Source organism: Arthrobacter silviterrae, assembly GCF_011045165.1.
Taxonomy (GTDB): Bacteria; Actinomycetota; Actinomycetes; order Actinomycetales; family Micrococcaceae; genus Specibacter; species Specibacter silviterrae.
The window spans coordinates 1-57671 of the sequence record NZ_JAAKZI010000004.1; the positions used below are offsets into that span (position 1 = coordinate 1).

Annotated in this window: 50 protein-coding genes (1 of these 50 running past the window's edge); 36 read left to right on the forward strand and 14 right to left on the reverse strand. The window is 66.0% G+C overall.

All coding sequences use genetic code 11. The annotated features are described in order from the left end of the window. The first annotated feature begins 161 nt into the window (after positions 1 to 161). Complete coding sequence (locus G6N77_RS03565) at positions 162 to 632, forward strand: Lrp/AsnC family transcriptional regulator (RefSeq protein ID WP_165180647.1); 471 nt, start codon at positions 162 to 164, stop codon at positions 630 to 632. Positions 633 to 671: 39 nt separating this feature from the next. Here the strand turns inward: G6N77_RS03565 and G6N77_RS03570 are convergent, their stop codons facing one another. Then, a complete protein-coding gene (locus G6N77_RS03570) occupies positions 672 to 2057 on the reverse strand; it encodes an aspartate aminotransferase family protein (protein ID WP_205677965.1) in 1386 nt (461 codons plus the stop codon). A 210-nt stretch (positions 2058 to 2267) separates the two neighbouring features. Continuing rightward, the gene (locus G6N77_RS03575; protein WP_306986581.1) at positions 2268 to 3329 is read right to left on the reverse strand and encodes a LacI family DNA-binding transcriptional regulator; all 1062 of its coding nucleotides are present in this window, start codon (positions 3327 to 3329) and stop codon (positions 2268 to 2270) included. Between the two features lie 290 nt (positions 3330 to 3619). Here G6N77_RS03575 and G6N77_RS03580 point away from each other — a divergent pair, with 290 nt between their 5' ends. Genes G6N77_RS03580 through G6N77_RS03590 form a run of 3 tightly spaced genes read left to right on the forward strand, consistent with a single transcriptional unit; the run spans position 3620 to position 6872 of the window. Then, positions 3620 to 4753, forward strand: coding sequence for a Gfo/Idh/MocA family protein (locus tag G6N77_RS03580; RefSeq protein WP_165180777.1), 1134 nt, complete (start codon positions 3620 to 3622; stop codon positions 4751 to 4753). Positions 4754 to 4755: 2 nt separating this feature from the next. Continuing rightward, positions 4756 to 5979 carry a dihydrodipicolinate synthase family protein gene (locus G6N77_RS03585; protein ID WP_165180649.1) on the forward strand — a complete coding sequence of 408 codons (1224 nt, stop codon included), beginning with the start codon at positions 4756 to 4758 and terminating at the stop codon, positions 5977 to 5979. After that, entirely contained in the window at positions 5976 to 6872 is an 897-nt protein-coding gene (locus tag G6N77_RS03590) for a sugar phosphate isomerase/epimerase family protein (RefSeq protein WP_165180650.1), read from the forward strand. Before G6N77_RS03585 ends, G6N77_RS03590 begins: the two co-directional genes overlap by 4 nt. 242 nt (positions 6873 to 7114) lie before the next feature. Here the strand turns inward: G6N77_RS03590 and G6N77_RS03595 are convergent, their stop codons facing one another. After that, a complete protein-coding gene (locus G6N77_RS03595; protein WP_165180651.1) occupies positions 7115 to 8359 on the reverse strand; it encodes a PQQ-dependent sugar dehydrogenase in 1245 nt (414 codons plus the stop codon). A gap of 33 nt (positions 8360 to 8392) precedes the next feature. Continuing rightward, positions 8393 to 9202 (reverse strand): helix-turn-helix transcriptional regulator, encoded by an 810-nt coding sequence (locus tag G6N77_RS03600; protein WP_165180652.1) that lies wholly within the window; start codon positions 9200 to 9202, stop codon positions 8393 to 8395. Positions 9203 to 9351: 149 nt separating this feature from the next. On the opposite strand from G6N77_RS03600, the gene G6N77_RS03605 reads away from it, so the two are divergent. Both G6N77_RS03605 and G6N77_RS03610 read left to right on the forward strand, forming a co-directional pair. Further along, a complete protein-coding gene (locus G6N77_RS03605; RefSeq protein ID WP_165180653.1) occupies positions 9352 to 10743 on the forward strand; it encodes an FAD-binding oxidoreductase in 1392 nt (463 codons plus the stop codon). A 37-nt stretch (positions 10744 to 10780) separates the two neighbouring features. Next, the gene (locus G6N77_RS03610; RefSeq protein ID WP_165180654.1) at positions 10781 to 10975 is read left to right on the forward strand and encodes a DUF1059 domain-containing protein; all 195 of its coding nucleotides are present in this window, start codon (positions 10781 to 10783) and stop codon (positions 10973 to 10975) included. 72 nt (positions 10976 to 11047) lie between these two features. On the opposite strand, the gene G6N77_RS03615 is transcribed toward G6N77_RS03610, so the two are convergent. Then, entirely contained in the window at positions 11048 to 11683 is a 636-nt protein-coding gene (locus G6N77_RS03615; protein WP_165180655.1) for a uracil-DNA glycosylase family protein, read from the reverse strand. 213 nt (positions 11684 to 11896) lie between these two features. Between G6N77_RS03615 and G6N77_RS03620 the strand changes: the two genes are divergently transcribed. From G6N77_RS03620 to G6N77_RS03645, 6 genes are all read left to right on the forward strand, one after another. Then, complete coding sequence (locus G6N77_RS03620; protein ID WP_165180656.1) at positions 11897 to 12274, forward strand: PadR family transcriptional regulator; 378 nt, start codon at positions 11897 to 11899, stop codon at positions 12272 to 12274. Further along, positions 12271 to 13215: a permease prefix domain 1-containing protein gene (locus G6N77_RS03625; protein ID WP_165180657.1), complete on the forward strand. Its 945-nt coding sequence runs from the start codon at positions 12271 to 12273 to the stop codon at positions 13213 to 13215. Before G6N77_RS03620 ends, G6N77_RS03625 begins: the two co-directional genes overlap by 4 nt. Positions 13216 to 13370: 155 nt before the next feature. After that, on the forward strand, positions 13371 to 14366 hold the full coding sequence (locus tag G6N77_RS03630) for an ATP-binding cassette domain-containing protein (protein WP_165180658.1): 996 nt from the start codon (positions 13371 to 13373) through the stop codon (positions 14364 to 14366). Further along, positions 14363 to 15148 (forward strand): ABC transporter permease, encoded by a 786-nt coding sequence (locus tag G6N77_RS03635; RefSeq protein WP_165180659.1) that lies wholly within the window; start codon positions 14363 to 14365, stop codon positions 15146 to 15148. Before G6N77_RS03630 ends, G6N77_RS03635 begins: the two co-directional genes overlap by 4 nt. Before the next feature lie 73 nt (positions 15149 to 15221). After that, complete coding sequence (locus G6N77_RS03640) at positions 15222 to 16460, forward strand: pyridoxal phosphate-dependent aminotransferase (protein WP_165180660.1); 1239 nt, start codon at positions 15222 to 15224, stop codon at positions 16458 to 16460. Positions 16461 to 16600: 140 nt separating this feature from the next. Next, positions 16601 to 17659, forward strand: coding sequence for an LLM class flavin-dependent oxidoreductase (locus G6N77_RS03645; RefSeq protein ID WP_306986588.1), 1059 nt, complete (start codon positions 16601 to 16603; stop codon positions 17657 to 17659). 40 nt (positions 17660 to 17699) lie between these two features. Here the strand turns inward: G6N77_RS03645 and G6N77_RS03650 are convergent, their stop codons facing one another. Continuing rightward, on the reverse strand, positions 17700 to 18410 hold the full coding sequence (locus tag G6N77_RS03650; protein WP_165180661.1) for an SDR family NAD(P)-dependent oxidoreductase: 711 nt from the start codon (positions 18408 to 18410) through the stop codon (positions 17700 to 17702). Between the two features lie 102 nt (positions 18411 to 18512). Beyond that, positions 18513 to 19520 (reverse strand): pirin family protein, encoded by a 1008-nt coding sequence (locus G6N77_RS03655; protein WP_165180662.1) that lies wholly within the window; start codon positions 19518 to 19520, stop codon positions 18513 to 18515. Between the two features lie 316 nt (positions 19521 to 19836). On the opposite strand from G6N77_RS03655, the gene G6N77_RS03660 reads away from it, so the two are divergent. Both G6N77_RS03660 and G6N77_RS03665 read left to right on the forward strand, forming a co-directional pair. Next, positions 19837 to 21195, forward strand: coding sequence for an inorganic phosphate transporter (locus G6N77_RS03660; RefSeq protein ID WP_165180779.1), 1359 nt, complete (start codon positions 19837 to 19839; stop codon positions 21193 to 21195). Beyond that, on the forward strand, positions 21195 to 21503 hold the full coding sequence (locus G6N77_RS03665) for a hypothetical protein (protein WP_240901660.1): 309 nt from the start codon (positions 21195 to 21197) through the stop codon (positions 21501 to 21503). Before G6N77_RS03660 ends, G6N77_RS03665 begins: the two co-directional genes overlap by 1 nt. 124 nt (positions 21504 to 21627) lie before the next feature. Here the strand turns inward: G6N77_RS03665 and G6N77_RS03670 are convergent, their stop codons facing one another. Then, positions 21628 to 22086, reverse strand: coding sequence for a hotdog fold thioesterase (locus G6N77_RS03670; protein ID WP_240901661.1), 459 nt, complete (start codon positions 22084 to 22086; stop codon positions 21628 to 21630). Between the two features lie 115 nt (positions 22087 to 22201). Between G6N77_RS03670 and polA the strand changes: the two genes are divergently transcribed. From polA to G6N77_RS03685, 3 genes are all read left to right on the forward strand, one after another. Beyond that, positions 22202 to 24832: a DNA polymerase I gene (gene polA / locus G6N77_RS03675; RefSeq protein ID WP_240901666.1), complete on the forward strand. Its 2631-nt coding sequence runs from the start codon at positions 22202 to 22204 to the stop codon at positions 24830 to 24832. A gap of 56 nt (positions 24833 to 24888) precedes the next feature. Next, positions 24889 to 26232, forward strand: coding sequence for a GNAT family N-acetyltransferase (locus tag G6N77_RS03680; protein ID WP_165180665.1), 1344 nt, complete (start codon positions 24889 to 24891; stop codon positions 26230 to 26232). Positions 26233 to 26338: 106 nt separating this feature from the next. Continuing rightward, positions 26339 to 27583, forward strand: coding sequence for an NAD(P)/FAD-dependent oxidoreductase (locus G6N77_RS03685; protein ID WP_165180666.1), 1245 nt, complete (start codon positions 26339 to 26341; stop codon positions 27581 to 27583). 32 nt (positions 27584 to 27615) lie between these two features. Here G6N77_RS03685 and G6N77_RS03690 read toward each other — a convergent pair whose 3' ends face one another. Next, entirely contained in the window at positions 27616 to 28368 is a 753-nt protein-coding gene (locus tag G6N77_RS03690) for an ABC transporter permease (protein WP_205677966.1), read from the reverse strand. Positions 28369 to 28558: 190 nt separating this feature from the next. Here G6N77_RS03690 and rpsA point away from each other — a divergent pair, with 190 nt between their 5' ends. Together rpsA and G6N77_RS03700 are read left to right on the forward strand one after the other, a co-directional pair. Beyond that, the gene (gene rpsA, locus G6N77_RS03695; protein ID WP_165180668.1) at positions 28559 to 30037 is read left to right on the forward strand and encodes a 30S ribosomal protein S1; all 1479 of its coding nucleotides are present in this window, start codon (positions 28559 to 28561) and stop codon (positions 30035 to 30037) included. A gap of 126 nt (positions 30038 to 30163) precedes the next feature. Continuing rightward, positions 30164 to 30529, forward strand: a complete 366-nt coding sequence (locus G6N77_RS03700) for a hypothetical protein (protein WP_165180669.1) — start codon at positions 30164 to 30166, stop codon at positions 30527 to 30529. Between the two features lie 26 nt (positions 30530 to 30555). On the opposite strand, the gene G6N77_RS03705 is transcribed toward G6N77_RS03700, so the two are convergent. Next, positions 30556 to 31278 carry an IMPACT family protein gene (locus G6N77_RS03705; RefSeq protein ID WP_370875249.1) on the reverse strand — a complete coding sequence of 241 codons (723 nt, stop codon included), beginning with the start codon at positions 31276 to 31278 and terminating at the stop codon, positions 30556 to 30558. A 19-nt stretch (positions 31279 to 31297) separates the two neighbouring features. Between G6N77_RS03705 and coaE the strand changes: the two genes are divergently transcribed. Beyond that, positions 31298 to 32512 carry a dephospho-CoA kinase gene (coaE, locus tag G6N77_RS03710; RefSeq protein WP_165180670.1) on the forward strand — a complete coding sequence of 405 codons (1215 nt, stop codon included), beginning with the start codon at positions 31298 to 31300 and terminating at the stop codon, positions 32510 to 32512. Positions 32513 to 32562: 50 nt separating this feature from the next. On the opposite strand, the gene G6N77_RS03715 is transcribed toward coaE, so the two are convergent. Continuing rightward, entirely contained in the window at positions 32563 to 32928 is a 366-nt protein-coding gene (locus tag G6N77_RS03715) for a DUF4190 domain-containing protein (RefSeq protein WP_165180671.1), read from the reverse strand. Between the two features lie 123 nt (positions 32929 to 33051). On the opposite strand from G6N77_RS03715, the gene uvrB reads away from it, so the two are divergent. Together uvrB and G6N77_RS03725 are read left to right on the forward strand one after the other, a co-directional pair. After that, positions 33052 to 35127: an excinuclease ABC subunit UvrB gene (uvrB, locus tag G6N77_RS03720; RefSeq protein WP_165180672.1), complete on the forward strand. Its 2076-nt coding sequence runs from the start codon at positions 33052 to 33054 to the stop codon at positions 35125 to 35127. 162 nt (positions 35128 to 35289) lie between these two features. Beyond that, positions 35290 to 36285, forward strand: coding sequence for a TerC family protein (locus G6N77_RS03725; protein WP_165180673.1), 996 nt, complete (start codon positions 35290 to 35292; stop codon positions 36283 to 36285). Between the two features lie 24 nt (positions 36286 to 36309). Here G6N77_RS03725 and G6N77_RS03730 read toward each other — a convergent pair whose 3' ends face one another. Both G6N77_RS03730 and G6N77_RS03735 read right to left on the reverse strand, forming a co-directional pair. Next, complete coding sequence (locus G6N77_RS03730; protein ID WP_240901662.1) at positions 36310 to 37596, reverse strand: alpha/beta fold hydrolase; 1287 nt, start codon at positions 37594 to 37596, stop codon at positions 36310 to 36312. Then, complete coding sequence (locus G6N77_RS03735; RefSeq protein WP_165180674.1) at positions 37593 to 38093, reverse strand: GNAT family N-acetyltransferase; 501 nt, start codon at positions 38091 to 38093, stop codon at positions 37593 to 37595. Before G6N77_RS03735 ends, G6N77_RS03730 begins: the two co-directional genes overlap by 4 nt. A gap of 171 nt (positions 38094 to 38264) precedes the next feature. Here G6N77_RS03735 and G6N77_RS03740 point away from each other — a divergent pair, with 171 nt between their 5' ends. Then, the gene (locus G6N77_RS03740; RefSeq protein WP_165180675.1) at positions 38265 to 39638 is read left to right on the forward strand and encodes an MFS transporter; all 1374 of its coding nucleotides are present in this window, start codon (positions 38265 to 38267) and stop codon (positions 39636 to 39638) included. 20 nt (positions 39639 to 39658) lie between these two features. Here the strand turns inward: G6N77_RS03740 and G6N77_RS03745 are convergent, their stop codons facing one another. Next, positions 39659 to 42196, reverse strand: coding sequence for a DEAD/DEAH box helicase (locus G6N77_RS03745; protein ID WP_165180676.1), 2538 nt, complete (start codon positions 42194 to 42196; stop codon positions 39659 to 39661). Positions 42197 to 42239: 43 nt separating this feature from the next. Between G6N77_RS03745 and G6N77_RS03750 the strand changes: the two genes are divergently transcribed. The 13 genes from G6N77_RS03750 to G6N77_RS03810 form a co-directional block, all read left to right on the forward strand. Further along, entirely contained in the window at positions 42240 to 43037 is a 798-nt protein-coding gene (locus tag G6N77_RS03750; RefSeq protein ID WP_165180677.1) for a trans-aconitate 2-methyltransferase, read from the forward strand. Positions 43038 to 43074: 37 nt separating this feature from the next. Continuing rightward, positions 43075 to 43773: a PIG-L deacetylase family protein gene (locus G6N77_RS03755; RefSeq protein ID WP_205677967.1), complete on the forward strand. Its 699-nt coding sequence runs from the start codon at positions 43075 to 43077 to the stop codon at positions 43771 to 43773. 116 nt (positions 43774 to 43889) lie between these two features. After that, positions 43890 to 45632, forward strand: coding sequence for an ABC transporter ATP-binding protein (locus tag G6N77_RS03760; RefSeq protein ID WP_165180678.1), 1743 nt, complete (start codon positions 43890 to 43892; stop codon positions 45630 to 45632). Then, a complete protein-coding gene (locus G6N77_RS03765) occupies positions 45629 to 47563 on the forward strand; it encodes an ABC transporter ATP-binding protein (protein WP_165180679.1) in 1935 nt (644 codons plus the stop codon). The genes G6N77_RS03760 and G6N77_RS03765 overlap by 4 nt, the downstream gene beginning before the upstream one ends. After that, entirely contained in the window at positions 47560 to 47952 is a 393-nt protein-coding gene (locus G6N77_RS03770; RefSeq protein ID WP_240901663.1) for a GntR family transcriptional regulator, read from the forward strand. Before G6N77_RS03765 ends, G6N77_RS03770 begins: the two co-directional genes overlap by 4 nt. A gap of 93 nt (positions 47953 to 48045) precedes the next feature. Beyond that, positions 48046 to 50946, forward strand: coding sequence for an excinuclease ABC subunit UvrA (uvrA, locus tag G6N77_RS03775; RefSeq protein WP_165180680.1), 2901 nt, complete (start codon positions 48046 to 48048; stop codon positions 50944 to 50946). A gap of 61 nt (positions 50947 to 51007) precedes the next feature. Further along, complete coding sequence (locus tag G6N77_RS03780) at positions 51008 to 51796, forward strand: HAD hydrolase-like protein (protein WP_306986599.1); 789 nt, start codon at positions 51008 to 51010, stop codon at positions 51794 to 51796. Beyond that, entirely contained in the window at positions 51783 to 52451 is a 669-nt protein-coding gene (locus tag G6N77_RS03785; RefSeq protein WP_165180682.1) for a lysophospholipid acyltransferase family protein, read from the forward strand. Before G6N77_RS03780 ends, G6N77_RS03785 begins: the two co-directional genes overlap by 14 nt. A 2-nt stretch (positions 52452 to 52453) precedes the next feature. Further along, positions 52454 to 54448, forward strand: a complete 1995-nt coding sequence (gene uvrC / locus G6N77_RS03790; protein ID WP_165180683.1) for an excinuclease ABC subunit UvrC — start codon at positions 52454 to 52456, stop codon at positions 54446 to 54448. Between the two features lie 87 nt (positions 54449 to 54535). After that, positions 54536 to 55459, forward strand: a complete 924-nt coding sequence (gene rapZ / locus G6N77_RS03795; protein WP_165180684.1) for an RNase adapter RapZ — start codon at positions 54536 to 54538, stop codon at positions 55457 to 55459. 2 nt (positions 55460 to 55461) lie between these two features. Next, positions 55462 to 56469 (forward strand): gluconeogenesis factor YvcK family protein, encoded by a 1008-nt coding sequence (locus tag G6N77_RS03800; protein WP_165180685.1) that lies wholly within the window; start codon positions 55462 to 55464, stop codon positions 56467 to 56469. A gap of 24 nt (positions 56470 to 56493) precedes the next feature. After that, positions 56494 to 57474 (forward strand): DNA-binding protein WhiA, encoded by a 981-nt coding sequence (whiA, locus tag G6N77_RS03805; RefSeq protein WP_165180686.1) that lies wholly within the window; start codon positions 56494 to 56496, stop codon positions 57472 to 57474. 110 nt (positions 57475 to 57584) lie between these two features. Continuing rightward, positions 57585 to 57671: the 5' portion of a superoxide dismutase gene (locus G6N77_RS03810; RefSeq protein WP_165180687.1), read on the forward strand. 537 nt of this gene lie beyond the right edge of the window; the window shows 87 of its 624 coding nt (coding positions 1-87); the start codon lies at positions 57585 to 57587; the stop codon falls past the right edge of the window.

Sequence of the window (57671 nt, forward strand, 5' to 3'; positions counted from 1 at the left end):
GGCTGGCTGGCAGGCATGCCAGCGCCGGAAGGCAAGCGGGTATTCTGTCAGTGAACGGCACACCATCCACCCCGCCGTCCCTGACAGCCGCACACAGTGCATGCCGGGACCGCCATTTTCGCAGGCGAGATCGTCGTCGACACGCCCACAAGGAGCTCCCCGTGACCACACACCCTGATTCCTCACTGAACGAACTTGACGAGATTTCCAAGCGGATCATTGAACAATTGCAGGAGGACGGCCGGCGGTCCTACGCGGCCATCGCCGAATCCGTGGGGCTGTCAGACGCCGCCGTGCGCCAGCGCATCAAGCGGCTCATTGACAGCAAGCTGCTGGAAATCGTGGCCGTGACCGACCCCTTGCGCGTGGGGTTCACCCGCCAGGCCATGATCGGGGTGCGGATCAATGGGCAGCTCGGGGACGTCGCGAAGGCGCTTGAGTCCTTCAGCGAGGTCAGCTACATAGTGCTCACGGCCGGCCAGTACGACCTTCTCGTGGAGGTGGTCTGCGAGGATGACGACCATCTCCTGCGCCTGCTTGGCCGCATGCGGGAACTGCCGGCCGTTACGTCCACCGAGACGTTCATGTACCTTAAGCTCCACAAGCAGCGCTACGACTGGGGCACGCGCTAACCGTCTTGGCATCCTGGGCCGTGAACAGGAGCCACACGGTTAGAGCAACTCCTGGGCTTTAATGAGGGCGGCGCGCAGAATACGTTCCATTTCATCGAACTCGGGCTGGCCGATGATCAGCGCCGGGGAGAGCTGGATGACGGGGTCGCCGCGGTCGTCGGCGCGGCAGTATAGGCCGTTGGCGAAAAGTTCGTGAGACAAAAAGCCCTTCAGCACCCTTTCGCATTCTTCAGCGCTGAAGGTTTCCTTGGTTGCCTTGTCCCTGACGAGTTCAATGCCGTAGAAGTAGCCCGCCCCGCGTACGTCCCCGACAACGGGCAGGTCCAGGAGCTTCTCCAGCGTGGACCGGAAGGCGGCTTCGTTGGCGCGGACGTGGCCGTTGATGTCCTCGCGCTCGAAGATGTCCAGGTTGGCAAGCGCGACGGCGGCCGACACCGGATGCCCGCCAAAGGTGTAGCCGTGCGAAAAGACGTGGCTGCCGTCGGCAAACGGCTCATAGAGCTTGTCCGAGGCGATGAGTGCGCCCATGGGGGAGTAGCCGCTGGTCAGTCCCTTGGCGCAGGTGATCATGTCGGGGACGTAGTGGTAGCGTTCGGCGCCAAAATACGTGCCGAGCCGGCCAAACGCGCAGATGACTTCGTCGCTGACCAGCAGCACGTCGTACTCGTCGCAAATTTCCCGGACCCGCTGGAAATAGCCGGGAGGCGGTGGGAAGCAGCCGCCGGCGTTTTGGACCGGTTCCAGGAACACGGCGGCAACGGTGTCTGGACCCTCCTCCAGGATGACGCGCTCAATCTGGTCGGCGGCCCACCGGCCAAAGGCCGCCGGATCCTCGCCATGGACTTCTGCGCGGTAGATGTTGGTGTTTGGCACGCGGAAAGTGGAGGGCACCAGCGGCTCAAAATCAGCCTTGAGTTCGGGGATGCCCGTGATGGACAGGGCGCCGTGCGTGGTGCCGTGGTAGGCGGTGGTGCGGGAGATTGCCTTGTGTTTGCCCGGCTTGCCCTTGATCTTGAAGTACTGCTTGGCCAGTTTCCAGGCGGACTCCACTGCCTCGCTGCCGCTGTTGGTGAAGAACACGTGGTTGAGGTCTCCGGGGGCCAGGGCCGCCAGCCGTCCGGCGAGCTCCGCGGCGGGCTCATTGGCGTAGGACCACAGCGGGAAGTACGCAAGCGTCTCGGACTGCCGGGCAGCTGCCTCGGCCAGTTCTCGGCGGCCGTGGCCCACCTGGACCGTGAACAGGCCGGCCAGCCCGTCCAGGTAGCGTTTTCCCTGGTCGTCATAGACGTAGGCGCCTTCACCGCGCACGATCATCGGCAATTCCGACTGGTCGCCGGGCTGGGCGGAAAAGTGCAGCCAGAGATTGTCGTGGGCTGCCTTGCGGTATGAGGTTCCCGACTCCGGGCCGGCCATCACTGCGGACATGTTAAGGGCTCCTTGGATCCATCGGGCACGTCGTCTTCGATGCGCCCGTGCTGATCAGTCTGCCCGGCAAAACATCTCTTGACAAGGGAATCTGAACTTATTGTTTGGATATGCTTCTGTATCCATCGTTTCTACGGTTCAATATTTGAAATGGCTTGAAAAGTCCGGCAAATTCGATATTGCTCACGGGAAAGCGGGAGCGGCCCGCTGCTAGCCGCGCGCCGCGCCCGCGCTTTCGCGCAACACGACTTCGCCGGTGATGCCGGGGGCGGGGGCGCCATTGGGATCCAGCGCCAGGCCCGCGGCGATCCGCCCAATGTCCTCCAGCGGGAGCCGGTAGGTGGTCAGCCCGGGGGAGTGGTCGCGAAGCGTGGGGATGTCATCAAACCCGGCCACCTGCACGTCCTCCGGGATGCGCAGCCCGCGCGAGCGAAGGGCTGTCATGGCGCCCAGGGCCATGACGTCATTGGCGGCCAGGATGCACAGGCCGGGTGCGCCGCCGTCGTTCTTCCCGGCTTCTGCGGCAACCGGCATGCCCGGCAGGTCCAGGCACTCAAGGGTGGCGTCATAGCCGCCGCGGCTGTTGAAGGCCCCCGGAACCACGGCCATAGGTTCGATTCCGGCAGCGGCGAGGGCCGCCGTGAAACCTTCGACACGGTACCGGGCGGTGTTGCGCTCCGGCGGCCCGGCGAGAATGGCAAAGCGGGTGTGCCCCCTGTCCAGGAGGGCGGCGGCCAGGGCGGCGGCGCCCTCCCGGTTGGGCAGCGGGAGTGACAGCGCCCCGGGGATGCCGGTGGATCCCAGCGCCACCACGCGCCCGCCGTTCTTGATGTAGCGGCCCAGTGCGCTGGACACCCTGGGGTCTTCGTCCTGCAGCCGGGAGGCGGCGAGGATGATCGCATCGGTGCGGTAGGAGATGAAGGCGTTGACGGCGGACAGCTCGGCGCTGCCCTCCGGTTCGCCGCCTGCAATGTCCGTCCCGGCGAGTAGCACCTGGCGGCGGTGTTGGAGTGCCGTTTCCTGGACGCCGTGGGCGATGGTGGAAAAGTACGGGTCCGCAATGTCGTGCACCACCAGTCCCACCAGTCCCGTGGTGGAGCGGGCCAGTGCCTGGGCCTGCGCGTTTGCCACGTAGCCGAGCTCCTCCGCGGCGGCCCGGACGCGGTCTGCGATGGCCGGGGCCGGAGTCCGCGCGGAGCCGTTCAGGACCCGTGAGGCGGTGGCGAGGGACACGCCGGCCTGGCGGGCCACTTCGGTTAGTTTGACGCTCACGGTGGTGTCCTTGTCGTGGAGGTGCGGATGGAATGTTTCAGTCCGCCCGGGGAAGCCCTTGACCGGACGCTGTCTCCAGCATATATTGGAAAGCGCTTTCCAAATTTCAGGCCACGCCGGACCCTCCGGCACGCACTTACCACCGGGAGGAGCACGTGACGCTGACAGCATCCACCGACCAGGCCACCACGGCAGCCGAGGCAACGGCAGGCGCCGCCGGCGCAGACGCAGCCGCAGCCGCAGACGCAGCCGCAGCCGCAGGCGCCAAGAAGAAGGTCATCCGCATTGCCATGAACGGCATCACCGGCCGCATGGGCTACCGCCAGCACCTGCTGCGCTCCATCCTGCCCCTGCGCGAGTCCGGCCTGACGCTGGAAGACGGCACCAAGGTCGCCATCGAGCCCATCCTCGTGGGCCGCAACGCGGAGAAGGTCCGCGAACTTGCCGAGCTGCACAACGTTGAGCACTGGACCACCGACCTGGACGCGATCATCGCAGACCCGACTGTCGACGTCGTCTTTGACGCCTCCATGACCAGCCTGCGCGCCGCCACCTTGAAGAAGGCCATGGCCAACGGCAAGCACATCTTCACCGAGAAACCCACGGCTGAGACCCTGGAGGAGGCCATCGAGCTGGCACGCATTGGCCAGGAAGCCGGCATCACCGCGGGCGTCGTGCACGACAAGCTTTACCTGCCCGGCCTCGTCAAGCTGCGCCGCCTGGTCGACGAAGGCTTCTTCGGCCGCATCCTCTCCATCCGCGGCGAGTTCGGCTACTGGGTCTTCGAAGGCGACCACCAGGCCGCCCAGCGCCCCTCCTGGAACTACCGCAAGGAAGACGGCGGCGGCATGACCACCGACATGTTCTGCCACTGGAACTACGTCCTTGAAGGCATCATTGGCCGGGTTTTGACCGTCAACGCCAAGACCGCAACCCACATCCCGGCCCGCTGGGACGAGGCAGGCAACGAGTACAAGGCAACCGCCGACGACGCCGCCTACGGCATTTTCGAGCTGGAAACCCCGCAGGGTGACGCCGTCATTGGCCAGATCAACTCCTCCTGGGCAGTACGCGTCTACCGCGACGAGCTCGTGGAATTCCAGATCGACGGCACCCACGGCTCCGCAGTTGCCGGCCTGAACAAGTGCGTCGCCCAGCAGCGCGCCCACACCCCCAAGCCCGTCTGGAACCCGGACCTGCCCGTCACCGAATCCTTCCGCTCACAGTGGCAGGAAGTCCCGGCGAACGCCGAGCTGGACAACGGCTTCAAGCTGCAGTGGGAAGAGTTCCTGCGCGACGTCGTCGCCGGCCGCGAACACCGCTTCGGCCTGCTCTCCGCAGCCCGCGGCGTGCAGTTGGCCGAGCTGGGCCTGCAGTCCTCCGACGAGCGCCGCACCCTGGACATCCCGGAAATCGAGCTCTAACCATGGCCATTTCAATCACCCTTCCGCTGCCGGACGGCGGCCTTGAAGCACTCACGCTGAACGGGACCGGCCCGTGGCACAAGCCGACGGCGCTCATCACCTCCCGCAAGGTCTACGCCGCCGCGCACGTCACCCCCAAGGTTTTGGGCAACAACGTGCCCGGCGCCCCGGCCGACATTGACTGGGATGCCACCCTGGCCTTCCGCCGTGAGCTGTGGAGCTGGGGCGTGGGCATTGCCGATGCCATGGACACCGCGCAGCGCGGCATGGGCCTGGACTGGGCCGCCACGCAGGAGCTCATCAACCGCTCCGCCGCCGAGGCCGCCCTCATCGCCACGCCGGAGCGCACCGTGCGCGACCTCCTGGCCTGCGGTGCCGGCACCGACCAGCTGGACCCCGCAACCGTGGAGCCCGGCGAGGATGGCCTGGCCGCCGTGCTTGCCGCCTACCGCGAGCAGATCGCCGTCGTCGAGGCCTCCGGCGCCAAGGTCATCATCATGGCCTCGCGCGCCCTGGCCAAGGTTGCCAGCGGCCCCGCGGACTACCTGGCCCTCTACGGCACCTTGCTGTCAGAGGTCAAGGAGCCCGTTGTCCTGCACTGGCTCGGCACCATGTTCGACCCCGCCCTGGCCGGCTACTGGGGCAGCGACGATGTCGCCGCCGCAACCGCCACCTTCCAGCAGCTGATCTCGGCGCATGCCGCGAAGGTGGACGGCGTCAAGGTTTCCCTGCTCGACGCCGGACACGAAGTTGCGCTGCGTGCGTCACTTCCGGAGGGCGTGCGCTTGTACACGGGCGACGACTTCAACTACCCCGAGCTGATTGACGGCGACGGCTCGCACTACTCGGATGCACTGCTGGGCATCTTTGCCGCCATCGCGCCTGCCGCCTCAACGGCTTTGCAGAAGTACGACGCCGGCCAGCCCGCCGAGGCACGTGCCATCCTCGATTCCACGCGGGATCTTGGCCTGCACATCTTCGAGGCACCCACGTACTACTACAAGACGGGAATCGCCTTCCTCGCGTGGCTGAACGGCTACCAGGCCGGCTTCCAGATGGTCGGCGGCCTGCACTCGGGGCGCGACCTCAACCACCTGGTCAAGCTGTTCCGCCTGGCCAACACGGCACAGCTGCTGCTGAACCCGGAGCTGGCCGCCAATCGCATGGCCGGATTCCTGAACGCCGCCGGCGTTGAATCAGCAGTTCTGGAAGGAGCCGACGCATGAGCACCTTTGAGAAGCTGTCCATCAACACGGCCACGATCAAAAAGGCATCGCTTGCCGAAGCCCTGGACCTCAGCGTCGCCGCAGGCTTGAAGCACATTGGCCTGTGGCGCGACAAGGTGGCTGAGGTCGGGCTGGAAACAGCCGTGGAAATGGTGAAGGCGTCCGGCCTGCAGGCTTCCAGCCTGTGCCGCGGCGGCTTCCTGACCGCTGCCGAACCGGCCGGCCAGGCAGCCGCGCTCGAGGACAACAAGGCCGCCATCCTGGAGGCGAAGGCCCTCGGCACCACCGAGATCATCATGGTGGTGGGCGGGCTTCCCGACTTCAGCGTGGCGCCCGGTGCCGTTGACGGCGGCGGCGAGGCAAGCGCCGTCGTGGGCGGCAAGGACATTTGCGCTGCACGCCAGCGCGTGGCCGACCGCCTCGCCGAACTGGTGCCCTTCGCCCTGGAACACGGCGTGCGCCTGGTCCTGGAACCGCTGCACCCCATGTACGCCGCCGACCGCGCGGTGCTCTCGACCCTGGGCCAGTCCCTGGACCTGGCAGCGCCGCACCCGGTCGAGGCCGTGGGCGTCGTGGTGGACACCTTCCACGTGTGGTGGGACCCGTCGCTGCAGGAGCAGATTGCCCGCGCCGGCGCCGAAGGCCGCATCGCCTCTTACCAGGTGTGCGACTTCAACCTGCCCATCGCCGCCGACGCGCTGCTGTCCCGCGGATTCATGGGCGACGGCGTCATTGACTTCGCGTCGATCGGCCAGTGGGTTGCCGAGGCAGGCTACAACGGCGTCGTCGAGGTGGAAATCTTCAACGAGGACATCTGGAACCTGCCGTACGCCGAGGTGGTCGACACCGTCAAGGCCCGCTACGCAAAACTGGTGGCCCCCCACCTCCCCTAACTCCCCCCGCTCCACCCGATCCTCCCTCACTTTATGGCCATTTCTCCCCGACCCTCCATCAGATTGTGCTGTCTTTTTCGATACGCTCCATCACTTCCTTGCGTGGCGAGCGGCGGGTAAACAGCCACCGCGAAACGTGAGGGACCGTCGCCGGAAACCCCGCGAAAAGTGAGGAGGGCCACGGAAGATACCGCGAAACGTGAGGGACCGTCGCCGGAAACACCGCGAAAGATGAGGGAGCGTCAGGGGGTGGTGGCGGGAAATTGCACTATCTTGTCGTCGCCGGGGCGGGGGGTGCCGCGGCTGTCGGTGTTGTTGGTCAGGATCCGGACGCTCCCGTTGGGCAGGACCGCAACGTCGCGGAGGCGGCCGAATTGGCCGGTGAGGTGCGCCTCGGCCCGGGGCGTGCCGGAGAGGTGGACCACCCACAGGCGTTGCCCGCGCAGTGACGCCATGTAGAGGGTGGTGCCGTTGATGGCGATGCCGCTGGGGCTTGCCTCGGCGACAGGCCATTCCAGCACCGGGTCTGTGTACGCGGGGTTGTGGCCTATGCCCTCAACCACCGGCCACCCGTAGTTTTGGCCGGGCTTGATCAAATTCAGCTCATCCCAGGTGTTGAGGCCGAACTCCGAGGCCCACATGCGTCCGAGGCTGTCCCAGGCAATGCCCTGCACATTGCGGTGGCCCAGGGTCCATACTGGGCTGCCGGGGAAGGGATTCCCCGCCGGAATGCCGCCGTCGGGCGTGAGCCGCAGTATTTTCCCCGACAGCGAGTTCCTGTCCTGGGCGGCGGAGGGATTGTTGGCATCGCCGGTGGTGGCGTACAGCATGCCGTCGGGGCCGAAGGCGATGCGCCCGCCGTCGTGGTTGGGCGCCTTGGGGATGCCCTTGAGGATCGTCACAGCCGTGCCGAGGGACCGTTCGCCGGCCCGGCCCAACAGCGGCATCCGGACAATCCGGTTGTCCGAAGCCGTGCTCTGGTACGCGTACAGCTGCAGGCACCCGGTGGCCGGGTCGGGCGCCTGGCCGGCCGCGCAGCTGCCGAGCCGCACGGCGAGCCCCAGCAGCCCGCCCTCGTTGACATGGTCGACGCCGGGGACGGTCCCCACTGGGTGCTTGGTGCCCTTGGGCGACACTTCCAGAACCTTCCCCGCATCCCGTTCGTCCACCAGCATGCTGCCGTCGGCGAGCAACACCATGGACCACGGCGCAGACAGCTCCGTGGCAATGTTGGTGCCCGTGCCGGAGGGCAGGACCACAGGGGCAGGAGGCTTCGGGGTGGGGGCGCCTGATCCGGTGGCGGTCCCGGTGGCGGGGCCAGTGGCGTGGGCAGTGGGACTGTTCAAGGTGCTTGCATTGGGGGTGGGGGCTGACGCGCTGACAACCGTGCTTCCCTGTGGGGATGCCGGTGCAGCCGTGGAGCAGCCCGTGGTGGCAAGTACGGCGGAGGCGGCCAGTGCCAGTGCGACCGCCAGCGGCAGTTTCATGGTCTGAGCCTAGCCCAAGCCTGCCTGCACGGCTCAGTGCTCCGCCCCGCTGCTGTGCTGCCCGCTTAGAAGTTCCAAGTGGTTCAGGGCTTCGCTGTCGGCCGCAAATTTGGCGGCGGCTTGCGAGCGGTCCTGCACCTGGAGTTTGCGATAGGTGTGTTCGAGGTGTTTTGCGACAGTGCGGGGACTGCAGCCGGTCCGCCGGGCGATGGCGGCGTTGGTTTCGCCCGCTGCCACCCTTGAGAGAACGTCGAATTCCGCGTCAGTCAGCAGGGCCAGGGTCCGGCCTGGTGACGGGGCATAGTCCCTGTTCCGTTCCGCGGCCCGGACCAGGCAGGCGAAGGACTTGGCCAGGGGCCGCTGCAGCACTGCCAGGATGGCGCGGTCCGTTTCGGTGAAGTCGTGCTGTGAGCGGTTCAGGGCGATCCCTACCACTGTGGGGCCGGGCGCCTCCACGGTGATGGCCATTTGGTGTTCCACGGGGATCGGGCGAAAAAAGTACTCATAGAGGTCGAGCCGGTGGAAATGCCCCGTGTCGAGGAAGTCGCTCACCTTGACCGGGTCCACGTGGTGCGGGTCCTTGTAGTAGTTGACCAACGGGTGTTCAGCGACAAATTGCGCAAAGACCTGGCGGGTTTCCAGTGCCAGGCTGCCGGACGGGAAATCCCGGTAGCTGACACCCTGGGGCCCAATTTCGTTGTACGTTGCCACATCGCAGCCCAGCAGCGACGCCAGGGCCGGAAGCACCAATTCCGGAAATTGCTCAGGGCGGGACAGCGAATCCAGGCCCCCGACCAGGTCCACAACAATCTCCAGCTGGCGCAGCGATATGTACATGTCCATCGACCGATTTCACGATGCGGTTCGGCGGCAATGCCGTTCCGGCCAAGGGCCGGGGCGGCGTGCACAATGTGCGTATAGTCTACCGCCGCCCGTGTGCCTAGCGTAGGGGCTGGGAGGAAGCCTATGGCGACAATTGAGGACGGGACATCATGGACACCGGACAAGTGGCACAGTTGCGCGAGAGCATTCACGGAACAGTTATTTCCCCCCAGGATGCGGGCTATGACGCGGCGCGGGCCGTGTACAACGGCATGATCGACAGGCACCCTGCCGCCGTGGTCCAGGTCTCTGACGCCGGCGACGTGGTGGCCGCCGTCGCCTTTGCCCGCGGGCAGGGCCTGGACATCGCCGTCCGCGGCGGGGGCCACAGCGCGCCCGGTTTTGGGACGTGCGACGGCGGCTTGGTCATCGACTTCTCCAAGCGCACCGGCATCCGGGTCGACGCTGCCGCGCAGACGGCACGCGCGGAAGCCGGGACCACCTGGTCCGGATTCGACCACGCCACGCACACCTACGGGCTGGCGACCACGGGCGGCATCATCGGATCCACCGGCATTGCCGGGCTGACACTGGGCGGCGGCATCGGATACCTGGCGCGCAGGCATGGACTGGCCTGCGACAACCTGCTGCAGGCAGACGTGGTGCTGGCAGACGGCCGCCTGGTCAGCGCCAGCATTGACGAAAACGAGGACCTCTTCTGGGCCCTTCGCGGCGGCGGCGGAAACTTTGGAGTGGTGACTTCGCTGGAATATGCCCTGCATCCCGTCGACACCGTCTACGGCGGGGTTGTCATCTTTCCGGCCAGCGCGGGCCGTGAGGTGGGCGGGTTCTTCCGCGAGTACATTGCCGCAGCCCCGGAGGAATTTGGCGCGTTCCTCGGTTTCCACCAGGGCCCGCCCGTGCCATTCCTCCCGGAGGAGTTCCATGGAACACCCATTTGCGTGGTGGTGGGGGCCTGGTCCGGGGCCCTGGCCGACGGCGCCCGCATGTGGGAGCCGGTCCTGGCGGCAGGACCCGTGCTGGGACAGTTCACCGGGCCGATGCCCTACCCCGCGGTCAACGGGCTGTTTGACGCCCTGCTTCCGGCCGGGCTGCAGGCGTACTGGAAGGCGGACTTCATGGGGGAGCTCAGTGACGCGGCCCTCGGGGTTGCCGTTGACTTTGGTTCGAAGGTTCCCAGTGTCCAGTCCGCCAACCATTTCTATCCCATTGACGGGGCCGTGCAGCGCGTTGCTGCCGACGCCACGGCATTTGGGTACCGCGACGTTGGCTTTGCGCCTGTCATTGCGGGCATGTGGGAGGACCCCGCGGACAACGAGGCCAACATCAACTGGGTTCGGGACTATTGGACTGCGCTGCACCCTTACGCGGAGGCCGGCGGATACATCAATTTCATGGACGCCGACGACCAGCACCGCATCCAGGAAAACTATCGCGGGAACTTCGACAGGCTGGCCGCCGTCAAGGCCAAGTACGATCCGGACAACGTGTTCCACCTCAACCAGAACATCGTTCCGGCAGTGCCCGCCGCATCACGGTAGGGATGGCAGCCGGATGGCATGAAAGGAGGTGAATGAAATGGCACGGGTAATGATTGATTGCCGCAAGCTTCCCAGCGACGTGGGCTGCACACTGACCGTGGCGGGAACGGAGGAGGAAGTCCTGCCGGTCTCCACGGCCCACGCGGTGGCGGTGCACGGAGAAGTGGACGGCCCCGAGCTCCAGGAAATGCTCCGCAGCGCCATGGAACCTGCCGAAGCGGCCATGGCGTAGGACGCCGGCAACGGTGCAGGTGCCGCTCCGGGCGGCACCGGCTCCGTGCTGCCCGGCACGTTGGTGGTTCGGTCAGCGGCCCTTGACGGGAATGCCGTTGCGGGTCATGGACTCGGCGTATGCCTTGGCCGACTCCAGGAGCCAGCCTGCCTGCCGTTCGGCGGAGCCGGCAAAGCTGCGCCCGCTCAGGGAGCGGACCTTGTAGATCCCGAAGCCGCGCTTGTAGAGCATGGGCCCCTGGGCCTTCAGGAGTTGGTCGGCCAGGCGGTGTGCCTCGGTGCCGTGCGCCACGAGGGCGGAAGCCCGGGGGACCAAGGTCAGGAACTTCACGAGGGGGCGCAGTCCCTGTTCAATCTGCTGTGCGCTCAAGCGGCCGTTGGCCGCACCGGGCGTGAACCACGGATGGACATTCCACGGCATGACATAGCTTGGCTTGAGCCCCAGCTGCCAGTGGATGCCGAGGAGGCGCGTGGCGGCCTGCTCGTCGCCGGCGGTGACAAAGCCGGCCTCATCCAGTTCCCCCACGTTGGAGAACAGGCTGATGATGCGGCACTCATCGACATCGTGCACCGGATCCACATACGCAACCTGCTGCCCGGGCCGGGCCTCGGCCAGTGCGTCGCAGAGTTCGGTGATGGGCGCTATGTTCTCGTCGTAACGACGGTTCCAGAGCTGTTCACGCAGTGATTCAGTAGCCACGGATGTCATTGAGGGCTTGGTCTCCTTGGGGTTTGGGAATGAGTGACCCGCGCTTCCCCAAAAGCGGGTTGGTCCAGCGATTGAGCCTACCAATTTTCCGCCGTTCATGGGCGCTGGAGGTTTGTGCTAGGCCCTGCGGCGGGCCGCAAGTGTGAGAAACTCAACAGCCATTTTCGATATACCCCTTCCCAGGCTAGTAGTTGATCAGATACAGTAATAGTCATGGTTCAGAACCCCAGCGAAAGCCCCCCGCAGTCCGAACCCTTTGCGGCCGACCTGCTGCGGGGCCACACGGACACGATCGTGCTGGGCGTCCTTCGCGGGGCCGAAAGCTATGGCTTCGAGATTTACAAGACCATCAGGGATGCCACAGGCGGCCTGTACGAAATCAAGGAAGCAACCCTGTACGCCACCTACCGCCGGCTGGTCAAGGACGGACTCGTCGAGGCCAGCTGGGGTGACGAGACCCAGGGCGGACGGCGCAAGTACTACCGCATCACCGACGCCGGCCGGGCCGTCTACGCCAAGAACGTCCAGTCGTGGACGGCAACACAGCGGATCATCAACACGCTCCTGAACGTGAAAGGCGGCACGCCATGAGCAGCGCCGAACACTCCAACATTCACCGCTACCTGGACGACGCCTTCGCCGGCCTGCCCATGAACGCCGAACTTCAGGACCTCAAGGAGGAAATCCGCTCCAACATGCAGTCAAGGGTGGCTGAACTGGAAGGGCAGGGCGTGGCGCCTGCCGCCGCGGCCGCCACGGCCATTGACGAGTTGGGCGACGTTCGGGCCATCATCGGGGACAGTGGCGCCGGAACCAACGAAGGAAGCAACGCAGGAAGCAACGGAAGAACCGCAGGAACCGTTGCCGAGCACCTGGCCGCGCACGCCGCCAACAAGGTCAGGCCACGGCCGGGCTTCGTCACAGGCACGGTGCTGTTGTCGGTCATTGCCCTGGCGGCCCTGCTGCTCTTTGTCCTGGTCCTGGGAGACCACGGTTCGCCGGCGCCTGCCGTCCTCTTCGGATTCGCCCTCGCCATGTGCACAGGGGCCATCACGGCGTGGAGCCTGCAACAGGAGACCAGCCAAAACTATCCGCTGCCACGGCGCCGGGCCCTGGGATACGGCGCGGCGGCAGCGGCCGCCGTCGGGCTGTGCCTGTGCGCGCTGGTGGCGGTGGCCGGCACCGGACTGCTGGTGGCGGGCATCTTCGTGGTGCTTGGCGCCACGGTCGGATTCATCCGGCTGGGCCTGTCCCAAACGAACCGGCGCAAGCCCTGGGTGCGGGCCATGGCCCGCGACTACCAGGCGCAGGACAGGTTCACGCAGGACCCTGTGGCGGCGGCCAGGTTCGGCATTTATACGGCCGCCATTTGGATTCTGGCGATCGCTGTCTTCATCTGGCTGACCTTCACCTTGGGCTGGGGGATCTCCTGGCTGGCCTTGCTGACGGGCCTGGCCCTGTTCCTGGTTGTCCTGGCGCGCATGCTCTTCCCCGCCGGGGAGGCTGAGCGGCGCCAGGCAAAGAGAGAGTAGTCCCAAGAAAAACAAACGGCCCGGATGTTCGAGCATCCGGGCCACCTGTTCCAACCATTGAGTCTCCCCAGGGGATTAGCCGCAGCGAACTCAAGGCACACCCACAGTTTACTGCAGCGGCCCCGTCGGCAGGCTCCGTTTCAAAGGAGCCCATCATGGCACACAACCCAACCCCGGCGGCCATCGAGGCCGGCGGCCTGACCAAGAGCTATCCCGGCGGCCGAGGAAAACCGCCCACCCGGGCCTTGGCCGGACTCAGTTTCGCGGTGGAGCCCGGCACCATTTTCGGCCTGCTGGGGCCCAATGGCGCCGGCAAGTCCACCACCGTCAGAATCCTGGCCACCCTGGCAACCGCCGACTCCGGCAAGGCCACCGTTGCCGGGCACGACGTCGGCCGGCACCCCGGGCGGGTCCGTCACGCCATCGGCTTTGTCGCCCAGAAGCAGGTGTCCGACCCCATGGACACGGGCCGGGAAAACCTGGTCCTGGCCGGCCGCCTCCAGGGCCTTTCCGGACCCGCGGCCAGGGCCCGGGCCACGGAGCTGCTGGAGCGCTTTTCCCTCACGGATGCCGCCGGGCGCCTGGTCAAGACGTATTCCGGCGGCATGGCCCGCAAGCTGGATGTCGCCATCGGCCTGATGCACCGGCCCCGGGTCCTTTTCCTTGACGAGCCCACCACCGGGCTGGACCCCGAGGCGCGCGCGGACATGTGGGCGGAGCTGGAAGGCATGGCCCGGGCCGAGGAGATGACGGTGCTGCTGACCACGCACTACCTGGAGGAGGCGGACAGGCTGGCCAGGCGGCTCGCCATCGTCGACAAGGGGCGGATCGTGGTCGAGGGCACCCCCGGGGAACTGAAAGACGCGCTGCACGGGGACGCCGTCGTCGTCGAACTTGCCGATCCTGCGCGGGACGCGGGCCGGGCCCGGGAGGTGGTGGCCGGAGCCGGACTGCTCCGGGAGATCCTGGCGGACGGCCGCTTCCTGCGGGGGAGGGCGGATGCTGGCGGAACCGCGCTGCCGGCAGTGCTTGCACGGCTGGAGGCGGCCGGCATCGCGGTCGTTTCCGCAACCGTCGCCCGGCCCAGCCTTGACGACGTCTACCTGCGCCACACCGGGCACGTCTTTGCGCAGCTGGAGGTGGCGGCATGAGCATCCTGGGCGCCACCACACACACCGCGATCCTCACGGCCCGCCAGTTGCGAGCGTTCGGGCGGATGCCGGTGTACCTGGCGATGAACCTCATCCAGCCCATCATCTGGCTGCTCCTGTTTGGGCAGCTGTTCAAGTCGGTGGTCAACATCCCCGGCTTCAGCGGAGGCAGCGACTACCTGGTGTTCCTGACCCCCGGCATTGTCATGATGATGGCCCTCTTTGGCAGCGCCTGGGCCGGGACGTCGTACATCCAGGACATGGACCGGGGAGTCATGGACAGGTTCCTCACCTCGCCCACCAGCCGCGGTGCCATGATTCTGTCCACCATGCTGTTCCAGGCCGTGCTGACGGTCCTCCAAACACTGGTGGTGCTGGGCGTGGCATGGCTTGCCGGTGCCAGGTTCGACGGCGGACTGCCGGGCCTGGCCGTCCTCCTTCTTTCCGCCGTGCTCCTGACGTTTGTGTTTGCCGCCTTCTCCAATGGCATGGCCCTGCTGGCGAAGACACAGACGGCCCTCATCGCCATCTCGCAGCTCATTTCCTTTCCGCTGATGTTCCTCAGTTCCGCCATCATGGACACCTCGCTTTCTCCCGCGTGGGTGGGCGTGGTGGCGCGGTTCAACCCCTTCGAATGGGCCGTCGCCGCGGGGCGCGGGGCGCTGCAGGCGGCGCCCGACTGGGGTTCGGTCTGGGGTTCTCTGGGACTGCTGGCGGCGCTTGCCGTGCTCATGACCTGGCTGGCCGCGCGGGCGTTCCGCTTCTACCAGCGCGGGCTGTAGAACGGCGGGGGCTGGCGGCCGGATGGTGGACAAATCCGGCCGCCCGGCCCCTGTTTGTGTGAAGATGGATGGCATGCGCCCCATGCAACACTCCAGCAAACTCGCCAATGTACGGTATGAACTTCGCGGCCCGATTCTTCACGCGGCCCAGAAGATGGAGGCGGAGGGCCACCGGATCCTGCGCATGAACCTTGGCGACACCGCGCCCTTCGGGCTGGAGGCCCCCGAATCCATTGTGGTGGACATGATCCACCACCTGCGCGGCGCCCAGGGCTACAGCGATTCCAAGGGCATCTTCTCCGCCCGCACCGCCATTTCGCAGTACTACCAGACCCGCGGCCTGATGAAGATCGGCGTCGAGGACATTTTCGTGGGCAACGGCGTGAGCGAACTGATCTCCATGACCCTGCAGGCGTTTTTGGAAAACGGCGATGAAGTGCTCATCCCGGCCCCCGACTACCCGCTGTGGACGGCCTCCGTGACGCTGACCGGCGGGGTTCCCGTCCACTACCTGTGCGACGAGGACAATGAATGGTGGCCGGACATGGCGGACGTCGCGGCCAAGATCACCCCGAACACCCGCGCCATCGTCATCATCAACCCGAACAACCCCACGGGCGCCGTTTACCCGCGGCACATCCTGGAGCAGTTTGTGGACCTGGCCCGGGACAACGACCTGGTCATCTTTGCTGACGAAATCTACGAAAAGATCCTCTACGACGGCCGCACGCACATCCACATGGCCTCCCTGGCCGACGATGTCTGCACACTCACGTTCAGCGGACTGTCCAAGGCCTACCGGATGCCCGGCTACCGGGCCGGCTGGGTGGCGCTGTCCGGGCCACGTGCCGCCATGGCGGACTTCAAGGAGTCGCTGGAGCTGATCGCCTCCCTGCGCCTGTGTTCCAACGTCCCAGCCCAGCACGCCATCCAAACGTCCCTGGGCGGCTACCAAAGCATCAACGACCTGACGAAACCCGGCGGGCGGCTGTGCGAGCAGCGCACCCGCGCCTCGGAGCTGCTCAACGCGCTGCCGGGCGTCTCCTGCGTCCCCGCCGCCGGCGCGATGTACCTCTTCGTGAAGCTGGACCCGGAGATGTATCCGATCGACAATGATGAGAAATTCGTCATCGACCTGCTGCAGGACCAAAAGCTCCTGGTGTCCCACGGCACCGCCTTCCATTGGCCCACGCCGGACCATTTCCGCTTCGTGGTGCTGCCCTCCGTTGGCGACATCGAAGAGGCCGTGCGCAGGATTTCCACCTTCCTGGCGGTCTACCGGCGCAAGTACGCCGCGGCAGCCCAGCGTTAGCCGGGCGGACGCCGCCTGCCGCCGACAGACGCCCGGGAATAGTTCCGGGCACGCCAAAGTTCCCAATGTAGATACAAACGCATATTCATGACCGGGGTGCTTGACCGCCTCGGCAGAACAACAGAGCGGACGGAACACACGTGGCAAACGGAGCAATTGAAGCCCCCGGCATTGAGCTGGGACTGGACACCTTTGGCGACGTCACCCTGGCGCCGGGCGGGGAAGCGAAGCCGGCCGCCCAGGTGATCCGCGACGTCGTCGAACAGGCCGTGCTGGCCGACTCCCTGGGCCTGGACTACTTCGGCGTGGGGGAGCACCACCGTGACGACTTCGCCATTTCCTCACCGGACATGGTCCTGGCGGCGATTGCCGGGCAGACGAAGCGGATCCGCCTTGGCTCGGCCGTCACCGTCCTCAGTTCCGACGACCCCATCCGAGTCTTCCAGCGCTTTTCCACGCTCGACGCCGTTTCCTCCGGCCGCGCCGAAGTCACCCTGGGCAGGGGGTCCTTCACGGAATCCTTCCCCCTGTTCGGCTTCGACCTGACCCAGTACGAGGAACTGTTTGAGGAAAAGCTGGCGCTGTTCGCCGAACTCCTCAAGCAGGGCCCGGTCACGTGGAGCGGAAACACCCGGCCGGCCCTGACGGAGCAGATGGTCTACCCGCACACCGAATCAGGCGCGCTCAGGGCCTGGGTTGCGGTGGGCGGCAGCCCGCAATCCGTGGTCCGGGCAGCCCACCATGGGATGCCCCTCATGCTGGCCATCATTGGCGGGGAACCGCTGCAGTTCGCGCCGTTCGCCGACCTCTACCACCGTGCGCTGGCCGAGTTTGGCCGGCCCGAACTTCCCATCGGTGTGCATTCGCCCGGGCACGTGGCGGAGACGGACGAACAGGCCATGGAGGAGCTGTGGCCGCACTACGCAGCCATGCACAACCGCATTGGCCGCGACCGCGGGTGGCCGCCGCTGACCCGCCTGCAGTTCAACGCAGTGGCAAGCCCCAACGGCGCACTGGTGGTGGGCTCCCCGGAGACAGTTGCCCGGAAGATCACGAAAGTGGCGAAGGCGCTGAAGCTGTCGCGCTTCGACCTGAAGTACAGCCATGGCACGCTCCCGCACGACGCCATGCTCAGGAGCATCCAGCTCTACGGGTCCCAGGTGGCGCCGATGGTGCGGGAAAACCTCGCCAAGGGCTGAGCCGGCCCTCTGGCTGAATCCGGCCTTCTGGCCGGGCCGGTCACCAGGGGACGGCTTCGCCGCGATAGTCCAGGAATCGCAAGCCTCCCCGGCCGTGCTGGGCATCAATGGTGCGCACCAGGCGGGGGATGCTTTCCCCAATTGTCAGCGGGGCATTCGGGCCGCCAACGCCGGTGCCCTTGATCCACCCCGGCGCCATGAGCAGCAGGGTGCGGGGGTCGCCGGCGTTGCGGGCGGCGTAGCTGCGCATGAGCTGGTTGAGGGCGGACTTGCTGGCACGGTAGATCTCGAAGCCGCCACGGGTGTTGTTGGCGACGCTGCCCTGGCCGGAGGACATGACGGCAATGGTCCCCGCGGCGGAAACCAGGTCCTTGAATTCCTCGACAACGCGCAGGGGGCTGAGGGCGTTGGTGACCATGAGGCGGGTGAATTCTTCGGTGCTGACGTTCGCCGCTGTTTCGTTTGCGGCATTGGCCACCCCGGCATTGACGAACAACAGATCGAACCGTCGGGCGGCCAGCCTGCCGTGGAGGCTGGTGAGTTGGTCGGGGATGGTGATGTCCACGGTCTCGATCTCCAGGTGGCCGGCAGCACGGTCCTGCAGTTCATGCAGGGAGGTGCGGCCGGGTCCGCGCACCGTGGCAACCACGTTTGAACCGTTGTTGAGGTACTCCTCTGCCAGGGCCAAACCCAAGCCGCGGGAGGCCCCTATGATGAGAATTGAGGTGTTGGGTTTGGCTTGGCCCGTCATGAATCCCGTTTCCTTTTTCATGGTGCTGGACGTTGCATTCCTGCGACCCATTCAACACCCGGCCCCCCCGACGCGGGTACCGGCGCCACGACGGAGGCAGGCCTAGCTTGGATTGCTCCGCGGGCGCAGGTTGACGGTGGGAAGCCCGGGGGCCGGCAGCGGCGGATCCACCTGGTTGGCGGGAAGCCCGAACTGGCGGTCCCCGCCCGGCACGCCGCCCATGCCGTCCGGCGTCGTCCCGAAGGCGGCAATCTCCGCCTGCCACGCCGCACGGAAAGCCACCACTTCCTCGTGGGAGCGCCCCACGAAGTTCCACCACATGACGATTGACTCGCCCAGGGGAGTTCCGCCGATCAGCAAAAGCCGCACCGGCGCCTGTCCGGCCACCAGCGTCAAGGACCCGCGCCCGGGGCCCGTGTACCCAAGTTCGCCCGGCGCCAGGGCGTTGCCGTCCACGCTGAGCGTGCCGGAATCGACCAGGAAGCCGTGTTCAAAGGCAGGGTCCACGTCCAGGCTGACGGTGGCGCCGGCGTCGAGCCGCAATTCCGCCCCCAGCAGGGGGGTGTGTGTAACCACCGGGGAGGTCCCGCCGGCAAGCGACCCCAGGAAAACGCTGAGGGTCACCCCCGGCAGCTGCACGGGCACCGGCCGGAAGTGCTCAAATGTCGGTTCCATGAACCGGGCATGCTCCGGCAGGGCCACCCACAGTTGGGCTCCGTGCAGCACGGTGGTGCCGGGCGTGGAGTATTCGGAATGGCTGATGCCGCGGCCCGCCGTCATGAGGTTCAGCTCGCCGGGCCGGACCATGGCGTGATATCCGGCACTATCGGTGTGTTCCACCTCGCCGGTAAACAGCCAGCTGACGGTCTGCAGGCCTGTGTGCGGATGCGGCGGCACGGCCATCCCTCCCGTCGCCGAAACGTCATCCGGGCCGTAGTGGTCCACGAAGCACCACGCCCCAATGAGGGAGCGCTGGCGCTGCGGCAAAGTCCGGCGCACTGTCATCGCCCGGGGACCGCCCAGGGGGACCATCCGCGGTTCCAGCACCTCCACGGCGCCCGGACTGCTGGGGCAGAGGAGCTCCTGCGGCTCCGAATCCAAACTGCTCATCTCAATGCACCATTCCCTACGGCAGGTCGGCGGCCAGGGCCCTTTCCTTGAATCGTAGTGCGTGCCGGGCCGCCCTGCAGCGCGGCACCCGCGGCCCGGGAGCATACCGCCGGCAGGTAAACGCCAGCCAAACGCCAGCCAAAGAAATGGGTGGCGCCAGGCAAATCCGTCGTAGGATCGTAGGGGCTGGTTCCCCGCCCGGACAGGTTCCCCACGGCGCCCGCCATCCCGCACGCCGCAGTTGTCCGACTAGACTCTTTGCTGTTTCGCTTTTGCCCCCAATAGAAATGGATCTCGGGTGGATCACCTCACCTTCATGGTCGTGCTCGTCATTGCACTGGCTCTTTTCTTCGATTTCACCAATGGCTTTCATGACACGGCCAATGCCATGGCAACACCGATTGCCACCGGGGCCATCAAGCCCAAGACCGCCGTGGCGCTGGCAGCCATCCTGAACCTGGTCGGAGCGTTCCTCTCCACCGAGGTGGCGAAGACCATTTCCGGCGGCATCATCAACGAGAAGCAGTTTGCCATCACGCCGGCCATCATTTTTGCCGGGTTGATGGGGGCCGTGCTGTGGAACCTGTTCACCTGGCTTTTGGGCCTGCCGTCCAGTTCCTCGCACGCACTCTTCGGCGGATTGATCGGTGCGGCCATCGTGGGCACCTGGAACTTCGGGGCCGTCAATTTCCTGGTGGTGCTTTCCAAGGTCATTTTCCCGGCACTCCTTGCCCCCGCGGTTGCGGGCCTTGTTGCCTACGTGTGCACGAAGCTGGCTTATGGAATTACGCGCCGTTCGGACCCGGATTCCGGGGACAAGCTCACGCAGAAGCGCGGCGGGTTCCGACGCGGCCAGGTCTTCAGCTCATCGTTGGTGGCGCTGGCCCACGGCACCAATGACGCGCAGAAGACCATGGGCGTCATCACCCTGGTGCTGATAGCCTCCAATCTCCAGGAATCCGGCACCGGACCGCACATTTGGGTCATCACCGCGTGCGCGCTGGCCATTGCCGGCGGCACATATGCCGGCGGCTGGCGGATCATCCGCACGCTGGGTTCGGGCCTGACCGACGTCAAGCCGGCCCAGGGCTTTGCCGCTGAAACCAGCACCGCCGCAGCCATCCTGGCCTCCAGCCACCTGGGCTTTGCACTGTCCACCACCCACGTGGCGTCCGGTTCCGTGGTCGGCTCGGGCCTTGGTCGCAAGGGTTCCACCGTCCGCTGGGGCGCCATTGGCAAGATCAGCCTGGGCTGGCTGTTCACGCTGCCGGCTGCCGCCGTCGTCGGGGGGCTGGCTGCCCTGCTGATCCGCACCGGCGTCCTGGGCCTGGTCATCGTCACGGTGCTGGGCATCGGCGCAATCCTGTTCATGTTCTTCCTCTCCCAGCGGGAAACGGTCGACCACAACAACGCCATCAGCGACGTGGACGCGGTTGGCGAGGCCCTCCACATCCCCAGCAGGAAGGAGCGGGACCGCCTGGCGGCCAAGGCCCGCGCCGCAGCCAAGCTGGCCGACAAGGCCGCGAAGCGCGCCGCGGAAACGGCAGCCATCCGGGCCAAGGCGCAGGCGGCCGTGGACCAGGCGGACACCGCCGTCCTGAAGGCCATGACCAAGGCCGCACAGGCAGCAGAATCGCCCAAGGGCAAGAAGCAGACCAGCAAGAAGGGCAAATAATGCAGTTGGCCTCCATCACCGCCATGGCAGCAGCAGCTGCCTCCAAGCCCGTCATTGACTGGATGGGATTCGTTGTCGTTGCAGTGGTCACCCTGGTCGGGGCGGGCTTCGTTGTCGTCATGTACTCGCTGGGCGTGCGCCTGACAGCCGTCAGCGGCGACGGCGACGGCACCCGCGCCAGCCTCGCCGCCAAATGGGGCGCCTATGTGTCCTTCGGCTTCAGCGTGCTGGCCGTCGTCATCGGGATCGTGCTGATCGTTCCCCCGTTTTACAAGTTCGCCATGCACCTGTTCGGCATCACTGCCTGACTCTGCACGCAGCCCACCCCGTTCAAGAACGACGCCGGGCACCCGCCCTCCGCTGACAGCGGCACGCGGGTGCCCGGCGTCGTTTGTTGACGGCGGCGGGCGGGCCGGGCGGGGCGGAAAGTGCTCAGTTGTCCAGGATCATGTTCGTGATCCTGGCGGTGGAGAGCTTGCGGCCCTCCGGATCCGTCATGACCACTTCATGGGTGGCCAGCGTCCGGCCCAGGTGGATGGCGGTGGCGGTGCCCGTGACCAGTCCGGACTTGATGCCGCGGTGGTGGGTGGCGCCAATCTCGATCCCCACCACGTGGCGGTGCGGACCGGCATGCATCGCGGCGGCAAAGGAGCCCAGCGTCTCGGCCAGGACCAGGTGGGCGCCCCCGTGGAGCAGCCCGGCCACCTGGGTGTTGCCCTCGACGGGCATCGTGGCCGTCATGTGCGCGGCGGACATCTCGCCGAACACGATCCCCATCTTCACCACCAGGGCGCCGACCCCCATGTGGGACAGCCATTCATGCATCTCCTCGGGAACCCCCGCGGCCACGAGTTCGGCGGTATGGGCATGTGGCGTGAAATTACTGTTCATGATGACTAGGCTGGCACCTGTGAGTGAATCTGCCAAGACGGCCCCCCCGACACCTGTTTCCGCTGCCACCCAGGACGGGGAAACGCCGCGCCTGCTGGTGATCGACGGCCATTCCATGGCATTCCGCGCCTTTTACGCCCTGCCGCCGGAGAATTTCGCCACGGACACCGGCCAGCACACCAACGCCGTCCACGGCTTCACGTCCATGCTTTTGACCATGATCCGCCAGCAAAAGCCCACACACGTGGTGGTTGCCTTCGACCTGGACACCCCCACCTTCCGGTCCCTGGAGTACACGGAATACAAGGGGGGGCGCAACAAAACGCCCGAGGAGTTCTACGGGCAGATCGACCTCATCATCAAGGTCATGGCCGCCATGAACATCCCCACCATCTCCGTAGACGGCTTCGAGGCGGACGACATCATTGCCACGCTCTCCGTCCAGGGTGAAACCGCCGGCTGGGACGTGCTGGTGGTGTCGGGGGACCGGGACGCCTTCCAGCTCATCACCGACAAGGTGCTGGTGCTCTACCCCAAAAAGGGCATCTCCGACATCCCGCCCATGGACGCCGCCGCGGTGGAAGCAAAGTACTTCGTGCCGCCCAACAGGTATTCGGACCTGGCCGCGCTGGTCGGGGAGACGGCCGACAACCTCCCCGGCGTGCCGGGGGTTGGCCCGAAGACGGCTGCCAAGTGGATCAACCAGTACGGCGGCCTCGAGGGCATCCTGGACAACCTGGACTCGATCGGCGGGAAGGTGGGCGAGTCACTGCGTGCCCACGTGGACGACGTCAAGCGCAACCGCCGCCTCAACCACCTGCTGCGGGACATGGAACTCCCCGTTGCCCTGGATGACATGGTCCTCCAGGCGCCTGACCGCGAGGCTGTGGAGGAGCTCTTCGACGCCCTCCAGTTCAACACCCTCCGCAAGCGCCTCTTCGACCTGTTCGGTGAGGAGGAGGAGCACGACGACGGCGAGGGCCACCAGGTGCCAGCCCACCAGTTGGTCACGGAGGCTGCCGCGCTGAAAAAGTGGCTCGCGGCCGGCAAGGCCACGCTGACCGCCGTGGACGTGCTGAGCGAGCCCCTGGGTCTCCAGCGGGAGGCAGTTGCGGTGGCGCTGGTCCGCGCGGACTCGGCCGCCGTCGTCGAACTCGGGACGGCAGACGAGGCCCTTGACAGGCAACTCGGCACGTGGCTGGCGGGGGACGCGCCCAAGGTGGTCCACGAATACAAGGAAGCGCTCAAGGCGCTGGCCCCCCGCGGGCATTCGCTGGGAGGAGTGGTGGATGACACGTCACTGTCCGGCTACCTGATCCAGCCCGACCGCCGCAGCTACGACCTGCCGGACCTGAGCCAGATGCACCTCAAGGTCACCTTCGCCGCGGCCGGCACCTCAGACGCCGGCCAGCTTGACCTGGGCCTGGAAGGCGGGGCCAGGTTCGCCGACGCCGTCCAGCGCGGCTACGTGGCCCTCCTGCTCAGCGAACACTTTGCCCCGATGCTGGCGGAGCGCGGCGCGGCCACACTGCTGGCACAGCTGGAACTGCCGCTCGCCGCCGTCCTGGCGCAAATGGAACTGACAGGCATTGACGTCTCCCAGGAGCGCCTCGACGCCCTCCTGGCTGATTTCACGGCAGCCATGAACGCCGCCCAGGCAGCGGCCTTTGATGCCATCGGCCACGAGGTGAACCTGGGCTCGCCGAAGCAGCTGCAGGAGGTGCTCTTTGAGGAGCTGGGCCTGCCCAAGACCAAGAAGATCAAGACCGGCTACACCACGGACGCGGCCTCCCTGAAGGCCCTGCTGGAAAAGACCGGACACGAATTCCTGGCCCAGCTCATGGCACACCGCGAGGCATCCAAGCTCAAGCAGATGGTGGAAACCCTGAAGAAGTCAGTGGACGCCGACGGGCGCATCCACACCACCTACGCACAAAACGTGGCTGCCACGGGCCGGCTGTCCTCCAACAACCCGAACCTGCAGAACATCCCCATCCGCAGCGAAGAGGGACGCCGCGTCCGCGACCTGTTCGTGGTCAGCGACGGCTATGAATGCCTGCTGGCAGCGGACTACTCGCAGATCGAAATGCGCATCATGGCCCACCTGTCCGGGGACGCCGGCCTCATCCAGGCATACGCCCAGGGTGAGGACCTGCACCGCTACGTGGGATCGCACGTGTTCGGCGTTGCCCCCGAGGAGGTCACCTCCGCCATGCGCTCCAAGGTCAAGGCCATGTCCTACGGGCTGGCCTACGGGCTGACCAGCTTTGGCCTGTCCAAGCAACTGGAAATCTCGGTGGACGAGGCCCGCACCCTGGTCAAGGACTACTTCGACAGGTTTGGCGGGGTGCGCGACTACCTGCGCGGCGTGGTCGAACAGGCCCGCATTGACGGCTTCACCTCCACCATTGAGGGCCGCCGCCGCTACCTGCCGGACCTGACCAGCACGGACCGCCAGCTCCGCGACCTGGCCGAACGCGTGGCGCTGAATTCGCCCATCCAGGGATCCGCCGCCGACATCATCAAGCACGCCATGCTCGGTGTTGCCGCGGAACTGGACAAGCAGGGGCTCAAGTCCCGCATGCTTCTTCAGGTCCACGACGAACTGGTCCTGGAGATCTGGCCGGGGGAACGGGACGCCGTCCAGGCGCTGGTCGTGGCCCAAATGGGGGCTGCCGCAGACCTGTTGGTGCCGCTGGAAGTCCAGGTCGGCGTCGGCTCCAGCTGGAACGACGCCGGCCACTAGCCGCCCCGCCCGCCCCACAGACAGCCAGAGAAAAACGGACCTACGGAGGAAGCACCATGAGCCACGAGCGTGAGATCCCCGGCCGGAATCCGCGGTCGTTCCCTTATGAACTGCGCTCGTTTCCCGTCCGGCTGGTTGACGGGGTGGTCCCCGAGGAAGTCGCCAAGTGGTCCCAGGCCGTTGCACTCGGTTTCTACGGGGACGCGCCCACAGGGGAGAACCTGGCCAAGTTCGCCGTGCTGGAACAGGCTGACGGGCGCATGGCCACGGGCGCGTACCTGAAGGACGCGGCCGCCCCCGCGGGTGCATGGGGCCCGGAGTACCCGGTGGCCACCTACGCGTACCACCGCAAGAACCTCAACGTCGGCGGGGGCACCCTGCTGCCGGTGCACCAGATCACCGCGGTCACCGTGCGCCCCAGCCACCGGCGCCGAGGGATCCTGCGTGCCATGATCAGCTCCGACCTGGCCCAGGCCAAGGCCGCCGGCATCCCCCTGGCCGCGCTGACCGCGTCCGAGGCAACCATCTATGGCCGTTTCGGCTTTGGCGTCGCCACCCACAAGTGCACGGTGGAAGTGGCCACGCGGGGCGGCATTGCCTTCCACAACCCGTCCGCCGCTGCGCAGGGAACCGTGGAGGTGGCCGATCCGCTGGTGGTCCGTGACCTGCACCATGAAATTTTTGCCCGCGTGCACGCTGCCACCTACGGGTCGATCGGCCGGCACGACATGTACCGGCTGGTGGCCTCGGGCCAGGGCAATTACGCGTCCATGACCCCGGTGCGCAACATCCGGGCCGCGCTGCACTACGACGACGCCGGCGAGATCGACGGGTATGTCACCTACAGGCCAAACGAGGAAGCGAAGCCGCCCACGGTTGAGGTGGTGGACCTGCTGGCGGTCGGTGAAAGTGCATATTTGGCGTTGTGGAACTATCTGGGCTCCTTGGACCTGATCGAACGGATCACGTGGACCATGGCACCGGAAGTGGACCCGCTGGAATGGGCCATGGCTGCCAAGCGCGACTACAACCGCACCGGCACCGAGGACCACCTGTGGCTGCGCATCCTGGACACGCCTGCAGCCCTGGCCGCACGGCACTACCTTTCCGACGGCAGCATCACGGTCCACGTGGGGGACCCCCTGGGCCACGCGTCCGGCATTTTCCGCATTGACGTGGTCCACGGGATGGCCACCGTGAAACGCTGCCCCGAAGACGGCTCCGTTGAAGCAGAGCTGGGCTTGGGGGTCAGCGAACTGTCCAGCATCTACCTGGGTGCTGTCAGCGCGCGCACCCTGTCCGCCGCGGGACGGGTCCGGGAGGACGTCCCGGGGGCCGTGGCCCGCTTCGACGCACTCTTCGCCCCGCCGGGCCCCGCCCACAGCCTGACAAACTTTTAGGCGCCTGCCCCTGTCCTGCCACTTCGCCCGTGTCGCGGGTAGGATGCATCACAAGAGGCAGCAGTTCCACGGCCGGCGGGCCCGGCACGGATGAAGGAGCCAGGCAATGGAAACGTCGTTCCAGGTCATCGTGGTGGGCGGAGGCTTTGCCGGCGTGGCCGCCGTCAAGGAACTGGGCCGCAAGGGCGTGAAGGTGCTGCTCATTGACCAGCACAACTACCACCAATTCCAGCCCTTGCTCTACCAGGTGGCGACAGCGCAGATTGGCGTCTCCGAGGTCACGCGGACGTTCCGCGGCCTGTTCCAGCGCTACCGCAGCGCCACCGTGCTCACGGCGAAGGTGGCGTCCGTGGACGTTGCGGCCCACACCGTCACCACGGACCAGGGCGACACCTTCCACGCCGACATCCTGGTCCTGGCTGCCGGCGCCGAGGCGAACTACTTCAACACCCCCGGCGCCCAGGAGAATGCCTACCCCCTGTATTCCGTGACTGACGCGGTGCGACTGGGCAACGCCATGGTCCACACGCTTGACGCGGCCCAACGGGACAGTGGTGGCGGCGGCGTGCACATTGTGGTGGTCGGCGGCGGGCCCACGGGCGTGGAGACGGCGGGGGCCATCGCCGAGAACTTCAAATACGTCATTCCCAAATACTTTTCCCCGGAACTGGCCGCGAACTCAAGCGTCCATCTCGTGGACATGGTCCCGAGCGTGCTGACGCCCTTTTCGGACAAGTCCAAGGCCTACGCCACGAAGCGCCTCCAGGAGGCCGGCGTCGTGCTCAAGATGGGCTCCGGCGTCACCGACGTCCGCCAGGACGGCGTGACCTTTGCCGACGGCACCTCGCTGCCCGCCCAAATTATTGTCTGGGCCGGCGGGCTCAAGGCAGGTGCCGTTGTCGCCGCGTCGGGCCTGGAACAGGGACGCGGCGGCCGCATTGACGTCAACCCGGACCTGACGGCCCCCGGCGCCCCCGGCGTCTACGTCCTCGGCGATGCAGCCAACATGACCGACGCCCACGGAGTGAAACTGCCCCAGTTGGGCTCATGTGCCCAGCAGGCGGGAAAGTGGGCTGCCCGCAACATCCACGCCGACCTCACCGGCGGCACGCGGGCACCGTTTGCCTATGTGGACAAGGGCTACATGGCCATGATTGGCCGGGGCGCCGCGGTGGCCGAGCTGGGCCCCAAGCGCATCCAAATGCAGGGACCGCTGGCGTTTCTGGCCTGGCTGGGCGTCCATGTGGTGCTGCTGTCGGGCAACCGCCAGCGCATCAGCGCCCTGGTTTCGTGGGCGGACGACTACCTCACCCACAGCCGCTCCCACGTGGTCCTGGGCAACCCCGACTGACAGTCGGGCCCTGCCGGGGCCCGGGGGATGCTTCAGGCGGGCTCCCGCACCCACGCTCCGCGGCAGGCCAGCCAGAGCGTGGCCGCGGCTGCCGTCGAGTTGACCAGCAGCAGTGAAATCAACACCAGCAGCTGGATGAGGCCTGCATCCAAGGGGGTGGCACCGCCCAGGATCATCCCCACGAACGCGCCGGGCAGGGTCACCAGGCCGGCCGTGCGGGTTTGGTCGATGGACGGCAGCACAGCCTCCCCGGCCACCGGGCGGCCCACCATGAGCCGGGCTGCCGGCCACTGGAATCCAAGCGCGACGGCGGCCTCCACCTCGCCCCGGCGCACTGCGAGTTCATCCCGCACACGCCGCCCGCCCAAGGTCACGGTGGACATGGCCCCGCCGATTTGCTGGCCCACCACGGCAATGATGGCCAGGGCATTGAACGGCAGCACGCCCGCCGCAAACATCAAGGCAGCCACCGGCACCACCCCGGCCGCCAGCGGGACGGCAGCCATCCACCACCGGCCCGACGGCGCCACCCGGTGGCCGGAGGTCCAGACGGCCACCACAAACATCAGCCCCACAAAGGCGAACGCCCAGGCGCCGCGGTTGGCCAGGAACGCGATGACCAGCGCAACGGCGGCCAGCTGCACCAGGGCGCGCAGCCCCGCCACCAGCATTTGGGCAGGGGAGCCCTCCAGGGCCAGGCGCCAGACTGCGGCGGCCAGCACCAGCAGGGCGGCCAGCAAAATCCAGGCAGCGGGGCCCAAAACCAGGAGGGTCGATTTATCCACAATCGCCATTATTGCCGCCGCACCCGGGTTTTGCGCTCCTAGGCGCGAACAACTAGACTAAATGGGCACGTAATGGGCGGTCAATCCTGCCCGGAACCGTGCAGGCACCATCCGCAGGAACCCCTGCAACCATCATCATTAGCCGGACGTGTCCGGCCCAGCCAACTATCCACATCGGAGCCCCTACTACATGACCATCACGACCCACGAGAAGACTGGTACCCCTGTTGTTGCGATCAACGACATCGGTACTGCTGAAGAATTCCTCGCCGCAGTGGACGCAACCATCAAGTACTTCAACGACGGCGATCTCGTCGAAGGTGTTGTTGTCAAGGTTGACCGCGACGAAGTTCTGCTCGACATCGGTTACAAGACCGAAGGTGTCATCCCCTCCCGCGAGCTTTCCATCAAGCACGACGTCGACCCCGGGGACGTTGTCTCCGTGGGCGACCAGGTCGAAGCCTTGGTCCTCACGAAGGAAGATAAAGAAGGCCGCCTGATTCTCTCCAAGAAGCGCGCACAGTACGAGCGCGCCTGGGGCGACATCGAGAAGGTCAAGGAAGAAGACGGTGTCGTCACCGGTACCGTCATCGAGGTGGTCAAGGGTGGTCTTATCCTCGACATCGGCCTGCGCGGCTTCCTGCCCGCATCGCTCGTCGAGATGCGCCGTGTGCGCGACCTGGCTCCGTACATCGGCCAGCAGATCGAAGCCAAGATCATCGAGCTGGACAAGAACCGCAACAACGTGGTCCTGTCCCGCCGTGCCTGGCTCGAGCAGACCCAGTCCGAGGTTCGCTCCACGTTCCTCAACAAGCTGGAAAAGGGCCAGGTTCGTCCCGGCGTTGTTTCCTCCATCGTCAACTTCGGTGCCTTCGTGGACCTGGGCGGGGTGGACGGCCTCGTCCACGTTTCCGAGCTGTCCTGGAAGCACATCGACCACCCGTCCGAGGTTGTCGAAGTTGGCCAGGAAGTCACCGTCGAGGTGCTCGAAGTGGACCTGGACCGCGAGCGCGTGTCGCTCTCGCTCAAGGCTACGCAGGAAGATCCGTGGCAGACCTTCGCCCGCACGCACGCGCTGGGCCAGGTTGTCCCCGGAAAGGTCACCAAGCTGGTTCCGTTCGGCGCGTTCGTTCGCGTTGAAGACGGCATCGAAGGCCTGGTCCACATCTCCGAGCTGGCCGTGCGCCACGTGGAGCTGGCCGAGCAGGTTGTCTCCGTGGGCGACGAACTGTTCGTCAAGGTCATCGACATCGACCTGGAACGCCGCCGCATCTCGCTGTCCCTCAAGCAGGCCAACGAAGGTGTCGACGTCGACTCCACCGAGTTCGACCCGGCCCTCTACGGCATGGTTGCCGAGTACGACGAAGAGGGCAACTACAAGTACCCCGAGGGCTTCGACCCCGAGTCGAATGAATGGCTCGAAGGCTACGAGAGCCAGCGCGCCGTCTGGGAGCAGCAGTACGCTGACGCCCAGGCCCGCTGGGAGTCCCACAAGAAGCAGGTTGCCCAGCACGCCGCAGAAGATGCAGCAGCTGACGGTGCCGGTGCCAGCGGCGAAGCCGCAGGCACCAGCTACTCCTCCGAGCCGGCTGTCTCCGACGCCGGAGCCGGCACCCTGGCTTCCGACGAGGCCCTGGCCGCCCTGCGTGAGAAGCTCACCGGAAACTAATTTCCGACAGGCGTCCAACGCTTCAGTGATCGGGTCCTCCACCTTCAGGTGGGGGACCCGTTCCCTTTAACAGCCCGGCACCCCACCAAGGAGTGCTGCACCCAGCCACCACACGAAAGGTCAGGCATGCCCGCGTCGACTTGGATGAAGGTTGCCCGCTCCGGAGACGGCGAGACCGTCGGCTATCTGGCGCCGCTGGCCCCCGACTGGTCCGAAGTCCAGCCGTACAACCTGCTGGGCCACGCCGTGGGCGGGCCCACCGACTTCCTGGCGGGTGAGGAACGGCTGCTGGAACGTGGGATTTCTGAGCTGGCGGAACGCTGGCAGTTGCGCGACCCGGATCCTGAACTGTGCAACGGCGTCGTCATACTGGAGGTATCCCAGGACGGCATTGTCGTGGCTCACGCCGACCTCACCAAGGCACTCGTCTTTGGGAAGCGCCTCACGGTGCCGTGGCCGGACGTGGCAGGGGCCCTGGCCCGCGAACGCTGAATCGGCCGGACCATCGGACGGGCGCTTCAGCGCGCCGCCAGCGGCGTATCCACCCAATCCGTGCCAGCCGGCACCAGCATGGCCCGGCCCGCCGTCAGCGAGGCCAGCTTGTCCTGCGCCGCGGCAATCACGGAGGAATCGTCGGCCATCGCCAGCCCCACCAAGGTGGTGGCGGCACCGTAGCTGTTGCCCGTCATGGTGTAGCCGGCACTGCGGAGCTCGTGCTCCAGCCGCCCCGCGTCCCCATGCGCCACAGCCACCGTAAACAGCTGCATGCGGTCCCGTCGCACCAGCGGCGCCACGGCAAGGGAGCTGCTGACGGACTCCGAGTACGCCCGCACCAGCCCTCCGGCACCGAGCAGGATGCCCCCAAAATAGCGCACGACGACGGCACACACGTCGCTGAGCATGGCCTCCGGAACGGCGCCGCCCCCGGTGTCGCGCTTGAGCAGTGCCTCAAGCATGGGCAGCCCGGCCGTGCCGGAGGGCTCGCCGTCGTCATTGGAGCGCTGCACACCCCGCCCGGGACCCAGCACAAACGCCGAACAATGGTGCCTGGCGTCGTAAAACTCCCTCCGGAGTTCGGCCACCAGCAGCCGGGCCGCGGACTCATCCTCCACGCGCCGCAGCACCGTGATGAAACGGGACTTCTTCACCACCAGCTCATGGCGCACGTCCGGCCCGGCTGCCAGGGTGGCGTAGCTGCTGATTCCAGGCGTGGCGGCAGGCTGCTCGGAGTGGGTCACCAGGACAGTCTAGTGTGGAGTCATGCTTTCGATTGGGCTCACGGGCGGCATCGCATCCGGCAAGTCACTTCTGTCCGCACGGTTCCGCGAGCTGGGCGCCGTGGTCATCGATGCGGACCAGCTGGCCAGGGACGTGGTGGCGCCCGGGACCCCCGGCCTGGCCGCCGTGGCGGCCGAATTTGGCCCCGCAGTGCTGGCAGGGAACGGTTCCCTTGACAGGCCGGCCCTGGGGGCCGTGGTGTTTGCCGACCCCGACAAGCTGAAGGCACTCAATGCCATTGTCCACCCGCTGGTCCGCGCGGCGGCCGCCGCGTTGAAACAGGGTGCCGGCCCGGGAGCCGTAGTTGTCCAGGACATCCCGCTGCTGGTGGAGACCGGCCAGGAGGCATCCTTTCACCTTGTGGTGGTGGTTGATGCCCCTGCGGCGGTGCGCCGGGAGCGGATGGTGTCCCGCCGCGGCATGAGCGTGGCCGATGCCGACGCCCGGATGGCCGCGCAGCTTGGTGACGAACAGCGGCGGGCTGCTGCCGACGTCGTGCTGTCAAACACGGGCATGCCCGAGGAAGTGCTGGCGCAGGTGGATGTCTTGTGGCACCAGCGGCTGGTGCCCTTCGCCCGGAACCTGGCGGCCGGCGTGCCCGCACCCACGGCCGGGCCGCCGGTCATCGTGGAGCCGGATTCGGCCTGGCCTGCCCAGGCAGCCCGACTGGCCGGGCGGATCAGGCACGCCGTGGGCAGTTCCGCCCTGGGCGTGGACCACATCGGCTCGACGTCGGTGCCCGGCCTGGCTGCCAAGGACGTTCTCGACCTGCAGCTGCGGGTTCATTCATTGGCCGCGGCCGACGCCGTGGCGGATGAACTGGCCGGCGCCGGCTTTCCGCGCCGGGCGGGGGAGTGGTGGGACACGGGCCACGATTTCGGTGGCGGCCACACCGGGGAACGGTGGGCGAAGCGCCTGCACAATGCGGCGGACCCCGGGCGGCCCGTCAACCTGCATGTGCGGGTTGACGGCTCACCTGGCGCGGTGCTGGCGCTGGCCTTCCGCGACTGGCTGCGGGCCGACACCCACGTGCGCCTGCGCTACGAAAGCTTCAAGCGGGGCCTTGCCGCGGAACACTCCGCGGATGCCACCACGGCGGCCTATGCGGATGCGAAGGAGCCGTGGTTTGCCGCTGCGCTGCCGGAGCTTGCGGCGTGGATGTCCGCCACGGGCTGGGCGGCCCCCGGCAGGCAATAAGAAAGGCAGGTGCCTCCCTTGCGGGATGACACCTGCCTTGCTGGGGGCTCTTAGTTGCTGACCAGTCCCGGGTTGTTGAGGAGGGCCACGATGGCGATGATGTAGATGACCGCCACGATCAGGCCAAGAATGGTGAAGATCCAGCCAAGAATGACGCCGACGTTCGCGGGGGTGTTCTTGAACCCTGCCGCGGTGGACTTCTTCTTAGCAATGATGGACACGATCAGGCCGGCCAGGGAGAAGACAAAGCAGAGCACCAGGCCCACGATGCCCAAGGTCTTGCCGGGATCTTCGGCCGGGGCGCCGTAAGGCTGCTGGCCGTAGGGTGCAGGCTGCTGGCCGTAGGGTGCAGGCTGTGCATAGGGCGCTTGCGGTGCAGGCTGCCCGTAGGGGTTTTCAGGTGTATTGGAAGTCATTTTTTCCTCATTCGGGTGGTGGTGCGATGATGTCTCGGACTATTTTTACATGCAGTGGACTAATTGACGCATCGAATGGATGGGGAGTCCTCCCCATGTCGCAACGGGGGTACCGTTAACCGCATGAGCCTTGCGCAGGAAATTAACCGTGTTGTTGCCCCTTTTGAGGTCATTAGCGACTTCCAGCCGGCAGGCGACCAGCCGGCCGCCATCAAGGAGCTGACCGAGCGGATCACCAACGGTGAGAAGGACATTGTGCTCCTGGGCGCCACGGGCACCGGCAAGTCGGCCACGGCGGCATGGCTGATCGAGCAGGTCCAGCGCCCCACGCTGGTCATGGTGCAGAACAAAACACTGGCAGCCCAGCTGGCCAACGAATTCCGCGAGCTGCTGCCCAACAATGCAGTGGAATACTTCGTCTCCTACTACGACTACTACCAGCCCGAGGCCTACGTTCCGCAGTCGGACACGTTCATTGAAAAGGACTCCTCCGTCAACGAGGAAGTGGAACGCCTGAGGCACTCGGCCACGAATGCACTGCTCACCCGGCGTGACGTCATCGTGGTGGCCACGGTGTCCTGCATCTACGGCCTGGGCACGCCGGAGGAGTATGTTGCCGGCATGGTCACCCTGACGCGGGGCGCAACCATGAACCGGGACGAGCTGCTCCGGAAGTTTGTCGGCATGCAGTACGCACGCAATGACATTGACTTCCACCGCGGCACGTTCCGGGTCCGCGGGGACACCGTGGAGATCATCCCCATGTATGAGGAACAGGCCCTGCGGATCGAATTCTTCGGCGATGAAATTGAAAACATTTACACGCTGCACCCGCTGACCGGACAAGTGATCCGGGAAGAAACGGAAATGTATGTTTTCCCGGCCTCGCACTACGTGGCCGGCCCTGAACGGATGGCCCGCGCCGTCAAGCAGATCGAGGAGGAGCTGGCGGAGCGCACCAGGGAGCTGGAAAGCCAAAACAAGCTCCTGGAGGCCCAGCGGCTGCGCATGCGCACCACCTATGACCTGGAAATGATGGAGCAGATGGGCTTCTGCAACGGCATTGAGAACTACTCGCGGCACATTGACGGCCGCGAGCAGGGAAGCGCACCGCACTGCCTGCTGGACTACTTCCCGGACGACTTCCTGCTGGTCATTGACGAGTCCCATGTGACGGTGCCCCAAATTGGCGCCATGTATGAGGGCGACATGTCCCGGAAACGGACCCTCGTGGACCACGGCTTCCGGCTGCCTTCCGCCATGGACAACAGGCCGCTGAAATGGGACGAATTCCTGGACCGTGTTGGGCAGACGGTCTACATGTCGGCCACCCCGGGCAAGTACGAGCTCGGCAAGTCGGACGGCTACGTCCAGCAGATCATCCGCCCCACCGGCCTCATTGACCCCGAAATCATTGTCAAGCCGTCCAAGGACCAGATCAACGACCTCCTGGGAGAGATCCGGGAGCGCACCGAAAAGAGTGAACGCGTGCTGGTCACCACGCTGACCAAGCGGATGGCCGAGGACCTGACGGACTACCTGCTCGGCAACGGCATCAAGGTCCAGTACCTGCACTCCGACGTTGACACGCTGCGCCGGGTCGAACTGCTCCGTGAACTGCGCATGGGCGTCTTTGACGTCCTGGTGGGCATCAACCTGCTCCGCGAAGGCCTGGACCTGCCCGAGGTGTCGCTGGTCAGCATCCTGGATGCGGACAAGGAAGGGTTCCTGCGCTCCGGGACGTCCCTGATCCAGACCATTGGCCGCGCTGCCCGGAACGTGTCGGGCCAGGTGCACATGTACGCGGACAGGATCACGGCCTCCATGCAGTTCGCCATCGATGAGACCAACCGGCGGCGTGAGATTCAGGTGGCCTACAACACCGAACGCGGCATCGACCCCCAGCCGCTGCGCAAGAAGATCGCTGACATCACGGACCAGCTGGCCCGCGAGGATGCTGACACGGCAGCCCTGCTGGAGGAAGCCCGGGGCAAGCGCGACAAGGCAAAGTCCGCCGTCCGCGCGGACGGGCTGGCCGCCCGCCCCGCCGCGGACCTGGTGCAGTTGATCGAAGAGCTTACGGCCCAAATGCACGGCGCCGCCGCCGAGCTGCACTTCGAACTGGCAGCCCGGCTGCGCGACGAGGTGGCGGATCTCAAAAAGGAGCTCCGCCAGATGCGGGGCGCCGGCCACGCGTAGGCGGCTGCCGCAAATACCGTGTAGGCTTAATCGCACGTAGGGGAGTATCCCAAACGCTACATTCGTCAACACGTGCGGCACCGTTGCTGCGCCGGGTGTAGCGGCCGCCGTCAAGGTGGTGGAGAGACTTATGTCTTTCCTCCATGCCTTGAAAGGTGCACGATGCACAATTTGCCCGTATGGTTTGAGGTCGGCTCCTTTGCCGTCCTGGGCCTGATCCTCCTCGCCGACCTCCTGCTGGTCATCAAGCGCCCCCACATTCCCTCCATGAAGGAATCCGGGCTGTGGGTGGCCTTCTACGTTGGGCTCGCCCTTATTTTTGCGGCGATGCTGTTCCTTTTCACCGGCGCCGAATTCAGCGGCCAGTTCGTGGCCGGCTGGGTGACTGAATACAGCCTCAGCATCGACAACCTGTTTGTTTTCATCATCATCATGGCCCGCTTCTCCGTGCCGCGGCGCTACCAGCAGGAAGTGTTGATGGTGGGCATCATCATTGCCCTGGTCCTACGCGGCATTTTCATCATGGTGGGTGCGGTGGTGATCGAACAGTTCAGCGCGGTGTTCTACATTTTCGGCGCCTTCCTGCTGTGGACCGCGTGGAAGCAGAGCCGCCCGGAAAGCGAAGGTGAGGACGCCGACAAGGAGAACTTCCTCATCCGTGCCGTGCGCCGCGTCATTCCCATGACCGACAGCTACGACGCCGGGCGCCTCCGCACCACCACCAGCTCCGGCAAGAAGGTGTTCACGCCCATGCTGGTGGTGTTTGTCACCATCGGCGTCACTGACCTGCTGTTCGCCGTGGATTCCATCCCTGCCATCTTCGGCCTGACGCAAAGCGCGTTCATTGTCTTCACCGCGAACATTTTCGCGCTCATGGGCCTGCGCCAGCTGTACTTCCTGCTAGGCGGTCTCATGGACCGGCTGGTGTACCTCAAGCACGCCCTGTCCGTGATCCTGGCGTTCATTGGCATCAAGCTGGTGCTTCACGCCATGCACGTCAACGAGCTGCCATTCATCAATGGCGGCCAATCCATATCCTGGGCCCCGGAGATCCCCACCTTCGTCTCACTGGCCGTGATCCTCGGTACCATGGCCGTCGCAATCGTGGCCAGCATAGTCCATTCGAAAAACAAGGAACGCCGACTCAACGCCGGTTGAGCCGGCCAGGGGGAAGCTGCCGTGCTAGGCGGCTTCCCCCCGAACCAGTTCCAGGAGCCGGGCGAAGATGCCCTCGCCGTCGTCGGCTATGCCGTCATGGTGGAAGTCGGCGCTTTCCCACACCCGCAGGCCCCTGACGGCGGCGGCGGTGGCCATGGAAAGGTCCCGGTCCACATAGATGTCGTCCGAGTAGACGGCGGCGGCCACCGGCACCGTGTTGCGTGCCAGCTGCCCTTCGTCGTACAGGGGGCCCCAGCCCTCGGTGCGGGCAGCGAGGAGCTCCGCGAGCCCGCGCAAGGGCACCAGTGACGGGTCCTGTTCAAAGTACCAGGGGTAGACTGCCTCGCCGGTCAGCAGGGGCTCCGGGGCATCGGGCGCGAAGTGGGGCCGGCCGGCCAGCACGCGTGCCGCGGCCCAGTTGCTTGCCACCCCCTGGACGTAGATGGATTCGTGCATGAGTGCATACAGGGGATTCGCCGCCCGGGTCACCAGCGCGGAAAGCTGGCTCAGGAAACTGTCCGAGAGCCGGTCGCCGTCGGGCGTGGAAACAAAGGCGTCCTCCAGCAGGTAGTGCAGGGCGTCAATGCGTGTGTTGCCGCCAAAGTAGTTCCCCAGCATCTGCACCCGCTCCGGCGTGAGCCGTTCCCCGGTCGGCAGTGCCTCGTGGACCGCGGCGACATGGCGCATGAGGCGTGTTACCAGGGCCCTGTCCTGGGGATAGCGGGCAAAGTACTCGGCGTTGCGGGCCACCAGCCGCCGGAACGTTGCCTCGTAGACCTGGTCGGCGGGGCCGTTGAGCGGGCCCAGCCCGCCCGTGACCAGCACCTCCTTCAGGCCCTCGGGGGCAAAGGACAGGTAGCTCAGGGCACAGAATCCGCCGTAGCTCTGGCCGAAAACCGACCACGGGCCCGACCCCAGTGCCCGGCGGATGAATTCGGCGTCCGCCACAATGTCCGGGGCCCGGAAATGGGAAAGGTAGTCGGCCTGCGCGGCCGTGTCACCCACCAGCGGGAGCGTCTGCCGTGAAGCCGGCGTGGACAGGCCCGTGCCGCGCTGGTCCAGCATCAGCACGCGGAAATTCTTGCTGGCTTCGCCCAGCCAGCCGTTCAAGCCAAGGGGGCGGTTCCCGCGGCCGCCCGGGCCGCCCTGCAAAAAGAGCAGCCAGGGAAGTTCCGTGGCGTCGCGGGCCGGGTCGGAAAGTTCCCTGGCGAAAAGTTCGATGGTGGGCCCGGCCGGGAAGGCGTGGTCGAGGGGAACCGTAAAATGATGGTCGCGCATCTGCACTCCGCGCATGATGTACGGCGCGCTCATGCCGAAACTTCCGCGGCGTTGCCGAAGCGGCCCAGCGAGGGGCCTTCGAGCCGGTACACGTGCCAGCCGTCCATGGGTGCTGCACCAATGGACTTGTAAAAGTCGATGGACGGCTTGTTCCAGTCCAGCACGCTCCACTCAACCCGTGCATAGCCGCGCTCCACGGCAATGCCGGCCAGGGTGCTCAGCAGCTGCTTGCCGTAACCGCTGCCGCGGGCCTCCGGGCGCACGTACAGGTCCTCGAGGTGGATGCCCATGGTGCCCTCCCAGGTGGAGTAATTCAGGAACCAGAGCGCAAAACCAACGATCGGCCCGCCGGCTTCGGGGTTGTCCACCACGTGCACGTGGACTCCCGGGTCCGCTCCAAAAAGGTTTTCGTGGAGCAGCGCCGCCGTGTTCTTGACGGCGTCGGGCTCCTTTTCGTAAACGGCCAGATCGTGGATCAGGCCGAGAATGGCCGGGACGTCGGAGGGGACGGCGGTGCGGATCAAAGTCATGAACTGAGCATATCCGGTGCCGCCGCGCGGCCGCGATGGCCCTCCAATCACGGAAATGCACAGCCGGCACCCAGAACTTCCGCGTGGTTCCTTGACAAAACTCCCATGCAACCTTAAGACGGAAAGGGGGGACGCGGTGGAAGCATTCAACTCTTGAAAGCGTACAAAACCATGACCACGGGTAATTCGGCTGCCTTGGACGGCCGCGAACAGCAAAGCCAGGTGCGCAAGGCGGCCATCGCCAGCACCATCGGCACAACCATTGAATGGTATGACTATTTTCTCTACGGCGCCGCGGCGGCCCTGGTGTTTCCGCACGCGTTCTTCCCGCACATGTCTCCCTACCTTGGCCTAATTGCCTCCTTTGCCTCCTACTTTGTCGGCTTTGTGGCCCGGCCCATTGGCGCGGCCATCTTTGGCCACTGGGGCGACCGGATTGGCCGGAAGGCCATGCTCATCACCACGCTGCTCATGATGGGCTTGTCGACGGCACTGATCGGCGTGCTGCCCGGCGCAAACTCCTGGGGCGACGCCGCACCGGCAATCCTGATACTGCTGCGCGTCCTGCAGGGCATCGCGGTGGGCGGGGAGTGGGGCGGGTCAATCCTGCTGTCCATGGAATGGGGCGACCAGAAGCGCCGCGGGCTGATGGCCAGCTGGCCGCAGCTTGGCGTGGCCATTGGCATCATCCTCTCCACCGGACTTATGGCAATATTCAACGGCATCATGGGCACAGAGGCGTTTGTTGCGTGGGGCTGGCGCATCCCGTTCCTGCTCAGCCTGGTCCTGGTGGCCATTGGGCTGTACATCCGGATCCGCATCATGGAGACCCCCATGTTCGCCGAGGTGGTCCGGAACAACAAGACCCAGAAGGCGCCCGTAATGGCGGTCATCAAGCGCTACCCGAAGGAGATCATCCTGTCGGCCCTGCTGCGCATGTCGGAACAGATGCCGTTCTACATCGTGACCGCCTTTGTCCTGTCCTACCTGACGGACAAGAACCACCATTACGGCTACAACTTCGTGCTGATCGGCACCATGGTCGCCGCCGCCCTGGAGCTGTTCTTTGTACCGTATTTTGGCCACCTCTCGGACAAAAAGGGCCGGCTGAAGATTTACCAGCTCGGCGCGGCCATCACGGGCGTGTGGGGGTTTGTCTATTTCGCCATGCTTGACAGCGGCGCGGCCTGGCTCGTGTTCATCGCGCTGTCCGTGGCCCTCGTGCCGCACGCCATGCAATACGGTCCGCAGGCTTCGATCATTGCCGAGAACTTCCCGACAAACCTGCGCTACACGGGTGCCGGGCTGGGATACCAGCTGGCCTCGATTGTTGCCGGCGGCCCGGCGGCACTGCTGGCGACGGTGCTCATGCACCAGTTTGGCACCGGATATGCCGTCTCCGCCTACATCCTGGTCTCCGCGCTCATCACGCTCGCGGCGTCGCTGGGACTCAAGGACCACTCCAAGTCGGACATTTCGGACTCCGGGACCTACTCACCGAGGACCGCGCCGTCCACGTCCAGCGATCCGCACAACGTGCATTAGGGCTGCGGCCGTCCCGCCGCCTACATGCGGCTAAAGTCCTCCAGCACGACGACGGCCGCGCCGGCCTGGTTTGATGCCTCCAGGTCGACGGTGGCCGTCATGGACCAGTCGTGGTTGCCGGCGGGGTCCGCGAGGGTCTGGCGCACCTTCCAGGAAAGTGCGCCCTCCGTGATGTGAAGCAGCGCCGGGCCGCGGGCGGCCGGGCCCGACTCGATGTACTCGTGTTCGTCCCAATAGCCGTCCAAGGCGTCGGCCCAGCGGTCCGCGTTCCAGCCGTGGTCGCCGTCGAGCTCGCCCAATGCCTCAAAGTTGTCATCGGCCGCCAGCTCCACCCGGCGGAACATTTCGTTCCGGACCATCACCCGGAAGGCGCGGTGGTTGTCCGTGAGCCGCGGCGGGGCCGGGGGCAGGGCCGTTTCGTCCGGGAGGTCCGGCTCTTCTCCGTTGGTCATCTTTTCCCACTCGTCGAGCAGGCTGGAGTCAATCTGGCGGACCAGTTCGCCCAGCCAGGAAATGATGTCCTGCAGGTCCTCCCGCAGGGCGTCCTGCGGGACAGTCTGGCGCAGCGCCTTGTAGGCATCCGTGAGGTAGCGCAGCACAATGCCTTCGGAGCGGGCCAGCGAGTAGTACTGGACGTATTCGCCAAAGTTCATGGCCCGCTCGTACAGGTCACGGATGATCGACTTGGGGCTGAGCTCGAAGTCACCCACCCATGGGGCTGCCTTCCGGTACACCTCGAAGGCCCCGAAGAGCATCTCGGCCAGCGGCTGCGGGTACGTGACCTCGTCAAGGATGGCCATGCGTTCGTCATATTCAATGCCGTCGGCCTTCATGGCCGTGACTTTCTCGGTCCGTGCGCGCTTGAGCTGGGCGGCAAGAATCTGGCGCGGTTTTTCCAGCGTCGACTCGATGACGGAGATGACGTCCAGGGCGTAGCTGGGGGATTCGGGGTCCAGCAGCTCCAGTGCCGCCAGGGCGAAGGGGGAGAGTGGCTGGTTCAGTGCAAAGTTCATCTGCAGGTGCGTGGTGAGCCGGACGGTGCGCCCGTCGCCCTCCAGCTCCCCTTCCGGGATGCGTTCCACAATCCCGGCGCCCAGCAGTTCGCGGTAGATGCCCAGGGCCTTGCGGATCAGTTTCCGCTGCGCGGACGGGGTTTCATGGTTTTCCGTCAGCAGCTTCCGGGCCGCCTGGAACGGGTCGCCGGGCCGTTCCAGCAGGTTCAGCAGCATGGCGTGGGTGACGCTGAAGCTCGAGGTGAGCGGCTCCGGCACTGATTCACTAAGCCGCTTGAACGTGGGCTCGCCCCAGCTGACAAACCCCTGCTGCGGCTTCTTCTTGACCACCTGGCGGAGCTTCTTTTGGTCGTCGCCAAACTTTGCCACGGCCTTGGCCATGGCCTTGGTGTTTTCGATGACGTGCTCCGGCGCCTGCACCATCACGGTGCCGGCCGTGTCGTAGCCGGCCCGCCCCGCGCGGCCGGCAATCTGCTGGAACTCGCGGACCTGCAGCACGCGGGTGCGGACGCCGTCGTACTTGCTCAGGGCTGTCATGAGGACGGTGCGGATAGGCACGTTGATGCCCACGCCAAGGGTGTCGGTGCCGCAGATTACCTTCAGCAGCCCTGCCTGCGCCAGCTGCTCCACCAGGCGGCGGTACTTGGGCAGCATGCCGGCATGGTGCACGCCGATGCCGTGGCGCACCAGCCGGTTGAGGGTCTTGCCAAAGCCGGCCGAAAAGCGGAAGCCGGCGATGAGCTCGCCGATCCGGTCCTTTTCCTCGCGGGTGCAGACATTGATGCTCATCAGGTTCTGTGCCCGGTCAATGGCTTCGGCCTGGCTGAAGTGCACCACGTACACGGGCACCTGTTTCGTGGCGAGCAGTTCCTCAAGCGATTCGTGCACGCCGGTGGTGACGTAGTAGTAGTGCAGGGGGATGGGGCGCACGCCGGAGGAAACCGTGGTGGTGGTCCGGTTGGTCAGCTCGGTCAGCTCGCGTTCAAAGCGCGTCACGTCCCCCAGCGTGGCGCTCATGAGCAGGAACTGGGACTGGGGGAGTTCCAGGAGGGGCAGCTGCCAGGCCCAGCCGCGCTGGGGATCCGAGTAGTAGTGGAACTCGTCCATGATCACCACGCCCACATCGGCATGCTCGCCCTCACGCAGGGCAATGTTGGCCAGGATTTCCGCCGTGCAGCAGATGATGGGGGCGTCCTGGTTGACCGAGGAATCCCCGGTGATCATGCCCACGTTTTCCGCCCCAAAAATCTCGCACAGGGCAAAGAACTTCTCCGACACCAGCGCCTTGATGGGGGCCGTGTAGTAGCTGGCGGCCCCGCGTGCCATGGCGTTGAAGTGGGCGGCGATGGCCACCATGGACTTCCCGGAACCAGTGGGTGTGGAGAGGATCACGTTGTTGCCGCTCACCAGTTCAATCGCGGCGTCCTCCTGTGCGGGGTAAAGCTCCAGCCCGCGGTCCATGGTCCACTCCAGGAATGCGTCCAGGACGTCGTCATCACTGGAGGTTTGGGGGTCAAGGCCGGAAAGCTGCTCAAGAAGGTTCATGGTGGTTCCAGTCTACGGGGGCAGGCCGTGGCAGGATGACGCCATGGGATACGAACAGCTGACCTGGGATCCGGCAAAATACGTGGAATTTGGCGACTTTCGCAACCGGCCCTTCTTTGACCTGACGGGCCGCATCACGGCCGATGCGCCGCGCCACGCCGTGGACCTGGGGTGCGGGCCCGGCAACCTGACAGCCACGTTGTCCCGGCGCTGGCCCGGCGCAACCGTGGAAGGCCTTGACAGTTCCGCTGAAATGATTGCCAAGGCCAGGCACAACGCCGGCACCCGGGACGGCGGGTCCCTCACCTTTGCCGAGGCGGACATCCGCAGCTGGCGCCCGGAGCCGGGCACGGACGTGGTCGTCTCCAACGCGGCACTTCAGTGGGTGCCGGGCCACCAGGAACTCATGTCCGCCTGGCTGGCCGCGCTTGCCCCGGGTGCGTGGCTGGCGGTGCAGGTGCCCGGCAACTTTGCGTCCCCGTCGCACGTGCTGATGCGCGAGCTTGCGGAATCGCCGCGATGGCGGAAGCAGCTAGACGGGGTGCTGCGCCACAATGACGCCGTCTGGGAGCCCGGGCAATACCACGAGCTGCTTTTGGGTGCCGGGGCACGGGCCGATGTGTGGGAGACAACGTACAACCAGCTGCTGCAGGGGGATTCCCCCGTGCTGAACTGGGTGCGGGGGACCGGCCTGCGCCCCGTGCTGCAGGCGCTTGGCACCACGGACGGCGCCGAGTACGAGGCCGAATATTCAGCGTTGCTTGATGAGGCCTACCCGGCCGGGGAATTTGGCACCATCTTTCCGTTCCGCCGGATCTTCATGGTGGCGCAAAAACTCTGACAAGTTGTTTATGGAAATAGTGGAAAGGACCATGGCAATGGCTGGCTTGGAGGCATTTCCGCAGGACTGGCAGACGGCCCTGGTGCTGGTTGCTCACCCGGATGACCCGGAGTACGGGATGGCGGCCGCGGTGGCGGAATGGACGGCTGCGGGCAGGGACGTCCACTATGTGCTGGCCACCCGCGGCGAGGCCGGCATCGCCGGGCTGGCCCCGGCCGCATCAGGGCCCCTGCGGGTCACTGAGCAGGAACGTGCCTGTGCCCGGGTGGGCGTGTCGAACCTGGTGTTCCTGGACCACCCCGACGGCCGGATTGAACCGGGGCTGGCGCTCCGGCGCGAGTTCGCCCGCCATATCCGCCGGGTCAGGCCGGAGGTGGTGCTGACCTTGAACCACCGCGATGAATGGGGCCCCGGGCGGTGGAACAGTGCCGACCACCGGGCAGTGGGCCGGTGCGTGCTGGACGCTGTCTCCGACGCGGACAATGAGTGGATTTTCCCTGAACTCATGGCGGAGGACCTGCCGCGGCACAAGGTGCGCCACGTTGCGGTCATGTCCCCGCACCCCACGCACGCCCAGCCCGTCAGCCAGGCGAGCATTGACAGCGCCATCGCGTCGCTGGCGGAGCACCGCGAATATCTCAAGGCCCTCAGCACTACACCTGTGGAGGACCAGGCCCGGGCCCAGGTGGAATTGGTGACGGCCGGCGGCTCCGTGAGATTCGAGCTTTTCGGCTAGCTTCCGGCGCAGCCGGGTTGCGCTGTGGGAAAACTGCGCTGACACGGGGTCCCCGCAGGAGTACGTTATTAGCTGAACTAGTGTCCCGGGGTAATGCAGTCAAAAAGGAGTCCCACGTGCTGTTTCGCTTGATTGCGCACAACCTGGCGCCGCACAAGGCGCCCTTGGTGGCCATTGTGGTGCTGCAGTTCCTGTCCACCCTGGCCTCCCTGTACCTGCCCACCCTCAATGCCGACATCATTGACAACGGCGTGGTCAAGGGCGACATAGGCACCATTTACTCGCTGGGCGGGTGGATGCTGGCCATCACCGCCGGACAGGTGGTCTGCGCCATTGCCGCCACCTACCTCAGCGCCCGCCTGGCCATGGGCGTGGGGCGGCAAATGCGCCGTGACCTGTTCAACAAGGTGGAGACGTTTTCAGCCCAGGAAGTGGGCATCATTGGCGCACCGTCCCTGATCACGCGCACCACCAACGACGTCCAGCAGGTTCAGATGCTGACCCTGATGTCCTTCACCATGATGGTCATGGCGCCCATCATGTGCATTGGCGGCATCATCCTGGCCATGAAGCAGGACGTGCCGTTGTCCGGCCTGCTGCTGGTGATCCTGCCTGTGCTGATCGTGGCCATCGCCTTGATTGTGCGAGTGCTGGTGCCCACCTTCCGCAAGGTCCAGCGCCAGCTGGACGACATCAACGGGGTGCTGCGCGAACAAATCACCGGCATCAGCGTGATCCGGGCCTTTGTGCGCCGGGACTTTGAGGCCGAACGGTTTGCCACGGCCAATGGCGCCCTGACCGCCTCCCAGCTGCGCGCCGGCCGCCTCCTGTCCCTCATGTTCCCCACCATCTTTTTCGTGGTGAACGTGACCAGCGTGGGCGTGCTGTGGTTTGGCGGGCAGCGAATCGATGCCGGCAACATGCAGATCGGCGCATTGACAGCGTTCCTGAGCTACATCATGCAGATCCTCATGTCCGTCATGATGGCAATGTTCATGTTCATGATGATCCCGCGCGCCGCCGTCAGCGCCGAGCGCATCCAGGAGGTCCTGGACACCGAGGCGTCCGTGGCCGACAAGCCGGGATCCCTGCAGGTGGACCGGCTGGACGGGACCCTGTCCGTGAACAGCGCCGCCTTCAAGTACCCCGGCGCGCAGGACCCGGTCCTCTCCGGCGTCACCTTCACCGCCGCGCCCGGAAGCACGACGGCGGTGATCGGCTCCACCGGCAGCGGCAAGTCCACGCTGGTGAACCTCATACCGCGGCTCCTGGAGGCCAGCGACGGCACCATCCGGCTGGACGGGCACGACATCAGGGACGTCACGCTGGCGTCGCTCCGCAGCGCCATCGGCCTGGTGCCACAAAAGGCCTACCTGTTCTCCGGCACCGTCGGTTCGAACGTCCGCATGGGAAACAGCAACGCCACCGACGAGGAAGTGTGGGCGGCGCTGGAAGTCGCCCAGGCGGCGGATTTTGTGCGGGAGATGCCCGAGGGCCTGGACGCCCCGATCGAGCAGGGCGGGTCCAACGTCTCAGGCGGCCAGCGCCAGCGCCTGTGCATTGCACGGGCCGTGGTGGCCAAGCCGTCGCTGTACCTTTTTGACGACAGCTTCTCCGCCCTGGACTACGCCACTGACGCAAAGCTCCGGGCAGCGCTGAAACCCGTCACCACCGACGCCGCCGTCCTGGTGGTGGCCCAGCGGGTGGGCACCATCCGGCATGCCGACAACATCCTGGTCCTGGATGAGGGCAAGCTGGTGGGCCAGGGCACCCATGACGAATTGCTGGAAAGCTGTCCTACCTACCAGGAAATTGTCACCTCCCAAATGACCGAGGAAGACCAGGAGCACGCAGCATGAGCATGATGAGGGGCCGGGGAGGCCCGCCGCAAAAGGCCGCAGCATTCGGTCCCAGCCTCAAGCGCATCCTGCGCCTGATGGCCCCCGACAGGCTGCGCATCATCTGGGTGGTCTTTCTGGCCGCCGTCTCGGTGGGCCTCTCCGTGGTGGCACCCAAGGTGCTGGGCCACGCCACGGACCTCATCTTCAACGGTGTGGTGGGCCAAATGCTCGCCAAGTCCTTTCCTGCCGGCACCACCAAGGCGGCAGCAGTTGCCGGGCTGAAGGCCCACGGCCAGGGGCAGCTGGCGGACATGCTCTCGGGCATGGGTGTGGTTCCCGGCCAGGGACTGGACCTGGGTGCCCTGGGCTCCGTTTTGATGATTGTCCTGGCTTTGTACATCGTGGCCTTCTTCTTCAACTGGTCCCAGGGCTACATCACCACGGGCATTGTGCAGCGCGCCATGTACCGGCTGCGCCAGCAGATCGAGGACAAGCTGGACAGGCTCCCCATGTCGCACTTCCAGCAGGAGTCCCGCGGCGATGTGCTGTCCCGCGTCACGAATGACATTGACAACTTTTCCCAAACCCTCAACCAAACCCTGACACAGCTCCTGATCGCCGCGCTGACGGTGGTTGGCGTGCTGGGCATGATGTTTTCCATCTCGCCCCTTCTGGCTGGCATCTCGCTGCTGACGGTGCCGGTGGTGGCGTTCCTGACCGTGTTCATTGCCAAGCGTTCCCGGGTGCAGTTCGGGGTGCAGTGGAAATCCACCGGAGAGCTCAACGGGCACGTTGAAGAGATGTTCACGGGCCACGAAATTGTCAAGGCCTTCGGCCAGCAGGAAGCGGCCATCGAGAAGTTCCGGGTTTCCAACGACGAACTGTATGAGTCAAGCGCCAAGGCGCAGTTCATTTCCGGCATCATCATGCCCAGCATGAATTTTGTCTCCAACCTGAACTACGTGGTGGTCGCCGTTCTTGGCGGCATCCAGGTGGCCTCGGGCATCATCACCATCGGCAGCGTCCAGGCGTTCATCCAGTACTCGCGGCAGTTCAGCCAGCCGATGGCACAGATCGGCAGCATGATCAACCTGCTGCAGTCCGGGGTGGCGTCGGCGGAGCGTGTCTTCGACCTGATCGACGCCCAGGAGCAAACCCCCGACCATGTCCCGGCCGCGAAGCCCGCGCCCGCCCGGGGGCGCGTGGTCTTCGACCACGTGAACTTCAGCTACAACCCGGACGAGCCCCTCATCAAGGATCTCTCCCTCACGGCGGAACCCGGGGAGACGGTCGCCATTGTCGGACCCACCGGTGCCGGCAAGACCACCCTGGTCAACCTGCTCATGCGCTTCTACGAGATTGATTCCGGCAAGATCACGGTGGACGGCGTCGACACGTCCGAACTCACCCGCGACGACCTCCGGCGGCAATTCGGCATGGTGCTCCAGGACGCCTGGCTGTTCGGCGGGACCATCAGGGAAAACCTGGCGTACGGCAAGCTCGGGGCCACGGAGGAGGAAATCCTGCAGGCTGCCGAGGCCACCCACGTGGACCACTTTGTCCGCTCCCTGCCGGACGGCTATGACACCGTTCTGACGGACGACGGCGGCGGGCTCAGCCAGGGCCAGCGCCAGCTCATGACGATTGCGCGCGCCTGGATTGCCAACCCCGGCATCCTGATTCTCGACGAGGCCACCAGCTCGGTGGACACCCGCACCGAGGTGCTGATCCGCCAGGCAATGAACCGCCTGCGCAGCGGCCGCACCAGCTTTGTCATCGCCCACCGGCTCTCCACCATTCGCGACGCCGACCTGATCCTGGTCATGGACGACGGCAGGATCCTGGAGCAGGGTACCCATGCTGAACTGATCGAGGCGAAGACGTTCTACTACGATTTGTACATGAGCCAGTTTGGCGACCCGTTGTTTGAGGAGGCGAGCACAGCATGAATGCCATGGACGTGATCATGCGCAAGTGGAGGCTGGACGCCACTTCCACGGTGCCCCCGTACGAACAAATCCGGCTCCGGATCCTTGACCTCGCGGCGTCCGGTTCCCTGGCCGTCGGCACCAGGCTCCCTTCGGTGCGGTCCTTCGCCACCGACCTGGGCGTGGCGGCCAACACGGTGGCCCGCGCGTACCGCGAATTGGAGCAGGCCGGCATTCTCCTGACCGCCGGCCGCAGCGGAACCGCCATAGCGTCCGGCGGAGACCTGGTCCAGGCCCGCATGGCCGAAGCTGCCGAGACATTTGCCGCCGTCGTGCATGAACTTGGCGTGCCGGCGCCCAAGGCCCTGGCCATTGTGTCCGCGGCGCTGGAAAGCGGCACCGCACGCTGACCCGCCCTGCGTTCGAACGAACATTCGACTATACTTGCAAGAGTTGCTGCAGCATCATGTCCAAAATCTTGGGACAGAACTTCAAAGGAAACAATGCCGGAAACACAGGCCCAGCCCAAAAACCCCACCACCGTGGCAAAGCGCCCCGACCTCTCGCGGCTGGTGGTCAAGGGCGCACGGGAAAACAACCTCCGCAATGTGGACCTGGACCTGCCCCGGGACTCCATGATCGTCTTCACCGGCCTGTCCGGCTCCGGCAAGTCATCGCTCGCCTTTGACACCATCTTCGCCGAGGGCCAGCGGCGCTACGTTGAGTCGCTGTCCGCCTATGCCCGGCAGTTCCTGGGCCAGGTGGACAAGCCGGACGTCGACTTCATTGAGGGCCTGTCCCCGGCCGTGTCGATCGACCAGAAATCGACCAGCAAGAACCCCCGCTCCACGGTGGGGACCATCACCGAAATTTATGACTACATGCGCCTGCTGTGGGCCCGGGTGGGGACCCCGCACTGCCCTGTCTGCGGGGAGCCCATCGCCAAGCAGACGCCCCAGCAGATTGTGGACCAGCTGCTGGAAATGCCCGAGGGCACCCGGTTCCAGGTCCTGGCCCCCGTGGTGCGCGAGCGCAAGGGCGAGTTTGTGGACTTGTTCCGCGAACTCACCGCCAAGGGCTACTCCCGGGCCAAGGTGGACGGGGAACAGGTGCAACTTTCCGACCCGCCCAAGCTGAAGAAGACGTTCAAGCACACCATTGAGGTGGTGGTGGACCGGCTGGTGGTCAAGGACGGGATCTCACAAAGGCTCACCGACTCGGTCGAGACCGCCCTGGGGCTTGCCGAGGGCCGCGTCCTGGCCGAGCTGGTGGACCTGGGGGAGTCCGACTCCGGCCGGATCCGGTCGTTTTCCGAAAACCTGGCGTGCCCCAACGAGCACCCCCTCGCCATCGATGAAATCGAGCCGCGGTCGTTTTCCTTCAACAACCCCTTTGGTGCCTGCAGCGCGTGCAGCGGCATTGGCACCAAGCTGGAGGTTGACGAGGAACTGGTGGTCCCCAACACCTTCCTGTCCCTGGCCGAGGGCGCAATTGCCCCGTGGTCGCTGGGAACCGCCACCACCGAATACTGGAACCGGCTCCTGGAAGGGCTGGCCGACGAGCTCGGCTTCTCCCTCAGCGATTCGTGGAACAAGCTCAGCACGGATTCCCGGCAGGCCATCCTGTACGGCAAGGACCACAAGGTGGTGGTCCAATATCGGAACCGCTTTGGCCGTGAACGCAAGTACAGCACCGGCTTTGAGGGCGCCGTGCAGTACATCCAGCGCAAGCACATGGAGACGGAGTCCGATTCCGCCCGTGACCGGTATGAAGAGTACATGCGCCAGATCCCGTGCCCGACGTGCGGCGGCGCGCGGCTGAACCCGGCATCGCTGTCGGTGCTGATCAACGGCAAGAACATTGCCGAGGTCTGTGCCCTGTCCATGCGCGACTGCTTCGACTTTCTCTCGCACCTGGTCCTGACCGGGCGCGAGGAGCAGATTGCCAGCCAGGTGCTCAAGGAAATCCAGGCCCGGCTGAAATTCCTGCTGGACGTGGGGCTGGAATACCTGAACCTGGAACGCGCCTCCGCCACGCTGTCAGGCGGGGAGGCCCAGCGCATCCGCCTGGCCACCCAGATCGGGTCCGGGCTGGTGGGTGTCCTGTATGTGTTGGACGAGCCCTCCATCGGCCTGCACCAGCGCGACAACCGGCGCCTCATTGAAACCCTGACCCGGCTGCGCGACCTCGGCAACACCCTCATTGTGGTGGAGCACGACGAAGACACCATCAACGAGGCCGACTGGATAGTGGACATCGGTCCCGGCGCCGGCGAGCACGGCGGCCGCGTGGTCCACTCCGGTTCGCTGGCCGGCCTGCTGGAAAACACGGAGTCCCTCACGGGCGACTACCTGTCCGGCCGCAAGTCCATTGCCATCCCCGCCAAGCGGCGCAAGTATGACAAGGGGCGGGTGCTCAAGGTGGTGGGCGCGCGTGAAAACAACCTGCAAAACATTGACGCCACGTTCCCGCTGGGGCTGCTGACAGCCGTCACGGGTGTCAGCGGCTCCGGGAAGTCCACGCTGGTCAACGAGATCCTCTACAAGGTGCTCGCCAACAAGCTCAACGGAGCCAAGCAGGTGGCCGGACGGCACCTTCGCGTGGACGGGCTGGAGCACCTGGACAAGGTGGTGCACGTGGACCAAAGCCCCATCGGCCGCACGCCGCGCTCCAACCCCGCCACGTACACGGGCGTCTTTGACAACATCCGGAAACTTTTTGCCGAGACCAACGAATCCAAGGTCCGCGGCTACCAGCCCGGCCGCTTCTCCTTCAACGTCAAGGGCGGGCGCTGCGAGGCCTGCACGGGAGACGGCACGCTCAAGATTGAAATGAACTTCCTGCCGGACGTGTACGTGCCCTGCGAGGTGTGCCACGGCGCCCGCTACAACCGTGAAACCCTCGAGGTTCACTACAAGGGCAAGTCCATCGCCGACGTCCTGAACATGCCCATCGAGGAAGGCGCAGATTTCTTTGCCGCATTCACCCCGATCGCCCGGCACCTGCGCACGCTGGTCGACGTGGGGCTTGGCTACGTTCGCCTGGGCCAGGCGTCCACCACCCTTTCCGGCGGGGAGGCCCAGCGCGTGAAGCTGGCCGCCGAGCTCCAGAAGCGTTCCAACGGCCGCAGCGTCTACGTGCTGGACGAGCCCACCACGGGCCTCCACTTTGAGGACATCCGGAAACTGCTGCTGGTCCTGCAGGGCCTGGTGGACAAGGGCAACACGGTCATTGTCATTGAACACAACCTTGACGTGATCAAGAGTGCAGACTGGATCGTTGACCTGGGGCCCGACGGCGGCACGGGCGGCGGCCAGGTCATTGCCGCCGGTTCGCCGGAAAAGGTGGCCAAGAGCACCGAAAGCTACACGGCCGAGTTCCTCCGCGAAACGCTGAACGCATGAACGTATGCCGCTGGGGGCATGGATGTTCCGGGTGGGTGGGCGGTTGTGGGAAACTATGGACGTGACTATCACCGCTGCCCATGATTCCCCCGGGGGGCGCCTGCCCTCCGTCCTTTTCGACCTTGACGGGACCCTGGTGGACCCGGCCGGCGGCATCACAGGCGGGATAGCGCACGCCCTGGCGGCCGTGGGCCTGCCCGTGCCGGGCGACGACACCCTGTCGGCCATGATCGGGCCCAAGCTGGCGGACGCCCTGGTCTCGATTGCCGGGGTCCCGCAGGAGCGGGTGCCCGAGGTCATCGACGCATACCGCAGCTGGTATGCCGCCACCGGCATGGACATGTCACGCGTCTACCCCGGCGTCAGGGAGCTGCTGGCGGGGCTGAAGGCACGGGGGCACCGTTTGGCTGTTGCCACCCAGAAGCCCGAGCCGCTGGCCAATGCCCTGCTGGCCCACCACGGGATCAACCGCTGCTTTGACGTGATCCGGGGCTCGCATTCGGATGAAACCCTCATGCCGGGGGAGCCGGGCTACCGTGCCGGCAAATCGGAAATCATTGCCTCCGCCCTGGCGGGCGTTTCATCACTGGCGGCCTTGGGCGGCTCTCCCAACGCAGTCCCCGGCACCGTCCGGGAGGCCGTCATGGTGGGGGACAGGCACCAGGACGTCCACGGGGCCCGCAGCAACGGACTGGACTGCATCGGCGTCTCCTGGGGCTTCGCGCCGGACGGCGAGCTGGCAGCGGCGGGTGCTGCCGCCGTCGTGCATTCCGCTGCGGAACTGGGGGAACTGCTGGGCCTGGCCGCCGGGCCCGTTGCAGGGCGGGAGGCCGTCCATGGCGCTGTATGACCTGACCCGGGTGCTCACGCGCGGCACCATCGCCGGCCTGTGCCGTCCCACCGTGGAGGGGCTGGCCAATGTGCCCAAGGACGGGCCGTTCATTGTGGCACCCAACCACCTGTCGTTTTTTGACTCCGTCATTGTCCAGGCCTTGACGCCCCGGCCCGTTTCCTTCTTTGCCAAGGCCGAATACTTTACCGGCACGGGCGTCAAGGGCCGGCTCATGAAAACGTTCTTCGAGTCCGTGCACTCGATCCCGGTGGAACGCGGTGAGCAGGCCGCCAGTGTCAAGGCACTCAAAACATTGCTGGACATTCTGGGCCGCGGGGACGGCGTGGGCATCTACCCCGAGGGCACGCGCTCCCGCGATGGCATCCTGTACCGCGGCCGCACCGGCGTTGGCTGGCTGGCCCTGACCACCGGCGCGCCCGTGGTGCCAGTGGGCATCATCGGCACCGAAAAGCTCCAGCCGGCGGGGCGGAACACTGTCAAGCCGCAGCCGTTCACCATGAAGTTCGGCAAGCCCCTGTACTTTGACAAGACGGGCCCGGACCATTCGCTGCCCGCCCGGCGCGCCGTCACGGACGCCATCATGGACGCCGTGGCAGCCCTCTCCGGCCAGGAGCGCAGCGCCAAGTACAACCAAAGCCCCAGTGTTGAGTAGCCGTGGCTGACCCGGCATCGTACCGGCCCAAGCCCGGTGAGATTCCCACGGACCCGGGCGTTTACCGGTTCCGCGACGAACACGGCCGCATCATTTACGTGGGCAAGGCCAAGAACCTGCGCTCCCGCCTGAATTCGTACTTCGCCAACCCGGCCACCCTGCTGCCCAAGACGCATGCCATGGTGCACCATGCCGCCAGCGTGCAGTGGACCACCGTGGGCAGCGAGCTGGAGGCGCTCCAGCTTGAATACACCTGGATCAAGGAATTCGCCCCCCGCTACAACCTGGCGTTCCGCGACGACAAGACCTACCCGTACCTGGCTGTTTCCATGGGCGAAACAGTGCCGCGGGTGCAGGTGATGCGCGGGGAGCGGCGCAAGGGCACCAAGTACTTTGGCCCCTACACGGCCGGGGCCATCCGCGAAACCATGGACACGCTGCTGCGCGTCTTTCCCGTCCGCAGCTGCAGCATGGGCGTGTTCAAGCGCGCCGAACGCAGCGGCCGCCCCTGCCTGCTGGGCTATATCGACAAATGCGCCGCGCCCTGCGTGGGCCGCATCAGCCTGGAGGACCACAAGGCGCTGGCGCAGGATTTCTGCGACTTCATGGGCGGGGAAGCCAAACGTTTCATCGGCAAGCTGGAAGCATCGATGGCGGCCGCCGTGGCGGAACTGGACTACGAACAGGCAGCCCGGCTGCGCGATGACCTCATTGCCCTGCGGAAGGTGTTTGAGCGCAACGTGGTGGTGCTGGCCGAAGACACCAACGCCGACATTTTTGCCGTCGAACAGGATGAGCTGGAAGCAGCCGTTCAGGTGTTCCACGTGCGCGGCGGGCGCATCCGGGGACAGCGGGGGTGGGTGGTGGAAAAGGTCGAGGACGCCACCGACGCGGACCTGTGGGAACACCTCATGCAACAGGTCTATGGCGGCGAGGAGCAACAGCAGGACGCCATTCCCCGCCAGGTCCTGGTCCCGGAACTCCCGGCCAACCACGGCGAACTCGCGGAATGGCTGGCGGGGCTGCGCGGCGGCAAGGTCAGCATCAAGGTCCCACAACGCGGCGAAAAGGCAGCACTCATGGAAACCGTGGCGCACAACGCCCACCAGTCCATGCTGCTGCACAAGTCCCGCCGGGCAGGCGACCTGACCACCCGCTCCGTGGCCCTGCAGGAACTCCAGGAGGCGCTCGAACTGCCCATGCCGCTGCTGCGCATTGAATGCTACGACATCTCCCACGTGCAGGGCACCAACGTGGTGGCGTCCATGGTGGTGGTCGAGGACGGCCTGGCGAAGAAGAGCGAATACCGCAAGTTCGCCATCACCGGCGACGCCGCCATTGACGACACGGCCTCCATGCACGACGTCATCACGCGCAGGTTCCGGCACTACCTTGCGGACCAGGAGGCCAGAAACAAGTCGGCAGGGGCCGGCGGCGACATTTCCGCCGTCGTCCTTGACGAATATGGCAACGGTGCGCAGGCGGGGGATGCCGCCACGTCAAAGTTCGCCTACCCGCCCAACCTGGTGGTGGTGGACGGCGGCATCCCGCAGGTCAACGCCGCCCAGGCGGCGCTGGCGGAGTTGGGCATCACCGATGTGGCCGTCGTCGGCCTGGCCAAGCGGCTGGAGGAGGTCTGGGTGCCGGACAGCGACTTTCCCGTCATTCTGCCCCGTGCCTCGCAGGGCCTGTACCTGCTGCAGCGCATCCGCGACGAGGCCCACCGCTTCGCCATCACCTTCCACCGGGCCAAGCGCGGCAAGGCCATGACGGCCTCCGTGCTGGACACTGTGCCAGGCCTCGGCGCCGCCAAGCAAAAGGCACTCCTGGCACACTTTGGTTCGCTGAAAAAGGTCCGGGCGGCCACCGTGGCCGAGCTTCAGGAAGCCAAGGGCGTGGGACCTGTGCTGGCCAAGGCGGTCCACGACACCCTGGCCGGCACAACGGGCGCCGCAGCCCCCGCTGTCAACATGGCAACGGGAGAGATCCTTGACTAGGCTGGCAGGGTGGCCACGGCGGAAAGCAGTTACCCCCGCGGCCGTGGCAGCCACGCAAATCTTCACCCCACGGACTTAGGAAGTGCAATGACGGAGCACGAAGAGAAGCCCGGAACCGACGACGGCGCCCTGACGGCCCTGAAGCCGGTGGAGTCGGAGCTGCTGGTGGTGACAGGCATGTCGGGCGCCGGCCGCAGCACCGCGGCCAATGCGCTGGAGGACCACGGCTGGTACGTCATTGAAAACCTGCCCCCGCAAATGCTCGGCACCCTGGCCGAGCTGGTTTCGCGCATGCCCGCGGCCCTGCCCAAGCTGGCCGTGGTGGTCGATGTCCGCGGCAAGGCACTGTTCGCCGACATCCGCGAGTCCCTCAACGCCCTGTCGGCGGCCGGCGTCAGCTACCGCGTGCTGTTCCTGGACGCCAGCGACGAAACCCTGGTGCGCCGCTTCGAACAGGGCCGCCGCCCGCACCCCCTGCAGCTCGACGGGCGCATCCTGGACGGCATTGCCCAGGAACGGCTGCAGCTTGCCGAAATGAAGTCCCAGGCCGAAATGGTGCTTGACACCTCCGTCATGAACGTCCATGAACTGGCCTCCGCCGTGACCGAACTGTTCTCCGAAACAGGCCCGGTGATCCTCAGCCTGACCGTCATGAGCTTTGGCTTCAAGTACGGCCTGCCCGTGGACGCCAACTACGTGGCGGATGTGCGGTTCATCCCCAACCCGCACTGGATCCCGCAGCTGCGCCCCCTGACGGGCCAGGACAAGGCCGTCAGCGATTTTGTGCTCAAGGACAACGGCGCCGCGGACTTTGTGGACCGCTATGTGCATGCCCTGGAGCCGGTTCTTGCCGGGTACCGCCGCGAAAACAAGCACTACGCCACCATTGCCGTAGGCTGCACTGGCGGCAAGCACCGCTCCGTGGCCGTGGCCATTGAACTGGCCAAGCGCCTGAGCCAGCTGCCGCGCGTCACCACCAGCATCCGCCACCGCGACCTGGGCCGGGAGTAGGCATGTACACGGGCATCCTGCCGATCATTCCGGCCGCGGGAAGGCTGCCGGCCTTTGAATCGGGCGTTCGCGTCACGGCACTGGGCGGCGGCCACGGCCTCTCCGCATCCCTCTCGGCGCTGCGCCTGCTGACCAGCAACCTCACCGCCGTGGTCACTGTCGCGGACGACGGCGGCTCCTCCGGCCGCCTCCGCGACGAGCTGGGCGTGCTCCCGCCGGGGGACCTGCGCATGGCACTGGCGGCGCTGTGCGACGACACCGACTGGGGCAGGACCTGGCGGGACGTCATGCAGCACCGCTTCACGTCCAGGGAAGGCGTCGCCGGCTCGCTGGACAACCACGCGCTGGGCAACCTGCTGATCGTCACGCTCTGGGAATTGCTGGGAGACACCGTCGCGGGGCTCCGCTGGGCCGGGGCGCTCCTGGGCGCCCGGGGCGAGGTCCTGCCCATGGCCAGCGTGCCGCTGACCATTGAGGGGGAGGTCAAATCCACGGCGGACAGCCTGCACCCCAACGGCCATGTCATCAGCGGGCAGGCGCGGCTGGCCAAGGCCGGCGAGGTGTCCAATGTGCGCCTGGTGCCGCAGGACGCCCCTGCCTGCGCGGAGGCCGTGGCTGCCATCCATGCAGCGGACTGGGTGGTGCTGGGCCCGGGGTCCTGGTACACCTCCGTGCTGCCGCACCTGCTGCTGCCCGAACTGCGGACGGCCCTGTGCACCACCACGGCCAAACGGCTGCTGACCATGAACCTTGACGTGGACGACCAGGAGGCCGCCGGCATGGATGCGGCGGACCACCTGAAGGTCATTTCCCGGTACGCGCCGGAGTTTGGCGTGGACGTGGTGCTGGCCGATCCGGTGTCCGTGGCCGACGTCGACGGCTTTACCGAGGCCGCCGCAATGATAGGGGCGGAGGTGGTGTTCGGTAAGGTGGGGAACTCCGCAGGAAAGCCGGTCCACGACCCGTTGCGGCTGGCGGCGGCATATCGGGACATTTTCGGGGACAACTAGAATTTCAAGGCGAAGGGTCACACTATGGCGCTGACAACGGCGGTCAAAGAGGAACTGTCCAGGCTGGACATCAAAAAGTCCTCGGTGCGGAAAGCGGAGGTCTCGGCACTGCTGCGCTTTGCCGGCGGGCTGCACATCATCTCGGGACGCATCGTCATTGAAGCCGAGGTGGACTCGGCGGCCACTGCCCGGCGGCTGCGCGTGGCGATAGCCGAAATGTACGGCCACCAGAGCGAAATCATTGTGGTCACCGGCGGGGGCCTGCGGCGCGGCAACCGCTATGTGGTGCGCGTGGTCCGCGACGGTGAGGCCCTGGCCCGCCAAACCGGGCTCCTGGACGGCCGGGGGCGCCCCGTGCGCGGACTGCCGTCCGTGGTGGTCAATGGTTCCGCATCCGACGCCGAGGCGGTGTGGCGCGGCGCCTTCCTGGCCCACGGCTCCCTGACGGAGCCCGGCCGCTCCTCCGCACTCGAGGTGACGTGCCCGGGCCCGGAAGCGGCCCTGGCCCTGGTTGGGGCGGCCCGGCGCATCGACATTGCGGCCAAGGCCCGCGAGGTGCGCGGCGTGGACCGCGTGGTGATCCGCGACGGCGACACCATTGCCGCCCTCCTGGTCCGGATGGGGGCGCACGAAACACTCCTGGTGTGGGAGGAACGGCGCATGCGCAAGGAAGTGCGTGCCACAGCCAACCGGCTGGCCAATTTTGACGACGCCAACCTGCGCCGCTCGGCGCAGGCCGCCGTTGCCGCCGGCGCCCGCGTGGACAGGGCCCTGGAGATCCTGGGGGACGACGTCCCCGAACACCTCAAGTACGCCGGCGAGCTGCGCGTGGCCCACAAGCAGGCCAGCCTCGACGAGCTGGGCCGGCTGGCCGACCCGCCCCTGACCAAGGACGCGATCGCCGGGCGCATCCGGCGCCTGCTGGCCATGGCGGACAAAAAAGCTGCCGACATCGGCGTCCCGGGCACTGAGTCCAGCGTCACGTTCGACATGCTCGAGTCCTGATTCGTGCCTAATATGAAAGAGTAGGAACATAACCGGACACTCATTCGGTTATGCAGTTTGCGGGGCACTGATCCCGCGGACCAACCAGAAGAAATTGCAACGGAGGAACCGTGACTAAGTACACACTTCCAGAACTCAGCTATGACTATGCTGCGCTGGAGCCCAACATTTCCGCCCGAATCATGGAGCTGCACCAC

Coding starts and splice junctions, on each gene's coding strand:
- G6N77_RS03570 (WP_205677965.1), bottom strand. CDS start 2,057: ATGTCCGCAGTGATGGCCGGCCCGGAGTCGGGAACCTCATACCGCAAG.
- G6N77_RS03580 (WP_165180777.1), top strand. CDS start 3,620: ATGAACGGCATCACCGGCCGCATGGGCTACCGCCAGCACCTGCTGCGC.
- G6N77_RS03585 (WP_165180649.1), top strand. CDS start 4,756: ATGGCCATTTCAATCACCCTTCCGCTGCCGGACGGCGGCCTTGAAGCA.
- G6N77_RS03590 (WP_165180650.1), top strand. CDS start 5,976: ATGAGCACCTTTGAGAAGCTGTCCATCAACACGGCCACGATCAAAAAG.
- G6N77_RS03595 (WP_165180651.1), bottom strand. CDS start 8,359: ATGAAACTGCCGCTGGCGGTCGCACTGGCACTGGCCGCCTCCGCCGTA.
- G6N77_RS03600 (WP_165180652.1), bottom strand. CDS start 9,202: ATGGACATGTACATATCGCTGCGCCAGCTGGAGATTGTTGTGGACCTG.
- G6N77_RS03605 (WP_165180653.1), top strand. CDS start 9,352: ATGGACACCGGACAAGTGGCACAGTTGCGCGAGAGCATTCACGGAACA.
- G6N77_RS03610 (WP_165180654.1), top strand. CDS start 10,781: ATGGCACGGGTAATGATTGATTGCCGCAAGCTTCCCAGCGACGTGGGC.
- G6N77_RS03615 (WP_165180655.1), bottom strand. CDS start 11,683: ATGACATCCGTGGCTACTGAATCACTGCGTGAACAGCTCTGGAACCGT.
- G6N77_RS03620 (WP_165180656.1), top strand. CDS start 11,897: ATGGTTCAGAACCCCAGCGAAAGCCCCCCGCAGTCCGAACCCTTTGCG.
- G6N77_RS03625 (WP_165180657.1), top strand. CDS start 12,271: ATGAGCAGCGCCGAACACTCCAACATTCACCGCTACCTGGACGACGCC.
- G6N77_RS03630 (WP_165180658.1), top strand. CDS start 13,371: ATGGCACACAACCCAACCCCGGCGGCCATCGAGGCCGGCGGCCTGACC.
- G6N77_RS03635 (WP_165180659.1), top strand. CDS start 14,363: ATGAGCATCCTGGGCGCCACCACACACACCGCGATCCTCACGGCCCGC.
- G6N77_RS03640 (WP_165180660.1), top strand. CDS start 15,222: ATGCGCCCCATGCAACACTCCAGCAAACTCGCCAATGTACGGTATGAA.
- G6N77_RS03650 (WP_165180661.1), bottom strand. CDS start 18,410: ATGACGGGCCAAGCCAAACCCAACACCTCAATTCTCATCATAGGGGCC.
- G6N77_RS03655 (WP_165180662.1), bottom strand. CDS start 19,520: ATGAGCAGTTTGGATTCGGAGCCGCAGGAGCTCCTCTGCCCCAGCAGT.
- G6N77_RS03660 (WP_165180779.1), top strand. CDS start 19,837: ATGGTCGTGCTCGTCATTGCACTGGCTCTTTTCTTCGATTTCACCAAT.
- G6N77_RS03665 (WP_240901660.1), top strand. CDS start 21,195: ATGCAGTTGGCCTCCATCACCGCCATGGCAGCAGCAGCTGCCTCCAAG.
- G6N77_RS03670 (WP_240901661.1), bottom strand. CDS start 22,086: ATGAACAGTAATTTCACGCCACATGCCCATACCGCCGAACTCGTGGCC.
- polA (WP_240901666.1), top strand. CDS start 22,202: ATGGCATTCCGCGCCTTTTACGCCCTGCCGCCGGAGAATTTCGCCACG.
- G6N77_RS03680 (WP_165180665.1), top strand. CDS start 24,889: ATGAGCCACGAGCGTGAGATCCCCGGCCGGAATCCGCGGTCGTTCCCT.
- G6N77_RS03685 (WP_165180666.1), top strand. CDS start 26,339: ATGGAAACGTCGTTCCAGGTCATCGTGGTGGGCGGAGGCTTTGCCGGC.
- rpsA (WP_165180668.1), top strand. CDS start 28,559: ATGACCATCACGACCCACGAGAAGACTGGTACCCCTGTTGTTGCGATC.
- G6N77_RS03700 (WP_165180669.1), top strand. CDS start 30,164: ATGCCCGCGTCGACTTGGATGAAGGTTGCCCGCTCCGGAGACGGCGAG.
- coaE (WP_165180670.1), top strand. CDS start 31,298: ATGCTTTCGATTGGGCTCACGGGCGGCATCGCATCCGGCAAGTCACTT.
- G6N77_RS03715 (WP_165180671.1), bottom strand. CDS start 32,928: ATGACTTCCAATACACCTGAAAACCCCTACGGGCAGCCTGCACCGCAA.
- uvrB (WP_165180672.1), top strand. CDS start 33,052: ATGAGCCTTGCGCAGGAAATTAACCGTGTTGTTGCCCCTTTTGAGGTC.
- G6N77_RS03725 (WP_165180673.1), top strand. CDS start 35,290: ATGCACAATTTGCCCGTATGGTTTGAGGTCGGCTCCTTTGCCGTCCTG.
- G6N77_RS03730 (WP_240901662.1), bottom strand. CDS start 37,596: ATGAGCGCGCCGTACATCATGCGCGGAGTGCAGATGCGCGACCATCAT.
- G6N77_RS03735 (WP_165180674.1), bottom strand. CDS start 38,093: ATGACTTTGATCCGCACCGCCGTCCCCTCCGACGTCCCGGCCATTCTC.
- G6N77_RS03740 (WP_165180675.1), top strand. CDS start 38,265: ATGACCACGGGTAATTCGGCTGCCTTGGACGGCCGCGAACAGCAAAGC.
- G6N77_RS03745 (WP_165180676.1), bottom strand. CDS start 42,196: ATGAACCTTCTTGAGCAGCTTTCCGGCCTTGACCCCCAAACCTCCAGT.
- G6N77_RS03750 (WP_165180677.1), top strand. CDS start 42,240: ATGGGATACGAACAGCTGACCTGGGATCCGGCAAAATACGTGGAATTT.
- G6N77_RS03755 (WP_205677967.1), top strand. CDS start 43,075: ATGGCTGGCTTGGAGGCATTTCCGCAGGACTGGCAGACGGCCCTGGTG.
- G6N77_RS03765 (WP_165180679.1), top strand. CDS start 45,629: ATGAGCATGATGAGGGGCCGGGGAGGCCCGCCGCAAAAGGCCGCAGCA.
- G6N77_RS03770 (WP_240901663.1), top strand. CDS start 47,560: ATGAATGCCATGGACGTGATCATGCGCAAGTGGAGGCTGGACGCCACT.
- uvrA (WP_165180680.1), top strand. CDS start 48,046: ATGCCGGAAACACAGGCCCAGCCCAAAAACCCCACCACCGTGGCAAAG.
- G6N77_RS03785 (WP_165180682.1), top strand. CDS start 51,783: ATGGCGCTGTATGACCTGACCCGGGTGCTCACGCGCGGCACCATCGCC.
- rapZ (WP_165180684.1), top strand. CDS start 54,536: ATGACGGAGCACGAAGAGAAGCCCGGAACCGACGACGGCGCCCTGACG.
- G6N77_RS03800 (WP_165180685.1), top strand. CDS start 55,462: ATGTACACGGGCATCCTGCCGATCATTCCGGCCGCGGGAAGGCTGCCG.
- whiA (WP_165180686.1), top strand. CDS start 56,494: ATGGCGCTGACAACGGCGGTCAAAGAGGAACTGTCCAGGCTGGACATC.